31 protein-coding genes and 3 tRNA genes (2 of these 34 running past the window's edge) are annotated in these 57,671 nt (G+C 67.2%); 26 read left to right on the top strand and 8 right to left on the bottom strand.

From position 1 onward, the window contains the following. The 5 genes from BLV60_RS06510 to BLV60_RS06490 form a co-directional block, all read left to right on the top strand. Positions 1-395: the 3' end of an O-succinylhomoserine sulfhydrylase gene (locus tag BLV60_RS06510; protein ID WP_093051678.1), read on the top strand. It extends 826 nt beyond the left edge of the window; 395 of the gene's 1,221 nt are visible here — the last part of the coding sequence; its start codon lies beyond the left edge, outside the window; it ends in the stop codon at positions 393-395. Positions 396-402: 7 nt separating this feature from the next. Beyond that, entirely contained in the window at positions 403-1,791 is a 1,389-nt protein-coding gene (gene gltX, locus BLV60_RS06505) for a glutamate--tRNA ligase (protein ID WP_093051675.1), read from the top strand. 36 nt (positions 1,792-1,827) lie between these two features. Beyond that, positions 1,828-1,903: transfer RNA gene (locus tag BLV60_RS06500), tRNA-Ala, on the top strand. A 51-nt stretch (positions 1,904-1,954) separates the two neighbouring features. Then, a tRNA-Glu gene (locus BLV60_RS06495) sits at positions 1,955-2,030 on the top strand. A gap of 70 nt (positions 2,031-2,100) precedes the next feature. After that, a tRNA-Asp gene (locus BLV60_RS06490) sits at positions 2,101-2,177 on the top strand. Positions 2,178-2,245: 68 nt separating this feature from the next. Here BLV60_RS06490 and BLV60_RS06485 read toward each other — a convergent pair. Continuing rightward, the gene (locus BLV60_RS06485) at positions 2,246-3,187 is read right to left on the bottom strand and encodes a LysR family transcriptional regulator (RefSeq protein ID WP_176928719.1); all 942 of its coding nucleotides are present in this window, start codon (positions 3,185-3,187) and stop codon (positions 2,246-2,248) included. A gap of 112 nt (positions 3,188-3,299) precedes the next feature. Between BLV60_RS06485 and gstA the strand changes: the two genes are divergently transcribed. Both gstA and BLV60_RS06475 read left to right on the top strand, forming a co-directional pair. After that, positions 3,300-3,911, top strand: coding sequence for a glutathione transferase GstA (gene gstA, locus BLV60_RS06480; protein ID WP_093051669.1), 612 nt, complete (start codon positions 3,300-3,302; stop codon positions 3,909-3,911). Positions 3,912-4,043: 132 nt separating this feature from the next. Beyond that, on the top strand, positions 4,044-4,424 hold the full coding sequence (locus tag BLV60_RS06475) for an HU family DNA-binding protein (RefSeq protein WP_093051666.1): 381 nt from the start codon (positions 4,044-4,046) through the stop codon (positions 4,422-4,424). A gap of 72 nt (positions 4,425-4,496) precedes the next feature. On the opposite strand, the gene BLV60_RS06470 is transcribed toward BLV60_RS06475, so the two are convergent. After that, positions 4,497-4,706: a hypothetical protein gene (locus tag BLV60_RS06470; RefSeq protein WP_093051663.1), complete on the bottom strand. Its 210-nt coding sequence runs from the start codon at positions 4,704-4,706 to the stop codon at positions 4,497-4,499. Between the two features lie 162 nt (positions 4,707-4,868). Between BLV60_RS06470 and BLV60_RS06465 the strand changes: the two genes are divergently transcribed. After that, positions 4,869-5,342, top strand: coding sequence for a hypothetical protein (locus tag BLV60_RS06465; protein WP_093051660.1), 474 nt, complete (start codon positions 4,869-4,871; stop codon positions 5,340-5,342). Between the two features lie 96 nt (positions 5,343-5,438). After that, positions 5,439-7,265, top strand: coding sequence for a bifunctional metallophosphatase/5'-nucleotidase (locus BLV60_RS06460; RefSeq protein WP_093051658.1), 1,827 nt, complete (start codon positions 5,439-5,441; stop codon positions 7,263-7,265). Here BLV60_RS06460 and BLV60_RS06455 read toward each other — a convergent pair. Then, positions 7,249-7,944 carry a DUF418 domain-containing protein gene (locus tag BLV60_RS06455; protein WP_093051655.1) on the bottom strand — a complete coding sequence of 232 codons (696 nt, stop codon included), beginning with the start codon at positions 7,942-7,944 and terminating at the stop codon, positions 7,249-7,251. The two genes, BLV60_RS06460 and BLV60_RS06455, sit on opposite strands and share 17 nt — an antisense overlap. Before the next feature lie 235 nt (positions 7,945-8,179). On the opposite strand from BLV60_RS06455, the gene BLV60_RS06450 reads away from it, so the two are divergent. After that, the gene (locus BLV60_RS06450; RefSeq protein ID WP_093051892.1) at positions 8,180-8,764 is read left to right on the top strand and encodes a BPSL1445 family SYLF domain-containing lipoprotein; all 585 of its coding nucleotides are present in this window, start codon (positions 8,180-8,182) and stop codon (positions 8,762-8,764) included. A gap of 13 nt (positions 8,765-8,777) precedes the next feature. Here BLV60_RS06450 and BLV60_RS06445 read toward each other — a convergent pair whose 3' ends face one another. Continuing rightward, complete coding sequence (locus BLV60_RS06445; RefSeq protein WP_093051652.1) at positions 8,778-9,623, bottom strand: plasmid replication/partition related protein; 846 nt, start codon at positions 9,621-9,623, stop codon at positions 8,778-8,780. Between the two features lie 269 nt (positions 9,624-9,892). Between BLV60_RS06445 and BLV60_RS06440 the strand changes: the two genes are divergently transcribed. The 10 genes from BLV60_RS06440 to BLV60_RS06395 all read left to right on the top strand — a co-directional run bounded on the left by BLV60_RS06440 (position 9,893) and on the right by BLV60_RS06395 (position 44,568). Further along, positions 9,893-10,414 carry a sigma-70 family RNA polymerase sigma factor gene (locus tag BLV60_RS06440; RefSeq protein WP_093051649.1) on the top strand — a complete coding sequence of 174 codons (522 nt, stop codon included), beginning with the start codon at positions 9,893-9,895 and terminating at the stop codon, positions 10,412-10,414. Between the two features lie 48 nt (positions 10,415-10,462). Further along, entirely contained in the window at positions 10,463-10,732 is a 270-nt protein-coding gene (locus tag BLV60_RS06435) for a DUF4880 domain-containing protein (RefSeq protein WP_093051646.1), read from the top strand. Between the two features lie 148 nt (positions 10,733-10,880). After that, a complete protein-coding gene (locus BLV60_RS06430) occupies positions 10,881-11,111 on the top strand; it encodes an MbtH family protein (protein WP_093051643.1) in 231 nt (76 codons plus the stop codon). After that, entirely contained in the window at positions 11,111-11,869 is a 759-nt protein-coding gene (locus BLV60_RS06425; RefSeq protein WP_093051641.1) for a thioesterase II family protein, read from the top strand. Before BLV60_RS06430 ends, BLV60_RS06425 begins: the two co-directional genes overlap by 1 nt. A gap of 58 nt (positions 11,870-11,927) precedes the next feature. Then, on the top strand, positions 11,928-17,225 hold the full coding sequence (locus tag BLV60_RS06420; RefSeq protein WP_093051639.1) for a non-ribosomal peptide synthetase: 5,298 nt from the start codon (positions 11,928-11,930) through the stop codon (positions 17,223-17,225). After that, on the top strand, positions 17,225-21,853 hold the full coding sequence (locus BLV60_RS06415; protein WP_093051636.1) for a type I polyketide synthase: 4,629 nt from the start codon (positions 17,225-17,227) through the stop codon (positions 21,851-21,853). The genes BLV60_RS06420 and BLV60_RS06415 overlap by 1 nt, the downstream gene beginning before the upstream one ends. A gap of 13 nt (positions 21,854-21,866) precedes the next feature. Beyond that, on the top strand, positions 21,867-28,349 hold the full coding sequence (locus BLV60_RS06410; protein ID WP_093051633.1) for a non-ribosomal peptide synthetase: 6,483 nt from the start codon (positions 21,867-21,869) through the stop codon (positions 28,347-28,349). Further along, positions 28,349-37,324, top strand: a complete 8,976-nt coding sequence (locus BLV60_RS06405) for a non-ribosomal peptide synthetase (protein WP_093051630.1) — start codon at positions 28,349-28,351, stop codon at positions 37,322-37,324. Before BLV60_RS06410 ends, BLV60_RS06405 begins: the two co-directional genes overlap by 1 nt. A gap of 4 nt (positions 37,325-37,328) precedes the next feature. Further along, positions 37,329-40,514, top strand: coding sequence for a non-ribosomal peptide synthetase (locus BLV60_RS06400; protein WP_093051627.1), 3,186 nt, complete (start codon positions 37,329-37,331; stop codon positions 40,512-40,514). A 19-nt stretch (positions 40,515-40,533) separates the two neighbouring features. Further along, the gene (locus BLV60_RS06395) at positions 40,534-44,568 is read left to right on the top strand and encodes a non-ribosomal peptide synthetase (RefSeq protein WP_176928718.1); all 4,035 of its coding nucleotides are present in this window, start codon (positions 40,534-40,536) and stop codon (positions 44,566-44,568) included. 48 nt (positions 44,569-44,616) lie between these two features. Here the strand turns inward: BLV60_RS06395 and BLV60_RS06390 are convergent, their stop codons facing one another. The 4 genes from BLV60_RS06390 to fhuF all read right to left on the bottom strand — a co-directional run bounded on the left by BLV60_RS06390 (position 44,617) and on the right by fhuF (position 50,207). After that, positions 44,617-47,007, bottom strand: coding sequence for a TonB-dependent siderophore receptor (locus BLV60_RS06390; protein ID WP_093051621.1), 2,391 nt, complete (start codon positions 47,005-47,007; stop codon positions 44,617-44,619). Between the two features lie 167 nt (positions 47,008-47,174). Next, entirely contained in the window at positions 47,175-48,476 is a 1,302-nt protein-coding gene (locus BLV60_RS06385; RefSeq protein WP_093051618.1) for a lysine N(6)-hydroxylase/L-ornithine N(5)-oxygenase family protein, read from the bottom strand. A gap of 91 nt (positions 48,477-48,567) precedes the next feature. After that, the gene (locus BLV60_RS06380) at positions 48,568-49,404 is read right to left on the bottom strand and encodes a formyl transferase (RefSeq protein ID WP_093051615.1); all 837 of its coding nucleotides are present in this window, start codon (positions 49,402-49,404) and stop codon (positions 48,568-48,570) included. Between the two features lie 62 nt (positions 49,405-49,466). Continuing rightward, positions 49,467-50,207, bottom strand: coding sequence for a siderophore-iron reductase FhuF (fhuF, locus tag BLV60_RS06375; protein ID WP_093051612.1), 741 nt, complete (start codon positions 50,205-50,207; stop codon positions 49,467-49,469). Between the two features lie 268 nt (positions 50,208-50,475). On the opposite strand from fhuF, the gene BLV60_RS06370 reads away from it, so the two are divergent. From BLV60_RS06370 to BLV60_RS33955, 6 genes are all read left to right on the top strand, one after another. After that, complete coding sequence (locus BLV60_RS06370) at positions 50,476-52,167, top strand: cyclic peptide export ABC transporter (RefSeq protein WP_093051609.1); 1,692 nt, start codon at positions 50,476-50,478, stop codon at positions 52,165-52,167. Continuing rightward, a complete protein-coding gene (locus tag BLV60_RS06365; RefSeq protein ID WP_093051606.1) occupies positions 52,164-52,748 on the top strand; it encodes a Fur family transcriptional regulator in 585 nt (194 codons plus the stop codon). Before BLV60_RS06370 ends, BLV60_RS06365 begins: the two co-directional genes overlap by 4 nt. A gap of 120 nt (positions 52,749-52,868) precedes the next feature. Continuing rightward, positions 52,869-53,933, top strand: coding sequence for an efflux RND transporter periplasmic adaptor subunit (locus tag BLV60_RS06360; RefSeq protein ID WP_256328880.1), 1,065 nt, complete (start codon positions 52,869-52,871; stop codon positions 53,931-53,933). Next, positions 53,930-55,942 carry an ABC transporter permease gene (locus tag BLV60_RS06355; RefSeq protein WP_093051600.1) on the top strand — a complete coding sequence of 671 codons (2,013 nt, stop codon included), beginning with the start codon at positions 53,930-53,932 and terminating at the stop codon, positions 55,940-55,942. The genes BLV60_RS06360 and BLV60_RS06355 overlap by 4 nt, the downstream gene beginning before the upstream one ends. 14 nt (positions 55,943-55,956) lie before the next feature. Then, positions 55,957-57,426, top strand: coding sequence for an efflux transporter outer membrane subunit (locus BLV60_RS06350; RefSeq protein ID WP_093051889.1), 1,470 nt, complete (start codon positions 55,957-55,959; stop codon positions 57,424-57,426). A 176-nt stretch (positions 57,427-57,602) separates the two neighbouring features. Further along, positions 57,603-57,671: the 5' end (the start) of a hypothetical protein gene (locus tag BLV60_RS33955; protein WP_143042549.1), read on the top strand. It continues 111 nt past the right edge of the window; only the first 69 of its 180 coding nucleotides appear in the window; the start codon lies at positions 57,603-57,605; its stop codon lies off the right edge, out of view.

Raw genomic sequence — 57,671 nt, 5'->3', positions numbered from 1 at the left:
CCGTTGCGAAATGGCTCGAAGCGCAGCCGGGCATCGCACGCGTCTATTACCCGGGGCTCGCTTCGCATCCGCAGCATGAACTGGCGATGCGCCAGCAGGCGGGGCAGGGCGGGGCGGTCGTGTCCTTCGACGTGGTCGGCAATGACCCCGAGACGGCGCGCGCCAATGCCTTCCACGTGATCAACAGCACGCGCGTGGTCAGCATCGCGACCAACCTCGGCGACACCAAGACCATCATCACGCACCCCGGTACGACCTCGCACGGGCGCCTCACCGAAGTGCAGCGCCAGGCCGCAGGCATCAGCCAGGGGCTGATCCGCCTCGCGGTCGGCCTCGAGTACATCGACGACATCACGGCCGACCTGCAGCGCGGCCTGAGCACCCTGACAACCTGATTGATTCATGACCGGCAAAGTTCGCACCCGCATCGCACCGTCTCCCACCGGCTTTCTTCACCTGGGCACGGCCCGCACTGCGCTCTACTCGTGGGCCTATGCGCGCCACCACGGCGGCGAGTTCGTGCTGCGCATCGAAGACACCGACGTGGCCCGCTCCACGCAGGACTCGACCGACCAGATCCTCGCATCGATGCACTGGCTCGGCCTCGATTACGACGAAGGCCCGATCTACCAGATGCAGCGCCTGGAGCGGTATCGCGAAGTGATCGCGCAGATGCTCGCGGCCGGCACGGCCTACCACTGCTACTGCACGCCGGCCGAACTCGACGAGATGCGCGAGGCGCAACGCGCACGCGGCGAAAAGACGCTGTACGACCGCCGCTGGCGTCCCGAGCCGGGCAAGGTGCTGCCGCCCGTGCCCGAAGGCGTGCCGCCTGTTGTGCGCTTCTGCAATCCGCCCGAAGGCGACGTGACGTGGAACGACCTCGTCAAGGGCGAGATCACCATCAACAATCGCGAGATCGACGACCTCATCATCCTGCGGCCCGACGGTGTGCCCACCTACAACTTCGCAGTGGTGGTCGACGACTGGGACATGAACATCACGCACGTGTTCCGTGGCGACGAGCACATCAACAACACGCCGTGGCAGATCAACATCTTCCGTGCGCTCGGCGCACCGTTGCCCGAGTTCGGCCATGTGCCCGTGATCCTCGGCGACGACGGGCAGAAGCTGTCGAAGCGCCGCGGCGCTGTGAGCGTCACGGCCTATGAAGACAACGGCTACCTGCCCGAGGCGATGCTCAACTACCTCGCGCGCCTCGGCTGGAGCCACGGCGACGACGAGCTCTTCACGCGCGAACAGATGGTGAGCTGGTTCGACGGTTCGCACCTGTCGAAGAGCCCCGCGCAGTGGGATGCAGCCAAGCTCGCATGGGTCAACGCGCAGTACATCAAGGCGAAGAGCGGCGACGAACTCGCACCGCTTGTTGCAGCACAGTTGCAAAAGCGTGGCATCGCGGCCGACGAGCGTTTGCCTGCGATCTGCGCGCTGTTCAAGGACCGTTGTGACACCACGGTGGCATTGGCCGACTGGGCTGCGGCGTTCTATGCGGACATCAACGTGAGCGATGCCGATCGTGCGCAGCACATCACTGATGCAGTGAAGCCAGCGATCGCAACGCTCGCAGAAAAATTGACGACGGCTGCCTGGGATAAGGCCTCGATCGCAGTTATCATCAAAGAAGTTCTCGCGACACATGCATTGAAAATGCCGGTGTTAGCGATGCCAGTACGAGTGCTTGTGATGGGAACATCGCAGACACCGTCCCTCGATTCAGTGCTCGAAATTTTTTCCCGCGAAAAAGTTATCGAGCGATTGAAAAAGGCCTGAAAAATCGGGCTATAATTCGAGGCTCGACACCCACACGGGGGTATAGCTCAGCTGGGAGAGCGCTTGCATGGCATGCAAGAGGTCATCGGTTCGATCCCGTTTACCTCCACCATCAAAGTGTCGAGAAGGTATGAAGTGCTGATCGCAGCACGTCCAAGGTTTTGACCCTATCGTCTAGAGGCCTAGGACACCACCCTTTCACGGTGGCTACCGGGGTTCGAATCCCCGTAGGGTCGCCAGTTTCACTTCGGTGAAGCAGGCACAAGTGGCAACACTTGGCTCCGTCAAACGAGCGAACGTTGTCTACCAGGAGTGGTAGTTCAGTTGGTTAGAATACCGGCCTGTCACGCCGGGGGTCGCGGGTTCGAGTCCCGTCCACTCCGCCAGTCAGAAGCCCTTGCAGCTCAATGAGTTGCAAGGGCTTTTCACTTTCTGGCCTCCCCACGCAATTACTTCATCTTGCTGCTTCGGGGCGTGTCACGCCTGCGAGTTGCTGCTCGTTCGACAGCAGGAAGTCGATGAAGGCGCGCACGCGCCGAGGCATCGCCCGGCTCGCGGGATAGACCAGTGATGCGAGCTTTGGCGCGGGCTCGAAGTCTTGCAGCAATCTTTCGAGCCGGCCATTGGCGAGGTGCTCGCCCACAACGAACATCGGCAGGTGCGCGATGCCCAACCCGGCCACCGCCATTGCCGCGAGGTGGTGCATGTCGTCCGACCGCACTGCGGCTCGTGGCTCGATCTGCAGCGGGCCTTCCGACGTCTTGAAATTCCACGGGTCCTCGCGACCATCTGGCCGCGTGTAGGCCATGCATCGATGCTCAAGAAGCTCTTCGGGCCGTGATAGCCGCGACATCTCTTTGAAACAGGCAGGTGCCGCAACGGTGACGAACTGACCGTATCCAAGCGGCCGTGCCACAAGGCTCGAGTCGGGCAGGGCGCCCACCGCGATCGCGACATCCAGTCCCAGGTCGAAGATGTCTGACAGCCGCATGGTCGACACGATCTCGATGCGCAGCTTCGGATGCCGCGCGAGCAGTGCTGGTAGCAGCGGCGCCACGAGAAACGTTCCGAAGAGCGGCGGCAACCCCACGCGCACCGTGCCGGCCACCGCGCGCGTGCCCGCGCCAGCTTCTTCCGCCGCTTCGGCCAGCAGATCGAAGGCCCGCGCACAACGCTCGTGAAACGCCATGCCTTCCTCGGTCAGATGCAAGGCCCGCGTCGTGCGCGCCAGCAACTGCACGCCGAGATCGCTTTCGAGCCGGCCAATGGCCTTGCTCACGGCCGATGGCGTCATCGCGTGCAGTGCCGCTGCGGCGGTGAAGCTGCCCGCATCGGCCACGGTCACGAACACGCGCGCATCGGCCTCCGAGATTGGCAACTCGTGAGTCCGGCTCATCAATCTTGTGCCCTCAAACCGCTTTTTCATGAAGCCCCTCGCGGCCACCATTTGTGGCGTGCACATCGATCACGTCAACACAACCCCGTCTGACCACCAACAGGAGCCGATCATGAAACTCTTCTACAGCCCCGGTGCTTCTTCATTGTCCCCGCACATCGTGCTGCGCGAGGCCGGACTGACCGCGGAGATGATCCGCGTCGACCTCGAGACCAAGACGCTGCCCACCACCGGACAGAGCTATCTGCCGATCAACCCCATGGGCAAGGTGCCTGCGCTCGAATTCGACGGCGGCGCGGTGCTCACCGAAGGCCTTGCCGTGCTGCAGTACCTCGCCGATCTCGCGCCAGCCTCGCGGCTTGCGCCGGCTGCCGGCACCATGGCCCGCTATCGCCTGGCCGAAGCCCTGAGCTTCGTGGCGACCGAACTGCACAAAGGCTTTGCGCCGATGTTCGATCCCGACGTGCCGGCAAGCTACAAGCACAGCCTGATCGCGGACACACGCGCCTTCGATCGCATCGCATCGCTGGTGCAGCCGGGGCCGTACATCCTCGGCGAACACTTCACCGTCGCGGATGCGTACCTCTATCCGATCCTGCGCCTCGGCCGACATGCGGGACTCGATTTTTCCTCATGGCCGGCGATAGGTCACTACATGGAACTGGTTGCGAAACGCCCCTCCGTGCGCGCTGCGATGCGGGCCGAAGGCCTCATCGAAGACTGATCGATGAAGGCCTGAAGCGACCGCGTTACATCCGGGCTCTCGCAGTCGAATAAACTCCGCCCCGCTTGCAGCTTGTATTCGTGCTGCGCCGCCATAGGCAACATGGCGAAATCAAACCTAATAGGAACTCAGTTGAACCGCATCGAACTCGTCGAAAAAATCGTCACCGCCCACAACGTCAGCAAGGCAGAAGCTGCGCGCATCCTCGAGACCGTTACCGGCTCGATCGTCGCCGCAGTGAAGAAGGGTGACCCCGTCCAGATCGTCGGCTTCGGCACTTTCAAGCAAGTGGCGCGCGCCGCACGCTCGGGCTTCAACCCCAGCGCCGGCACCAAGATCAAGATCGCCGCACAGAAGGTGCCGAAGTTCGTGCCGGGCGCTGCCTTCAAGGCCGCCGTGGACCCGAAGGCTGCAAAGCGCAAGGCCGACAGCAAGGCAGTGGCTGCCAAGCCCGCAGCAGCGAAGAAGGCCGCAGCACCCGCCAAGAAGGCCGTGGCTGCCAAGAAGAAGTAAGAAGCTGCGAATGCAGAAACAAGAACGGCCCCTCGGGGCCGTTTTTATTTGGTGGCGCATTTATGCGCCGCTTCAGTCGGGTTCGATCACACCTTCGCTCAGATAGCGCTGGTATTCGGCAATGGGAATCGCCGTCGTCTGCGTGCTGCCGCCATCGCCCCAACTCAGCACGGCGCTGTCGGGCGCCAACTGGACCTCTATCGGCCCTTGGGGAATGAGGATCAGGGGGCCGTCGCCGGCCCGGTATTCGACATTTCCTGTGACTTTCGCGTTCGCTGCCATGGTTTCGTTCCTCGGGATGTTGGGGAATACGGGGGCGGGCCTCAAGCGTATCGGATATGGCGACTCGTGGGGTATCGCGCTGCGGCGATGCGTGTAGGCGAACGTCCATCGGAAGCGCCGTCACATCGGCGTAACGCGCGGCGTGGCACGCTCGCGCTTCGAATGACGAAGCGTTTCAGAATTCTTGTTGCTGTGTCGGTGGCCTGCCTGGCGATCCTGGCGGCAGCCGTCGCGTGGCGACTGACTGCCGGCAGCGATGCGCAGGCTCGCATGGCGGATGCAGCCCCATCGCTCGAAATCCGCTGGCACGGCGGCGGCATCGTGCTGCAGGGCGCGGTGCAGGACATCGCCACGCAGCACGCACTGGCGGAGGGCGCAGCCGCGCGCCTGGGCGGCGAGAGCGATCAGGTGACCGACTGGCTCGACATCACGCCCGCGGCGCTGCCGGTGGCCGATGCCGCATCGCTCGCCCGGCTCATCCTTCTAGGGCAGGAAGGCTGGCACCTGCAGCGGCGGCCGACCGAGGGCTGGCTCGCCGTGCAATCGCTGACTGACGAGCGCAGCGTGCAGGCAAAGGCGCTGCTGCAGGCCGCCTTCGGCCCTGGCGTTGCGATGCGTCTCGTGCTCCTGCCCTGAGCGGGCGATCTCCTTGCGGGTTCAAGGGGTCTTCACGGCACCGTCATGTGCCGTCCCCAGCATCCGCTGCATTCAAAACAGAGGAGAGAGGTTCCCATGCATCCATCGTTCAAGCGCCTTGCCGTTGCCGGCGTGGTGGCCGCCACCCTGACTGCCTGCGGCGGCAGCGACAACTCAAACAATTTCATTCCTTTCGTGCCACCGCCCGCGGCAACCAACCCGCCGCCGGCGTCGCCCGCCGTGCCTGGCACCATGGACGTGAAGCTCATCGCCTTCAACGACCTGCACGGCAACCTCGAGCCGCCGAAGCTGTCGATCAGTGCGCCTGCCAAGGGCGGCGGCACGGTGCCGGTGCCCGCCGGTGGCGCGGCCTACCTGGCCTCGGCCATCGCCTCATTGAAGGCCAAGAACCCGAACAACGCGGTGGTATCGGCCGGCGACATGATCGGCGCCTCGCCGCTGGTCTCGGCGCTGTTCCTCGACGAGTCGACCATCGAAGCCGTGAATGCGATGAAGATCGACTTCAACGCGGTCGGCAACCACGAGTTCGACAAGGGCCAGACCGAACTGCTGCGCATGAAGAACGGCGGCTGCGCGAAGAACACCGCGCTCGAACCCTGCCGCGTCAACAAGAGCTTCCCGGGCGCCAACTTCGGCTTTCTCGCGGCCAACACCGTGAAGGGCGACGGCAACACGCTGTTCCCCGCCACCGGCATGAAGACCTTCACGAAGGACGGCGCCACAGTGAAGGTGGCGTTCATCGGCATGACGCTGAAGGGCACGCCGAACATCGTGACGCCTGCCGGCGTCGCGGGCCTGACTTTCAAGGACGAGGCCGACACCGCCAACGCGTTGATCCCGCAGCTGAAGGCACAGGGCGCGGACGCCATCGTCGTCGTCATCCATGAAGGCGGCACCACCACCGTGGGCTACAACGACAAGAGCTGCGCCGGCCTGAGCGGCGACATCCTGCCGATCCTCAACAAGCTCGACACCTCGGTCGACATCGTGATCTCGGGTCACACGCACCGCTCGTACGTGTGCGACTACGGCAAGACCAACCCGGCCAAGCCCTTCCTGCTGACCAGCGCCGGCCAGTACGGCACGCTGCTGACCGACATCAACCTGACCATCGATACCCGCACGCGCAAGGTGACGGCCAAGGCGGCCGACAACGTGATCGTGCAGGGCGAGGCCTACACCAGCGGCACCACCACCGTCGCGCTGACCGACCAGTACCCGACCTTCGACAAGAACCAGGAAGTGGCTGCGCTCATCAACCAGTACCTCACCATCGCCGGGCCGCTGGTGCAGCGCGTGGTGGGCTCGCTCACCGCAACGGCCACGCGCACGCAGACCGCGTCGAAGGAAAGCGTGCTGGGCAACCTGATCGCCGACGCACAACTGACAGCGACCAGCCCGGCCGGCAAGGGCGCCGCGCAGATCGCCTTCATGAACCCGGGCGGCGTGCGCGCCGACCTCGCACCCGCCGGCGACGGCAGCGTGACCTACGGCCAGATCTTCGCCGTGCAGCCTTTCGGCAACAGCCTGGTGGTGAAGACCATGACCGGCGCGCAGATCAAGGCCTTGCTGGAGCAGCAGTTCAACAGCGGCTCCAACACCGTGGCCGCGCCGAAGGTGCTGCTGCCCTCCGCAGGCTTCACCTACAGCTACAGCACTTCGGCGCCCGCTGGCTCGCGCATCAGCAACTTGTCGCTCAACGGAACCGCGATGGCCGACGGCACCAGCTACCGCGTGACGATGAACAGCTTTCTGGCTACCGGCGGTGACAACTTCACCGTCTTCAACCAGGGCACGGACACGCTCGGCGGCGACCAGGACGTGGACGCCCTGGAGGCCTACATCAAGGCGAACAGCCCGCTGACACCACCGGCGACGAACCGCATTACGGTTCTGCCCTGAGCGGTTGCTGGCGAAGGGGGCGGGCCGCGTTCAGCTGGCCTGCCTGCCGGGACGACCAACGCGCCAGCCACCAGCAACTGAGCATCGCCTGCAGCACGGCGATGCCCAACAAGAAGCCGAAGCTCGGCCCGAGGGCGTAGAACAGGCCCAGCCCGAGCAGTGCCTGCGCGAGCCAGTTCGCCAGCGCCATGCACCCCATGGGCGCGAGCTTGCGCAACCAGTGCCGCCAGCGGGTCTGCTGGAACAGCAGCACGAAGGCCGCCATGCAGAACAGGTTGAGCGCGATCTGGTGAAGCAGGCGCATCACCCCGACACCCGCGCCGCCGGAGTCCCACAACATCAACGGCGCGGTCGTGGCCAAGCTGACGACGAGCGCCACCTTCAACAGGCGAACCCAGAGCCGCCGGTGGGCGACAGACTCCTGCAGCATGCGTCGAACGAGCAGGCGTATGGAGTTGGGCTTCTCCCCAGGCCGCACCGCCTGCATCGCGAAGCCCAGGCCGAAGAGCAGGGCGAGCAGCGCGATCGACGTCACGATGAATTCGAGCAGTGAAGAACTGCGCAGATTGAACAGTGGTACGCCGAACAGCGCGAAGCCGCGAAGCGAGTCCAGCAGTTCAAGGCGGCGGGTGCTACCGGCGCCTGGGTGGCGCGACGGCCTTGCGAGGTCGAATGTCATGGGAGTGCGCAAAGTGGGGTCGCTGCGATGCTATGAATCTGCATTGCACGAACATTGCGTTTGGGCCGCCTCCAGGCCGGCCCCGGGCGCACCGCCGTTCGCCGATGCCGTGACCTTGCGTAGGCCGATGTCTCCAACCCGATTTGTGCCGGTTTTGCAGACTTAGCATGAGCAAATCTGCTGTCGAAGGCAGAGATTTCTTCGCCGACTCATGTTTTTTGCAAAGGATTCCGTCATGAAAACCATGAACTTCCGCATGCTGGCGCTTTCATCCGCCGTGGCGGCGTGCAGCCTGGCCTTTGTCGGGTGCACCACCACGCGACCGCAGGATCAGTCCAGCAGCGCGTCTTCGCGCACTTCCATCGACGCCCAGGTCGATGCCTCGCTGTCCAAGCTGTACGACTCCGTGAGAGGTTCACGCGAGCTGGTCGCCAAGTCGAGCGGCGTGCTGGTGTTTCCTGCCGTGATGGGGGCCAGCTTGGGCGTGGGCGCTGAATACGGCCGGGGCGCCTTGCGCGTGAACGGTCGCACGCAGTCCTACTACAGCACCACTGCCGGGTCGGTGGGCTTCCAGGCGGGTGCTCAGTCGAAGGCCGTGATCTATCTGTTCACCACGCAGGCGGCGCTGGACAAGTTCCGCAGCAGCAAGGGCTGGACAGCGGGCGCTGACGCCACTGTGGCGCTCGCGACCATCGGGGCCAACGGCAGCATCGACACCAACACGCTGCGCCAGCCCGTGGTGGGCTTCGTGATGACGAACGTGGGGCTGGAAGCCGGCGTCTCGCTGTCGGGCGCGAAGATCAGCGAAATCCAGCCGTAGCAGGCTGCTGGGCTCAGTGGCCGAGCCGGGCCTGCAGCTCGGCCACTTGTTTGCGCAGGGCCTCGTTCTCGGCTGTGAGTTCGGCCACGCGCTGTTCCAGCGCCTGCACCGCATCCGGCCTGGCTTGTTGTTGTTCGTCGTCCGAATGCGCTTCGGCGGACTCCTCACGCGGCTTCTTCCTCGACTCGCGCACGCGCTTGGCGGCCTGCTTGAGCTCGTCCTTGCCGGCGTTCGCGGCCGAGACCTGCTCCTCGGCCGGCAGCGTGGCCACGGCAGCTGCGGTGTTGATCGAGATCACGCCTGACTTCACGGCTGCCACCAGTTCCGGCGCGGCCTGCTTCTGGATCTTTTCGATCATTCCGACCTGGCTGCTGCTCAGGCGTGCGGCCTTGGCGATGGCTTCGCGGCTGCTCAACGGCGCGGGTGGCGGCAGGGTGGGGGCTGACGCACTGTCGTCCGGCGAGCCGTCGGCGGGGGGATCGACATCGAAAGGGGCGTCGGACGCCGAGGCTGGCTCAGCAGCGACGCGGCTGCGCTGCTTGTCGACGATGTCCTTCTTCCGCAGCGCCAGCACGCCGCGCAGGAAATCCGAAATGCTGCGCCGGCCCAGGTGCTGGTCGATCATCCAGAGATGCACGTCCTCGATGGTCTTGAAGCGCGTGTTCTGCACCGTCTTGAACGGCAGGTCGTGTTTCTGGCAGATGCCATAGCGGTTGTGGCCGTCCACCAGCACGTCGCCCCATAGCACCAACGCGTCGCGGCAGCCCTCGGCCAGGATGCTGCGTTCCAGTGCTTCGTGTTCCTCCGGCGTCAGTGGGTCGATATAGGCTTTGAGTTCTTCGTTGACGACGATGTTCATGAGGGGCGGGAAGCGGAACGGGGCAAAGGGGCGGAATTTTAGATGCGCCCGGCCGACGGCTTTCGAGACGTCGTCCGGGTGTCTCTGTTTGGTGCATCCAAACGTCTATAGAGGTAAGGACACAGTCGCAAATTTGCGCTGTCATCCTTTTGTAAATATTAATGATTCTTATTTAAATATGTGGCCGGAGAGCCGCAGCCACGCTAATGCGCCCGACGCGCGCCGTTCCGAATTTCGACGCCTGGCCCCAATCTGGAGTTGTTCAAAAAATGCTGTCACTCACGTCCGAATCTTCTCTGGGAGATGTTTTCGTCGCCAACCGGGCCCAGCTTCTGCACGTGGCCCGCAGGATCGTCCGCACCACGGACCTTGCCGATGATGTCGTGCAGGACGCCTATCTCCGCATTGCCGACGGCGCCTGCGACCGCAAGGTCGACAAGCCCATGGGCTATTGCTGCCAGGTGGTGCGCAATCTCGCACTCGACCATTGCCGCCGCCAGTCCCTCGAAGCCACCTACCGCACCTTCGACGTGGACGTCGAGACGCTCGATGTCCCGGGACCAGCGTCGCCGGACCGCGTGATGCGCGACCGGCAGGCTGTCGGCCTGATCGAGAAAGCGCTGTCGGCGCTGTCCCCGAGGACGCGCGTGGCCTTCCAGCTCTACCGCCTCGAAGGCCTCACGCAGCGCGACATCGCGGCGCAGATGGGCTGCGCGCTCGGGCTCGTGAACCGCCTGATCGCCGAGGCGGACGAGGCTATCGGCGCGATGCGCCACCTGATCAAGGATTGACGCAGAGAAACTCTCGTGCCGCTTCGTGTAAGGTAAAACCGTACACGCATGGCACAAGAGCAAGACGACCTCATCTGGCGCACCGCATGGGAGTGGGTGCGGCGCGAGCACGACCGCGAGAATTTCGGCGAAGGTTCGCGTGTCGAAATGGTGACGTGGCTTCTCGCCGACCCCGCCCACCGCAAGGCCTACGACAAGGCCGCCCGCCTCTGGCTGCTCGCGGGCCTCGTGCCTCCCACCATCGACGTCGATGCGTGGAAGAAAAACCAGAACCGGGCATCCCCCGAAGACGCAGCACCCAGCGACGACGACGCCTGATCGTCGCCAGCGCGCCGCCTGGCCGCACCCCGCACCGGGGTGAACAGATTCGGTCCCGAATCGTCATGTTGATCAGAAGCCCAGCAATCGGCCACCCACCGGCCCGCTTGCCCGCCCGCTTCCTCAATCAACCGCACAAGGACCGCCCATGTCTACCAGCTGCTTCGATCGCGAAGACGAAACCTTCATCGTCCTGGTCAACCAGGAAGACCAGTACTCCATCTGGCCGCACTGGAAGGCTGTGCCCAGCGGCTGGAAGGCTGTCGACGGGGTAAAGGGCGACAAGAAGACCGCGCTCGATTTCGTCGAGAAGAACTGGACCGACATGCGCCCCAAGTCGCTGCGCGACTGGATGGCCGCGGAAGCTGCCGCAAGCTGATGGCCGGGCCGGCGAGGGTTTCGCTGCTGTGCCTGCCCTGCGCGGGCGCCAGCGCGACGATATATTTGCGCTGGCGGCATCAGCTGCCGCGCTGGATCGAGCTCGTGCCCGTCGAACTGCCGGGTAGGGGCATGCGCATGGGCGAGCGCTTCGTCGAAACCTACGATGCCCAGGTCGCGCGGATCTGCGCCGAGCAGACGAACGCGATGCACAGCAGCTTCGCGATCTTCGGGCACAGCATGGGCGCATTGCTGGCCTATGGCGTCGTGCAACGTCTGCGCGCGCTCGGCCGGCCGTTGCCGCTGGCGCTTTTCGCGTCGGGCAGTTCCGCGCCGTCGCGGCGCGACCCGAGCCGCCTCCCCGACACGCACGACGACGCTGCGTTGATCGCCGATCTGCGCAAGCAGGGCGGCACCCCCGAAGAAGTCTTCGCCAGCGCCGAGCTGATGCGCATCACCCTCGACACGCTGGGCGCGGACTACCGCGTGTGCCAGAGCTTCGAGTACACGGCCGATGCGCCTCTTCCAATGCCTCTGCATGTCTTCGCGGGCCGACAGGACGACATGGACGCGGCGCGCATCGAGGCCTGGTCGGCACATGCCGGTGGCGCGTTCACGCTCGACTGGTTCGATGGCGGCCACTTCTTCATCCGTCAGCACGAGGCGGCCTTCCTGGCTGCACTGACGCGCCGTCTGGGGCAGGCCATGGCCGGCAGGCATCAAGGCTCATTGCATGGGCATCGACTTGACGCGGCATGAGTGAACGCAGCCGGCCCGGTGCCGGCTGCGCCCCTACTAATTTTCTGGAGTGAGCGAGATGGCAGACACGGCAGCAACGACGGTGAATCTGGGGCATCACCCGGTGTCCGCAAACTTCGTGGAACACCTGCGGGCATTGGCGCAAAGCCGGCCGGACGACGTCTGGCTCACGGTGGCGGGCGACGCGGATGGCGCCTACTTCGAGAAGCCGATCACCTACGCCGTTTTCGAGTCGCGCGTGCGCGCGCTGGCATCCCGCCTGCAGCAGCAGTTTGCGAAGGGCGAGCGCGCCCTCGTCATGCTGGACAACGACGACCATTACGCGGTGAGCATGCTGGCGTGCTTCTACGCCGGCGTGATCGCGGTGCCGGTGTTCCCGCCCGAATCCATGCGGCCGCAGCATCTCGCGCGGCTGACGGGCATTGCGCAAGACTCGCAGGCGCGCTGCGTGCTGACCTCGGCGGCGATGCGTGCCGCGATGAGCGGCGCGGCCGATGCGTTCGCGCAGGCCGAGATGATTGCCGTCGACGAGGTGAGTCCCGCGCTCGCCGATGCATGGATGCCGTTCGCGCCCGCTGCGGACGATGCTGCGTTCCTGCAATACACCTCGGGCTCGACCTCCGCCCCCAAGGGCGTGATCGTGACCCACGGCAACCTCATCGCCAACGAGCGCGCCATCCGCGACGGCATGGGCATCGGGCCGGACGACAAGTTCGTGTCGTGGGCGCCGCTCTATCACGACATGGGCCTCATCGGCGGCCTCATGCAGCCGCTCTACAGCGGCATTCCGCTGGTGCTGACCTCGCCGCGCTACTTTCTCGAAAGCCCGGTGCGCTGGCTCGAACTCATCTCGCGCCATCGTGCCACCCTGAGTGGCGGCCCCGACTTTGCCTATCGCCTCTGCCTCGATCGCGTGAAGGGCGCGCGGCTCGCGGGGCTCGACCTCTCGACATGGCGCGTCGCCTACACCGGCGCCGAGCCCGTGCGCGCAGACACCGAAACCGAATTCATCGAGCGATTCGCGCCCGCAGGCTTCGGCCCCGACGCCGTGTATGCCTGCTACGGCCTCGCGGAAGCGACCCTGTTCGTCACAGGCGGTCAACGCGGCGCCGGGCTGGTCGCGCGCACTTTCTCCGCCGATGCACTGGCCAGGGGCGAGGGCGTGGAAAGCGCGCAGGGCGCGATGCTGGTCGGCTGCGGCGCCGCGCCGGAAGGCCACGACGTACGCATCACCGACCCCGATTCGCTGGCCGCGCTAGACGCTGGCCGGGTCGGTGAAATCTGGGCCAGCGGCCCGAGCATCTGTGCCGGCTACTGGGGCAAGGAACGCGAAACCAGCGAGACCTTCGCCATGCATGAAGGGCAGCGCTGGCTGCGCACCGGCGATCTCGGCTTCATGCACGGCGGGCAGCTCTATGTGACGGGCCGCATCAAGGACCTGATCATCGTTCGCGGGCACAACATCTACCCGCAGGACATCGAGCGCACAGTCGAGGCCGAGATCGAGGCCGTGCGCAAAGGGCGTGTAGCCGCCTTCGCGGTGTCGGGGCCGGATGGCGAAGGCATCGGCGTGGCAGCGGAAGTTTCGCGCAGCATGCAGAAGCTCGTGCCGCCGCACCTGCTGGTCGATGCACTGGGTGCGGCGGTCAGCGAGGTGTTCGGCGAGGCGCCGTCCGCCGTGGTGCTGCTCAACCCGGGCGCGCTGCCCAAGACTTCGAGCGGCAAGCTCCAGCGGCAGGCGTGCCGCGCGGGGCTTGCGGCGCGCAGCCTCGATGCGTACGCAATCCACGAGCACGGCGTCTTCACGCACGGCGGCAGCGGGTCTTCGATTCCGGCGGAAGCACCGGTGTTCGACGAAATCGGAGAAGCGGTCTCGGCCATCTGGAAGGAAGTGCTCAGGTGGCCCGAAGACCGCGCGTTGGCGCACGACGCGCATTTCTTCACCTCAGGCGGCAATTCACTGGCCGCGGTTCAAGCATGCGCGCGTATCGCCCGGCACTGGAACATCGAATTCGATCTGCGCGACCTCTTCGGGCAGCCCCGGCTGAACGCTTGCACGGCCATCGTGCGCGGCCGCAAGGACCGTCCGGGCCGCGTGCCCGGCACGGCGGCCATCGAGCCGCTGTCCGCCGAGCGCCGGCTGCAGCCCTTGCCGTTGTCGCACGCACAGGAGCGTCAATGGTTCCTGTGGAAGCTTGCGCCGCAGAGCACGGCGTACCACATGAGCGGCGCGCTGCGCCTGTCGGGCACGCTGGACGCCGCCGCGATGCATGCCGCGTTCGAAGACATCGCCGCGCGCCACGAGTCGTTGCGCACGGTATTCCTGGCAGGCGCTGACGGCACGGCAGAGCAGCTGATCAGCCCGTCGTGGGCACCGCTTCTGAATCTGATCGATCTGCGTCACCTCGCGGCCAGCGAGCGCGAAGCACGTGCCGCAGAAGAAGCGCAGCGCCTGCATGCCGCGCCCTTCGACCTGACGCAGGGGCCGTTGCTGCGCGTGGCGTTGATCCGCCTGTCGGACACCTCGCACCTGCTGGTGGTGGTGATGCATCACATCATTTCCGACAGCGCGTCGATGCAGGTGCTGCTCGATGAACTGGCGGCCGGCTATGCCGCGCGGCTGAAGGGCGATGCCCCGTCGCGCCGCACCGCACCACGAATCCAGTACGTCGATCATGCGGCGTGGCAGCGCAACTGGCTCGCCGCGGGCGAGGCCGGGCGGCAACTGGCCTGGTGGCGCGCGCAGCTCGGCGAAGAGCATCCTGTGCTGGCGCTGCCGATCGACCGTCCGCGCACGGCGCAGATCGGCTATCGCGCGGCACGCCACAGCGTCGAAGTGCCCGGGGCACTGCTGGTCGGCTTGCGCCAGGCCGCGGCTACCGAGGGCGCCACGCTGTTCATGGTGCTGCTGGCCGGCTTCCAGGCGCTGCTGCACCGCTACACCGGGCAGGAAGACATCCGCGTCGGCGCGCCGGTGGCAAACCGCAGCCGTGTCGAGGCGGAAAACATCATCGGCTTCTTCGTCAATACGCTGGTGTTGCGCAACCGGATCGGTGGGCGCATGCGGCTGTCGGATGTCGTGGCGCAGGCGAAAGAAGCGGTGCTGGGTGCGCAGACGCATCAGGACCTGCCCTTCGAGCAATTGGTCGAAGCACTGCAGCCGCAGCGCAGCCTGAGCCAGAGCCCGCTGTTCCAGGTGATGTTCAACCATCTTGTCGAGGACTACCGGACGCTGGCGCAGTTGCCTGGGCTGGAGGTTGCGCACCATGCGCTGCCAGACGGAACGGCGCAATTCGAACTCGTGCTGGAAGCCCGCGAGACACCCGATGGCCGGTTGACGCTGGGGCTGGTCTACGCGGCGGAGCTGTTCGATCGGGAGACGATCGAGCGGATGGCTGGGCACTACGTGGCGGTGCTGGAGGCATTGACTGCCCAGCCTGAGCTGGCAGTGGGCGATGTGGCGCTGGTGGGTGTGGCGGAGCGCGCGCAGCTTGTGGCGTGGAGTGAGAACCCGCACCGCCACGAGGGCGCACAACCCGTGCACCGCCAGATCGAGGCGCATGCGAAGCACCGCCCGGATGCGCCCGCTTTGGTGTTCGGCGACGAAGCCCTGAACTATTCGGAACTCAATGCCCGTGCGAATCGCCTTGCCCACCGCCTGATCGGCATGGGCGTAGGCCCCGATGTGCTGGTGGGCATCTGCGTGGAGCGCTCCACAGAAATGATGGTGGGCATCCTCGCCGTGCTCAAGGCGGGTGGTGCTTATGTACCCCTTGACCCCGAGTACCCTGCAGACCGCCTTTCCTACATGGTCGAAGACAGCGGCATCGCATTGCTGCTGACCCAGAGCCATCTGCGTTCGCTGATCCCGGGTGCCGACGCATTGCAGGTCCTGGAACTCGACACCCTCGATACAGCGTCCGAGTCCGAGGCCGACCCGCAAGTCAGGCTGCACGGCGAACACCTGGCCTACGTCATCTACACCTCCGGCTCCACAGGCCGCCCCAAGGGCGCAGCCATCCGCCATTGCTCGCTGTTCAGCTGCATGGCCTGGATGCAGGAGTTCTACACCCTCGCAGGTGCAGACACGGTCCTGCACAAGGCCCCGTTCGGCTTCGACGTGTCGGTCTGGGAGATGTTCTGGCCATTGACCTCTGGTGCCAGACTGGTCATTGCCAATCCGGGCGATCACCGCGACCCGGTGCGCCTGGTCAAACTCATCCAGAAGCACCAGATCACGACGCTGAACTTCGTGCCCTCGATGCTGCAGGCCTTCCTGGCCTACGAGGGCATCGAAGCAACGACGAAGCTCAAGCACATCATCTGCGGCGGCGAGGCCATGCCCGCAGCCACGCAGAGGGAAGCACTTCAGCGCCTGAGCGGCGCCACGCTGCAGAACCTGTACGGCCCGACGGAGACGACGATCCATGTCACCCAGTGGACGTGCCGGGACGACGGCAGCAGCCAGGTGCCGATCGGGAGGCCGATCAGCGAGACGCAGGCGTATGTGCTGGACGCAAGCCTGAACGAGGTGCCCGTAGGCGTGGCCGGAGAGCTGTACCTGGGGGGCATCAACCTCGCACGGGGCTACCTGAAGCGGCCAGCACTGACGGCAGAGCGCTTCATCGCAGCGGCCAACGGAAGCCGGCTGTACCGCACGGGCGATCTGGTGCGCTGGAACAACGAGGGGCAGCTGGAGTACCTGGGGCGCATCGACCATCAGGTGAAGGTGCGGGGGTTCCGTATCGAACTGGGGGAGATCGAGGCGCAGTTGCAAGCCCAGCCCGAAGTCAGGGAGGCGGTGGTCGTCGCGAACGAAGGCCCCGCAGGAGCGCGGCTCGTGGGCTACGTCTCGGGGCAAGGCATAGACACCGCAACGCTGCGAGAGCGCCTCGCAGAAGCACTGCCCGACTACATGGTGCCCAGCGTCATCGTCGTGCTCGATGCCCTGCCGCTGAACGCCAACGGCAAGGTAGACCGCAAGGCACTCCCCACCGCCGCCATCACCAGCGACAAACCCTACGAAGTCCCGCAAGGCCCCATCGCCGAAACCATTGCCGCCGTCTGGGCCGAAGTGCTGCAGATGGACAAGGTCGGCACTCACGACAACTTCTTCGATCTCGGCGGGCATTCGCTGCTGCTGGTTCGCGTGCACCGCCTGCTCGAAGACAGGCTGCGCACCACCGTCGCGCTGGTCCAGCTTTTCAAGTACCCCACGGTTGGTTCGCTGGCGCAGTGGATGTCGCGCGGCGCCGATACACCCGCGGCGTTGTCGCCCACGGCCGGCGACGACCGTGCGCTGCGCCAGCGCGCCGCCTTGCTTCAACGTCGCAAATCCGCGGAAAGAGTCAACTGATGAACACCCTCAACGAACAGGCGGCGCAGGCCGATGCAGCCACCGGCATCGAGATCGCCATCGTCGGCATGGCGGGGCGCTTTCCGGGCGCTGACGACGTCGATGCGTTCTGGCACAACATCCGCGACGGTGTGGAGTCCATAGCCGGCTTCACCGACGAGCAGCTGCGCGCGCAAGGCATTTCGCAGGAGCTGCTCGACGATCCGGCCTACGTAAAGGCAGGCGTCCAGTTCAAGGGCTTCGACCAGTTCGACGCCGGCTTCTTCGGCTACTCGCCGCGCGAAGCCGAGTATCTCGACCCGCAGCAGCGCATCTTCCTGGAGTGCGCATGGGCCGCGCTCGAGCATGCCGGCTGCGACGCGCATACCTGGCCAGGCAAGATCGGCGTGTACGCGGGCGAGGGCCCCAACCTGTACCTCATGCGGCACCTGCTGCCCGCATTCGGCCTGGGCGACGGACGCGGCATTGCCGACCTGCTGGGCCTCATGAGCGGCAACTCCGGCGGTTCGCTGTGCACCCGCGTGGCCTACAAGCTCAACCTGCGCGGCCCGGCAGTGACGGTGCAGACCGCCTGCTCGACCTCGCTGGCCGCGGTGCACACAGCCTGCCAGGCGCTGCTGGGCTACGACTGCGACATGGCACTGGCCGGCGGCGTGTGGCTCAACCTGCTGCAGGATGGCGGCTACCTCTACCAGGCCGGCGCCATCCTCTCGCCCGACGGCCACTGCCGCGCCTTCGACGAGAAGGCAGCGGGCACGGTGATCGGCAGCGGCGCAGGCCTCGTGGCACTCAAGCGCCTGGACGACGCGCTGCGCGACGGCGACACCATCCACGCCGTCATCAAGGGCACGGCCGCCAACAACGACGGCGCCGACAAGGTCGGCTTCACCGCGCCCAGCGTGAACGGCCAGGCCGAAGTCATCCGCGCGGCGCAACTGATCGCTGGCGTGACGGCCGAATCCGTCGGCTACATCGAGGCGCACGGCACAGGCACGGTGCTCGGCGACCCGATCGAGCTGGCCGCGTTGACGCAGGCCTTCCGGGCCGATTCAGATCGCACCGGCTACTGCGCCATTGGCTCCGTCAAGACCAACGTCGGCCACCTCGATGCGGCGGCCGGCGTCACCGGCCTCATCAAGACGGTGATGGCGCTCAAGCACAAGATGCTGCCGGCCAGCCTGCACTACGAGCGGCCCAATCCGCAGATCGATTTCGCGGCGAGCCCGTTCTATGTCAATGCCGCCACCAAGGCATGGCCCGCGGGTGCCGCGCCGCGCCGCGCGGGCGTCAGCTCGTTCGGCATCGGCGGCACCAATGTGCATGTGGTGCTCGAAGAGGCGCCGGCCGCGAAGCCGGCCGAAAACCCGTCCAGCTGGCAGGTGCTGCCGCTGTCGGCACAGAACGCCGCCGCGCTGCAGGAGGCGGGCCGGCAGCTCGGCCGCCATCTCGAAGCGTCTGCCGACCAATCGCTTGCCGACATCGCGCACACCTTGCAGAGCGGCCGCCGCCCGCTGCCGCTGCGCGCGGCCATCGTCGCCAACGGCCATGCCATGGCTGCGCAGACGCTGCTGTTGCCCGAGGGCGGCTTCGAGCAGGTGATGCGCGCGCCGGCCACCGCGCCCGAGGTCGCCTTCCTGTTCCCCGGCGGCGGCACGCAGCACGCCAACATGGGCGCGGCGCTGTACCGCGACGACCCGGTGTTCCGCGGCGAGGTCGACCGCTGCTGCGCCTTGCTGAACGACGCGATGGGCATGGACCTGCGCCAGCTGCTTTACCCGGCAGCCGGTGCCGAAGCCGCAGCCGACCAGAAGTTGTCGTGCATCGAATACACGCAGCCGGTGCTGTTCATCGTCGAGTACGCGATGGCACGCACCTGGATGGCGCGCGGCGTGCAACCCGCCGTGATGCTGGGCCACAGCCTTGGTGAATACGTGGCTGCCTGCCTGGCCGGCGTGTTCAGCCTGGAAGACGCGCTGCGCATCGTCACCACGCGCGGTCGCTTGATGCAATCGATGCCCGCCGGTGCCATGACGGCCATCGCGCTGACCGAGGCCGAACTCGCACCGTTCCTCCAGGCCGGCTGCGACATCGCCGCGATCAACGGCCAGCAGCTGTGCGTGCTCGCGGGGCCGTTGCAGGCCATCGAAGCGGCAGAAAAGCAACTGCTCGCCGGTGGCCTGATGCCGCGCCGCCTGCACGTCGCCATCGCTTCCCACTCGGCCATGACCGAGTCCATCGTGGCCGAACTGCAGCAGGTGGTTGCCTCGGTGCCGCGCCATGCGCCGCGCATTCCTTTCATCTCCAACGTCACCGGCCAGCCGATCACGGCCGAGCAGGCGGTGGACCCGGCCTACTGGGGTCGCCATCTGCGCAGCACCGTGCGCTTTGCCGACGGACTCGCCGCGCTGCTGGGCGTGGCCGGGCGCGTCGTGCTCGAAGTGGGCCCCGGCGAAACGCTGGCGGGCCTCGCGCGCCAGCATCCGATGGCCGGGTCGGCCGCAGGCATCTGGGCGAGCCAGGCGCATCCGCAGCAGCAGGCCCGCAACGAGCGGCAACTGGCAAGCGTGACCGGCGCGCTCTGGTGCGCCGGTGTCGAGATCGACTGGGCCGCCTGCCGCGCGGGCCAGCCGCGCCGCCAGGTGCCGTTGCCTACCTATCCGTTCCAGCGCCAGTCGTACTGGATCGAGGCGGGCACATTCGAGGGCAGCGCCAAGGCAGGGCCGGCAGCCGACGCCTTCTACGTGCCCACCTGGAAGCGCACCGAGCCGCTGCTGGCGGTGCACACCCCCGCGCCGACCGGCACCTGCACGCTGGTGTTCGGCGAAACGCGCAGCCTCACCGACAGCCTGATCCGCCACTTGCACCGTGAGGCCGACGCGCATCCCGTGGTCTGGGTGGAGCAGGGGCCGGGCTTCGTCGAGATCAGCCCGCGCCACTACGCGGTGCGCCCCGGCGAGCGCGCCGACCACGAGCAGGTGCTGCGCAAGGTGCAGGCCGAGCTGGGGCCGGTCTCGAAGATCTATCACCTGTGGAGCGTGGATGACGAGCTTGCAGCGCCTTCGCAGTCGAGCGAGATGCTGGAGCGCGGCTTCTTCAGCCTGCTGGCCCTGGCGCAGGCCCTCGACAGCGCGTCGGCCGGCAGCGAGCGCAAGCTGGCGATCCAGGTCGTCACCAACCAGATGGAAGACGTGAGCGGGCTGGAGCCCCTGTGCCCCGAGAAGGCCACGCTGTTCAGCCTGGCCAAGGTGATCGGGCAGGAGTATCCGCACATCGACAGCCGCGTCATCGATGTGGTGCTGCCCACAGCCGGCAGTGATGCCGAGGCATGGCTGGTGAAGCAGCTCGCGACTGACATGCCGGCGCGCCACGACGAGCCGCTGGTGGCGTACCGCGGCCCGCATCGCTGGGTCAAGGCCTACGAGCCGCTGGCGCTGCCTGCGCCGGGCGCGGGGCCGCAGCAGCGGCTGCGCACCAATGGCGTCTACCTGATCACCGGTGGCCTCGGCGGCGTGGGCCTTTCCGTGGCGCGGCACCTCGCCAAGTCGTGGCAGGCGAAGCTGGTGCTGTTCGGACGCACGCCGTTGCCCGAGCGCAGCACCTGGGAGGCGCTGGCCGCATCGCCGGAGCAGCCGGCGGCATTGCGTCAGAAGCTGCTGCAGCTGCTCGAACTCGAAACCCTTGGCGGCGAAGTGCTCGCGCTGTCAGCGGACGTGTCTGATGCCGCGCAGATGAAGGCCGCCACTGCGCAGGCCCGGTCGCGCTTCGGCGCCATCCACGGCGTGATCCATGCGGCGGGCCATGCCAGCAGCGGGATGATCGGCCAGCGCACCCGCGCCATGGTCGACGCCGTGTTCGCGCCCAAGCTGCGCGGCACGCAGGCGCTGCTCGAAGCGGTGCGCGAAGACGTACTCGATTTCGTGCTCTTCTGCTCATCCATTTCCAGCATGGCCGGCGGCCTGGGCATGAGCGACTACGCCGCGGCCAACGCGTACCTCGACGCACTGGCCGCGCAGGTGCAGCGCAGTGCGCGCCACGCGGTGTTCTCGGTCAATTGGGACGCCTGGCGCGACCTGGGCATGGCCGCTGGCATGGTGCTGCCCGAAGGCGTCGGCATGGACGGCCCCGAAGGCGCGCTGGCGCTGGAACGCATCGTCAACGGTCCGGCGTTCTCGCAGGTCGTGATCTCCACGACCGACCTGACGCAGCGCCTTGGCGAGCTCGACAGCGGCATGCTCGAGCTGATCGAGTCCGGGCCGCTGGCCCACGCCGCGCGCGCGGGCCGTCGCAACCATCCGCGCCCCGCGCTCGACACGCCTTACGTCGCACCCGACGGCGACCTCGAGACCGGCCTTGCCGCCGTCTGGCAGGACATGCTGGGCATTACCGCCATCGGCATCCACGACAACCTGTTCGAGCTGGGCGGCGACTCGCTGCTCGCCATCCAGATCCTGGCGCGCGTGCGCAAGGCTTACGAGGTCGAGCTGCACCCGGCTGCCTTCTTCAAGGCGCCAACCATCGCCGACCTGGCCCTGCTGGTCGAGACCCGGCTGATCGAAGAAATAGAGAACAGCGAGAACGGCGACCCGGCCGATGCCGCCACACCGGACCGACTGTCCGCCACCGTCTGAAACAAGCACCGTCATGCCCGAAATCCAGGATATCTCCGCACGCCGCGCCAGCCTGAGCGCAGAACAACGCGCCAGGCTGAAGGAAAGACTGCGCGGTGCGAGCGTGGCCGGCACGCGCGAGGCCGGGAGCGCCATTCCCCCGCGCCCGCAGAAGGACCGGGCGCCGCTGTCTTTTGCCCAGCGCCGGCAGTGGTTCCTGTGGAAGCTGGACCCAGCCCGCACCGCCTATCACCTGAGCGGCGGCCTGGTGCTCACGGGGCAGCTGGACACAGAGGCCCTGCACGCGAGCATGCAGGCGCTGGTCGACCGCCACGAGTCGCTGCGCACCGTGTTCCGCGAGGAAGGCGACGGCGAGGCGGAGCAGGTCATTCTTGAGGCCTTGACGGTTGAACTGCCGTGCATCGACCTGAGCACGCTCGACGCCGAGGCACGCGAGGCTGCCATCCAGCACGAGGTGCGCAGCATTCGCACCGAGCCCTTCGACCTCACGCGCGGCCCGCTGATGCGCACCGTGCTGCTGAAGACCGGCGCGCAAACGCATCGGCTGCTGGTCGTGATGCATCACATCGTGTCGGACGGCTGGTCCGTGCAGCTCACGCTGGACGAGCTGGCCGCGCAGTACGCCGCGCGCGTGCAGGGGCAGCCAGCAGCGCAGCCCGCACTGACGGTGCAGTACGCCGACTACGCTGTCTGGCAGAACCAGTGGCTCGACGGCGGCGAGGGCGAGCGCCAGCTCGCATGGTGGCGCGATCACCTGGGCACCGAGCAGCCGGTGATCTCGCTGCACACCGATCGCCCGCGCAACGCCGATGGCCGCTACGGCTCGGCACGCGTCACCGTCGCGCTGCCGGCCGACACCGTCGCGCGGCTGCGTCAGCAGGCGCAGGGGCAGGGCGCGACGCTGTTCATGGCGCTGCTCGCAGGCTTCAATGCGCTGCTGTTCAGGCACACGGGGCAGACCGATGCGCGCGTCGGCGTGCCCATTGCCAACCGCAACCGCGCGGAGACGGCGGGCGTCGTCGGCTTCTTCGTCAACACGCAGGTGCTGCGCTCGCAAATCGGCGCGCGCACGACGCTGGCCGAGTTGCTGGTGCAGACGCGTGACACCGCCATCGGCGCGCAGACCCATCAGGACCTGCCGTTCGAGCAGTTGGTTGGTGCGCTGCGGCCTGAACGCAGCCTGAGCGCGAACCCGCTGTTCCAGGTGATGTTCAACCACGTGCGGCGCGACCATCGCTCGCTGGCCGAATGGCCGGGCGTGTCGGTTCAGCGGCTGGATTTCGAGGAAGAGGATGCGCAGTTCGAGCTGACGCTGCAGACGCTGGAGCTCGAAGACGGTCGGGTCGATGCGACCTTTCTCTACGCGGCGGAGCTGTTCGATCGGGAGACGATCGAGCGGATGGCGGGGCACTATCTGTCGGTGCTGGAGGCATTGACTGCCCAGCCTGCGCTGGCAGTGGGCGATGTGGCGCTGGTGGGTGCGGCGGAGCGCGCGCAGCTTGTGGCGTGGAGCGAGAACCCGCGCCGCCACGAGGGCGCACAACCCGTGCACCGCCAGATCGAGGCGCATGCGAAGCACCGCCCGGATGCGCCCGCTTTGGTGTTCGGCGACGAAGCCCTGAACTATTCGGAACTCAATGCCCGTGCGAATCGCCTTGCCCACCGCCTGATCGGCATGGGCGTAGGCCCCGATGTGCTGGTGGGCATCTGCGTGGAGCGCTCCACAGAAATGATGGTGGGCATCCTCGCCGTGCTCAAGGCGGGTGGTGCTTATGTACCCCTTGACCCCGAGTACCCTGCAGACCGCCTTTCCTACATGGTCGAAGACAGCGGCATCGCATTGCTGCTGACCCAGAGCCATCTGCGTTCGCTGATCCCGGGTGCCGACGCATTGCAGGTCCTGGAACTCGACACCCTCGATACAGCGTCCGAGTCCGAGGCCGACCCGCAAGTCAGGCTGCACGGCGAACACCTGGCCTACGTCATCTACACCTCCGGCTCCACAGGCCGCCCCAAGGGCGCAGCCATCCGCCATTGCTCGCTGTTCAGCTGCATGGCCTGGATGCAGGAGTTCTACACCCTCGCAGGTGCAGACACGGTCCTGCACAAGGCCCCGTTCGGCTTCGACGTGTCGGTCTGGGAGATGTTCTGGCCATTGACCTCTGGTGCCAGACTGGTCATTGCCAATCCGGGCGATCACCGCGACCCGGTGCGCCTGGTCAAACTCATCCAGAAGCACCAGATCACGACGCTGAACTTCGTGCCCTCGATGCTGCAGGCCTTCCTGGCCTACGAGGGCATCGAAGCAACGACGAAGCTCAAGCACATCATCTGCGGCGGCGAGGCCATGCCCGCAGCCACGCAGAGGGAAGCACTTCAGCGCCTGAGCGGCGCCACGCTGCAGAACCTGTACGGCCCGACGGAGACGACGATCCATGTCACCCAGTGGACGTGCCGGGACGACGGCAGCAGCCAGGTGCCGATCGGGAGGCCGATCAGCGAGACGCAGGCGTATGTGCTGGACGCAAGCCTGAACGAGGTGCCCGTAGGCGTGGCCGGAGAGCTGTACCTGGGGGGCATCAACCTCGCACGGGGCTACCTGAAGCGGCCAGCACTGACGGCAGAGCGCTTCATCGCAGCGGCCAACGGAAGCCGGCTGTACCGCACGGGCGATCTGGTGCGCTGGAACAACGAGGGGCAGCTGGAGTACCTGGGGCGCATCGACCATCAGGTGAAGGTGCGGGGGTTCCGTATCGAACTGGGGGAGATCGAGGCGCAGTTGCAAGCCCAGCCCGAAGTCAGGGAGGCGGTGGTCGTCGCGAACGAAGGCCCCGCAGGAGCGCGGCTCGTGGGCTACGTCTCGGGGCAAGGCATAGACACCGCAACGCTGCGAGAGCGCCTCGCAGAAGCACTGCCCGACTACATGGTGCCCAGCGTCATCGTCGTGCTCGATGCCCTGCCGCTGAACGCCAACGGCAAGGTAGACCGCAAGGCGCTGCCAGCACCGGAGTTCACGAGCGACAGGGCGTACGAGGCGCCCGAGGACGAGATCGAGCAGGCGCTCGCAACGATCTGGGCCGAAGTGCTCGGCGTCGCCCGCGTGGGCCGCAACGACAACTTCTTCGAACTCGGCGGCGACTCCATCCTAAGCCTCAAGGTAGCGGCGCGCGCCGCCAGGGCCGGCGTGCAACTGAGTCCCCGACAGGTTTTTGAACACCAGAGCCTGTCGCGCATCGCCCATGCCATCAGGATCGATCACGCTTCACAGGCACCGGCAATTCCCGTACTGACGACAACGCAGCGCGCCGGCACCCTCGCGCTGTCTCACGCGCAAATGCGCCAGTGGTTCCTGTGGCAGCTCGACTCCGCAAGCACCGCGTATCACATCAGCGGCGCACTGAAGCTGGAAGGCAAGCTCGATGTAGAGGCCGTGCGCGCGAGCTTCAACGCGCTGGTGCAGCGCCACGAGTCCCTGCGCACAGTGTTCCGCGCCGACGCGCAAGGCCTGGCCCGGCAACTCATCCGAGAAGCCGGAGCGCTGGACATCGCCATGGTCGATCTCGCGGCGCTGCACACCAGGCAGGAACGCGAAGCGCGCAGCAGGGAAGAAGCCCTGCGCCTGAGCCACACGCCCTTCGACCTGGGCGAAGGCCCGCTGCTGCGCGTAGGCCTGATCCGCCTGGCGCCCGAGGAGCACATGCTTGTCGTGGTGATGCACCACATCGTGTCCGACGGCTGGTCGATGCAGGTCATCGTCGACGAATTCGTGGCGCAGTACAGCGCACGCGTGCAAGGCTCGGTTGCAGAGTTGCCTCCATTGCCGATCCAGTACGCCGACTACGCCGCATGGCAGCGCGACTGGCTGGAAGCCGGCGAGCGCGACCGCCAGCTGGCGTACTGGACGCAGCACATCGGCACCGAGCAGCCCGTGCTGCAACTGCCTACCGACCACGCAAGAAAGGCCGATGGCCGATACAGCGCCGTGCGGCATGGATTCGAACTGCCGGGCGATCTCGTGCAGCGGCTGCACCGGCGCCTGCAGGGCCAGGGCGCGACGCTGTTCATGGGCTTGCTCGCGGGCTTCCAGGTACTGCTCAGCCGCTACACCGGCGAGCCCGACATTCGCGTGGGCGTGCCGATTGCCAACCGCCACCGCGCCGAAACCGAAAGCGTGATCGGCTTCTTCGTCAACACGCAGGTGCTGCGCAACATGCTGGACGGCCGCGAGAGCCTGACGCAGGTGCTGATGCGCGCCAGGGACGCCGCGCTCGGCGCACAGGCCCACCAGGACCTGCCGTTCGAGCAACTGGTGGAGGCGCTGCAGCCCGAGCGCAGCCTGAGCACCAGCCCGCTGTTCCAGGTCATGTTCAATCACCAGCGCGGCGACCTGAAGGCGCTGCAGAACCTGCCCGGTCTCACGCTGAGCGAGTGCGACCTGGGTGCGCAGGCCGCGCAGTTCGAACTGACGCTGGAAACCACTGAGAGCGCCGATGGCAGTGTGCGAGCGAGCCTGCGGTACGCCGCGGAACTGTTCGAGCCTCGAAGCATCGAGCGCATGGCGGGCCACTACCTCGCGGTGCTGTCCGCATTGGCCGATCACCCCGAACAGCCTGTAGGCGACGTGGCGTTGCTGGGCGAAGCCGAGCATGCGCAACTGGCGGCATGGGGTGCGCGCAAGCAGGCAGCCGAAGCGGGCGAGCCGATTCATCGGCTGATCGAGAAGCAGGTACGCGCGCATCCCGAAGCGCCTGCGCTGTCCTTCGGCGAGCAGACGCTCAGCTACGCCGAGCTCAATGCACAAGCCAACCGCCTCGCACACCGGCTGATCGCCTTGGGCGTGCGGCCCGAGACCAAGGTGGGCATTGCAGTGGATCGCTCCATCGAGATGGTGGTGGGCATCCTGGCGATCCTGAAGGCCGGCGGTGCCTACGTGCCATTGGACCCGGAATACCCGGTCGACCGGCTGGCCTACATGGTCGGCGACAGTGGCATCGCCCTGCTGCTCACGCAGAGCCATCTGCAGGTGCCAGGCACCGAAGCGCTGCAGGTGCTGGCGCTGGACACGCTCGGCCTGGCCGAAGAGCCGTCGCACGATCCGCAGGTCGAACTGCACGGTGAGAACCTCGCCTACGTCATCTACACGTCGGGCTCCACCGGTCGCCCCAAGGGTGCGCAGCTGTGCCATCGCAACGTGAGCCGCCTGTTGAGCGCCACAGATGCGTGGTTCGGCTTCGGCGCTGACGACGTCTGGACGATGTTCCACTCCTACGCCTTCGACTTCTCCGTGTGGGAGATCTTTGGCGCCCTGTGCACCGGCGGCAAGCTGGTGGTCGTGCCGTTCTGGGTGAGCCGCTCGCCTGAAGACTTCCTGCAGCTGCTGCGCAAGGAGCGCGTCACGGTGCTCAACCAGACGCCCTCGGCCTTCGGCCAGCTGGCCGGCCTGCCCCAGGCCCATGAAGGCGGCCTGGCGCTGCGCACGGTGATCTTCGGCGGCGAGGCGCTGGACCCGCAACGCCTGCGCGGGTGGATAGAGCACCACGGCGACGCCAGCCCGCAGCTGATCAACATGTACGGCATCACCGAGACCACGGTGCATGTGACCTGGCGGCGCATCACCGCTGCGGACGTCGGCGAGGCGCACAGTCCGGTGGGCATCGCGATCCCGGACCTGGGGCTTCGGGTGCTCGACGGGCAACTCAACCCGGTGCCGCTGGGCGTGGCGGGCGAGCTGTACGTCTCGGGTGCCGGGCTGGCGCGCGGTTACCTGAACCGCGAGGGCCTGACGGCAGAAAGATTCATCGCAGCAGAAGACGGGGAGCGGCTGTACCGCACGGGCGACCTGGTGCGCTGGAACAACGAGGGCCAACTGGAGTACCTGGGCCGCATCGACCACCAGGTGAAGGTGCGGGGCTTTCGCATCGAGCTGGGCGAGATCGAGGCAGGGTTGCTGGCGCAGCCGGAGGTGCGCGAAGCCGTGGTTGTTGCGAACGACGGCCCTGCGGGGACCCGGCTGGTGGGCTATGTGTCGGGGCAAGACATCGACACCGCCGTGCTGCGCGAGCGTCTCGGCGAGGCGCTGCCCGACTACATGGTGCCCGCGGTGCTGGTGGTGCTCGACGCACTGCCGCTGAACGCGAACGGCAAGGTGGACCGCAAGGCGCTGCCGGCGCCGGAGTTCACTGCGTGCAGCGCGTACGAGGCGCCACGGGACGAGACCGAGGAGAAGCTCGCCGCCATCTGGGCGGAGGTGCTGGGTGTCGAGCGCGTGGGGCGCAACGACAACTTCTTCGAGCTTGGCGGGCACTCGCTGCTTTCCGCGCGGCTGGTGGCGCGCCTGCATGCCGCCATGCAAAGCGAACTCACGATCCGCGACGTCTTCCAGTACCCGACCCTGGCCGCCATGGCCGCCCGGATCGCCGAGGCCCTTCGGGACAGCCCCGTGGTCCAGGCCCTTTCAGAAATCGATTCGCTGATCGACAGCATGGAGACCGTTTGATGGAAACCACAGCAACCCGTCGCATCGCCGAGCGCTTCTCCCGGTTGTCGACCGAGCAGCGCCGCGTGGTGTACGAGGGGATCCGTTCCAAGGGTCTGACGCTCGACCAGTTTCCCATCCTCCCGCGCGAAGACGCGGCGCAGGACCGCTGCCATGTCTCCTACGCGCAGCAGCGCCAGTGGTTCCTTTGGCAGCTCGATCCGCAGAGCACGGCCTATCACATCAGCGACGCGCTCAAGCTCACGGGCGCACTGGATGTGGACGCGGTACGCACGAGCTTCAAGGCATTGGTGGCGCGCCACGAATCGTTGCGCACGGTGTTTCGCGCCGATGCCGACGGGCTCGCCGAGCAGGTGATTCGCGAAGACGGCGAACTCGACTTCTCGCTGCTGGACCTGAGCCTGATAGACGCCGACGCCCGCGAGGCGATGGCCCGCGAAGCAGCACACCGCATCGGCAACACGCCCTTCGACCTGACGCAAGGACCGCTGATGAGGGTGGCGCTGATCCGCCTGGCGCCTGAAGCGCACGTGCTGGTGCTGGTGATGCACCACATCGTCTCGGACGGTGGGTCGCTGCAGATCATCGTGGACGAGTTTGTGGCGCAGTACCGCGCCTGTGTGCAGCACGAAGCGGTGGCGTTGCAGGCAATGCCGATCCAGTACGCCGACTACGCCGTGTGGCAGCGCCACTGGCTGGAGGCCGGCGAGCAGGAGCGCCAGCTCGCCTACTGGAAGGCGCAGCTCGGCGCGACGCAGCCGGTGCTGCAACTGCCGCTCGACCGCGCCCGAAGGCCCGATGCCCGGTATGGCGCGGCCGCCCATCGGGTCGAGTTGCCCGTGTCGCTGGTTCAGGGCCTGCAGAAGCGGGCCCGGAGCCAGGGGGGCACGGTGTTCATGGTGCTGCTGGCCGGCTTCCAGGTGCTGCTCGGTCGCTACAGCGGCCAGCAAGACATTCGCGTGGGCGTGCCGATTGCGAATCGCCACCGTGTGGAGACTGAAGGCGTCGTCGGCTTTTTCGTCAACACGCAGGTGCTGCGCGCCGTGGTCGACAACCGCACCAGCCTGTTGCAGGTGCTGGCGCAGACGCACGAGGCGGCATTGGGCGCGCAGATGCATCAGGACCTGCCGTTCGAGCAATTGGTCGAGGCACTGCAGCCCGAGCGCATTCCGGGAATCCAGCCGCTGTTCCAGGTGCTGTTCAATCATCAGCGCGCGGATTTCTCGGGACTGGAGGGGCTGACGGGGCTTGCACTGGAGCCCTACGACCTGGGTGCCCAGGCCGCGCAGTTCGAGCTGATGCTGGTCACCGACGAGAGCCCCGACGGCCGGCTGCATGCGAAGTTCAGCTATGCGGCAGAGCTGTTCGATGCCTCGACCATCGAGCGCATGGCCGGCCACTACCTGGCGGTGCTGCAGGCGCTGGCGGACAACCCCGAACGGGCCGTGGGCGAGGTGACGTTGTTGAGCGAAGCCGAACGGGCGCAGCTCGCGGCCTGGGGTGCCGATTCGCAAAGCTTTCCGGATGCGACGCCGGTGCACCGGCTGATCGAAAGGCAGGCTGCGCAGCAGCCCGAAGCGGCAGCGCTGGTGTTCGGCGACGAGATGCTGAGCTACGGCGAACTCAACGCCAGGGCCAACCGCCTCGCGCACCACCTGATCGCGCTGGGCGTCAAGGCGGAAACGAAGGTGGGGATCGCGGTGGAGCGCTCCATGGAGATGGTGGTGGGCCTGCTGGGCATCCTCAAGACCGGCGGCGCTTATGTTCCGATGGACCCGGAGTACCCCGCGGAGCGGCTGGCCTACATGGCGCAGGACAGCGGCGTTGCGCTGCTGCTGACGCAAAGCCATCTGGAGTCGCAGGTGCCGCGCGCCGAGGGATTGCGCGTGCTGGCGCTCGACACGCTGGACCTGGACGCACAGCCCGCAAGCGACCCGCAGGTCGCGCTGCACGGCGAGAACCTCGCCTACGTGATCTACACCTCGGGCTCCACCGGCAGGCCCAAGGGCGCGCAGATGAGCCATCGCAACGTGACGCGGCTGCTCGGCGCCACCGATGCCTGGTTCCGGTTCGGCCGGCAAGACACCTGGACCCTTTTCCATTCCTATGCCTTCGATTTCTCGGTGTGGGAAATCTTCGGCGCGCTGTGCTCCGGCGGCAAGCTGGTCATCGTGCCGTTCTGGGTCAGCCGGTCGCCCGAAGACTTCCTGCAACTGCTGCGGACGCAGAAGGTGACGGTGCTCAACCAGACGCCTTCGGCGTTCGGCCAGTTGATCAGCCTGCCGCAGGCCTACGAGGCTGGCCAGGAGCGCCTGGCGTTGCGCGCGGTGATCTTCGGCGGTGAAGCCCTGGACCCGCAGCGGCTGCGCCAGTGGATCGAGCACCACGGAGACGAAAGCCCGCAGCTGGTCAACATGTACGGGATCACCGAGACGACGGTGCATGTGACCTACCGGCGGATCACGGCGGCAGACCTGGGCCGGCAGCGCAGTCCGGTCGGCCTTGCCATTCCGGACCTCGGGCTGCGGGTACTCGATGCGCATCTGAACCCGGTGCCGGTCGGCGTGGCCGGCGAGTTGCATGTCTTCGGCGCCGGCCTTGCGCGCGGCTACCTGCACAGGGCCGGCCTGACGTCGGAACGCTTCGTCGCGGGAGCGGACGGAGAGCGGCTGTACCGCACGGGCGACCTGGTGCGCTGGAACAACGAGGGTCAGCTGGAGTACCTGGGCCGCATCGACCACCAGGTGAAGGTGCGGGGCTTCCGCATCGAGCTGGGAGAGATCGAGGCGCAGTTGCTGGTGCTGCCCGAAGTGCGCGAGGCGGTGGTGGTGGCCGACGAAGGCCCCGCCGGCACGAGGCTGGTGGGCTACGTATCGCCGCATGCCGGCCAGGCGATCGACGTTGCGCAGCTGAAGGAGCAACTGGGCCAGGCGCTGCCCGACTACATGGTCCCCGCGGCAATCGTCGTGCTGCAGGGATTGCCGCTCAACACGAACGGGAAGGTAGATCGCAAGGCGCTGCCGGCCGCGGAGTTCACGAGCGAGCAGGCGTACGAAGCGCCCGAGGGCGAGGTGGAAGAGAAGCTCGCGGCGATCTGGGCCGAGGTGCTGGGCGTGGCGCGCGTGGGGCGGCAGGACAGCTTCTTCGAACTCGGCGGCCATTCGCTGCTGGCGCTGCGGCTTTTGGAGCGCATGCGCGCCCAGGGCTGGGCGGCACAGGTGCGCACGCTGTTCCAGCAGCCCCGGCTCGGTGCCTTCGCGCAGGCGCTGGCGCAGGAGCCGGTGCGACGGGAAGTGATTGTTCCGCCCAACGGCATTCCGGCGGATTGCAGGGCGATCCAGCCGGAGATGCTGACGCTTGTGGCGCTGGATGCGCGGCAGATTGCGCGCATCGAGGCGGCGGTGCCGGGCGGGGCGGTCAACGTACAAGACATCTACCCGCTGGTGCCGATGCAGGAGGGGATGCTCTTCCACCACATGCTGCAGACGGAGGGCGACGCGTACATCACACTGAACCGCCTGAGTTTCGAGAGCCGCGAAAGGCTCGAGCACTTCGTCGCCAGCTTCAACGAAGTGATTGCGCGCCATGACATCTTGCGAACGGCCGTGATGTGGGAAGACCTGCCCGAACCGGTGCAGGTGGTGCATCGCAAGGCGTTGCTCGAGCTCCAGTGGCTGGCAGATGCCGAGCCGAGTGGTGCGAGCGCGGCCGAGCGGCTCGATGCACACGTCGACCCGGCCCGCTACCGCATCGACGTGCGCAAGGCACCGATGCTCAGGGCCATCGCCGCTCACGACACGGACAACGGCCGCTGGCTCCTTCAGCTGGCGAACCATCACCTGGTGGTGGACCACACCACGCTGGAGCTGGTCGTCGAGGAAATCGCGCTGATCCAGCAAGGGCGAAAGGCCGAGCTGTCGACGCCCGTGCCGTTCCGGCGCTTCGTCGGGCAGGCCAGGCTGGACTTGAGCCAGGCCGAGCACAAGGCCTTCTTCAGCCGGATGCTCGCCGATGTGGAGGAGCCGACAGCGCCGTTCGGCCTGCTCGACGTGCAGGGCGATGGCACCCGCGTGCGCGAAACCTCGCTCGCGCTGGACGCCCGACTCGCGTTGCAGGTCAGGCGGCAGGCACAGAGACATGGCGTGAGCGCCGCGGCGCTGTTCCACCTGGCCTGGGCGCTGGTGGTGAGCAAGACCACGGGCAGGGACGACGTGGTGTTCGGCACCGTGCTGTTCGGCCGCATGCAGGGCGGCGCGAATGCCGACCGGGCGCTGGGCATGTTCATCAACACGCTGCCCGTGCGCGTTCGGCTGGGAACGCAAGGCGTGCAGGCATGCGTGCGCCAGACGCATGCGGCACTGATCGAGCTGATGCATCACGAATACGCCAGCCTCTCGCTGGCCCAGCGCTGCAGCGGACTGCCGGAGCGGATGCCGCTGTTCACGGCGCTGCTGAACTACCGCTACGGCGCGCAGCAGGGCAAGGCGGCGCAGAAGGGCCCGCTCTGGGAGGGCATGGAGATCCTCGGCAGCAGGGAGCGCACCAACTACCCGATCGAGATGTCGGTGGACGATCTGGGCGAGGGCTTCGGTCTGATCGCGCAGATTCACGAGGCCGTGGATGCCGGGCGCGTGTGCGACCTGATGGTTGCAGCTGTCGAGGCCGTCGTGCAGGGTCTGTCGCTGCAGCCCGACTGGCCGGTCTGCGAACTCGGGGTGATGTCCGATGGCGAGCAGCGCCAGCTTGCCGCGTGGGGTGAAAACACCGGGCGGTATGCAGGAGATGTGCCGGTGCACCGGCTGATCGAGCGTCAGGTCGCGGCTCATCGCGACGCGGTGGCGCTGGTCTTCGGCGACGAGATGCTGAGCTACGGCGAACTCAACGCAAGAGCCAACCGCCTCGCGCACCATCTGATCGCTCTGGGCGTGAAGCCGGAGACGAAGGTGGGGATTGCGGTGGAGCGCTCCATCGACATGGTGGTTGGCGTCCTCGCGATCCTGAAGGCCGGCGGTGCGTATGTGCCGCTGGACCCGGAGTACCCGGTGGACCGGCTGGCCTACATGGTGGCTGACAGCGGCATCGCGCTGCTGCTCACGCAGAGTCACCTGAGAGCCCTGGTGCCGGGCGCCGAGGCGCTGCAGGTACTGGCACTGGACACGCTGGACACCGGCGGCTGCTCCGATGCGGACCCGCAGATCGCGCTGGGCGGCGAGAACCTGGCCTACGTCATTTACACCTCCGGCTCCACGGGAAAACCGAAGGGCGTGATGGTGCGGCACCTGTCGCTCAGCCACTTCATGCTGAGCATGAAAGACGCACCGGGCATGACGCAGGACGACGTGCTTGTCGCGGTCACCTCCCTGTCGTTCGACATCGCCGCCCTGGAGCTGTATCTGCCGCTGCTCAGCGGCGCGCGCCTCGTGCTGGCATCGAGGGATGTAGTGCGAAGCGGCAGTGCACTTGGGAAACTGATGGATGACTGCGGCGCCACGGTGCTTCAGTCCACGCCCGCGGGCTGGCGGCTTCTGCGGGCTACCGGATGGAATGGTGGCCAGCTTGCGAACTTCAAGGGCCTGTGCGGTGGAGAAGCGCTGCAGGAAGACCTTGCGGAAGACCTGCGGGCGATCGGTGTCGAGCTCTGGAACATGTACGGCCCCACCGAAACGACCATCTGGTCGACGGCGGCGGAGGTTCGCGGCAGGCCTCGCATCGGCGGACCGATTGCGGCCACAACGCTCCACGTGCTGGACGGATTCCTGAACCCGGCGCCGGTAGGTGTGCCGGGCGAACTGTTCCTGGGCGGCATCGGCCTGGCGCGCGGCTACTTCCAGCGCGCGGGCCTGACGTCCGAGCGCTTCATTGCGGCGAAAGACGGTCAGCGCCTGTACCGCACGGGCGACCTGGTGCGCTGGAACGCAGAAGGCCAGCTGGAGTATCTGGGTCGCATCGACCACCAGGTGAAGGTGCGGGGCTTCCGCATCGAACTGGGGGAGATCGAGGCGCAGCTGCTGGCGCAGTCCGAAGTGCGCGAGGCCGTGGTGGTGGCGCGCGAAGGCGCGAGTGGCGCATCGCTGGTCGCCTACATCGCATTGCAGGTGGGGCAGGCGATGGAGGTGGCGATGCTGCGCGACCGGCTCGCGGTGGTGCTGCCCGACTACATGGTGCCGGCCGCCATCGTCGTGCTCGACCGCCTGCCTTTGAACGGAAACGGCAAGGTCGACCGCAAGGCACTGCCGGAGGCGGAGTTCACGAGCGACCGTGCATACGAGGCGCCCGAAGGCGAGGTGGAACAAAAGCTGGCTGCGATCTGGGCCGAGGTGCTGGGCGTTGCACGCGTGGGGCGGCATGACAGCTTCTTCGAGCTCGGCGGGCACTCCCTGCTGGCCGCACAACTCGCGTCGAGGGCACGCGTCGACGGCGGCTTCGAGTTGCCGCTGCGCAAGATATTCGAGCACCCGGTGCTTCGAGACCTTGCGAATGTCGCCAGGCAGGCGAGGCATGGCACCCCGTTGTCCAGCCAGGCACCGGTGCTGCAACCGGTCGAGCGCATGGCCGACATGAAGCTCTCGCCCGCGCAACAGCGCTTGTGGCTGGTGAATCGGTTGTCGGACGGATCGACCGGCAAGCACTCGGCCTACAACATCTCGGCGGCGCTGCGGTTGTCGGGAGCGCTCGATTTCGATCTGGTGCGGGCCACGCTCGATGCCATCGTGCAGCGACACGAAGTGCTGCGGACCTGCTTCCCCGAGAACGACGACGGCGACCCCGTGGCGCGCATCGCGCCAGAGAGCGAGCTCGTCGTTCCGTTGACGGATATTTCGCACCTGTCGGGCGAGTTCCGGGCGACAGCGATGAACGACGCGCTCGCCGCACATGCGGGCACCGCGTTCGACCTGACCACTCGTCCGGCCTTTGCGGCGGCCGTTCTGCGCTTGCAGCCCGAGGAGCACGTGTTGCTTCTGTGCGTACATCACATCGTGTTCGACGGCTGGTCGGAAGCTGTCTTCATCCAGGACTTCATGGCCCTGTATGCGGCGCTGCGGGAAGGGCATGGCTCACCCCTTGCACCGCTCGCGATCCAGTACGCGGACTACGCCGACTGGCACCACCGCAAGCTCGCGCAGAACCTTGCGCAAGACACCGCGTTCTGGCGCGACTACCTCGATGCCGCTCCCGCCGTTTCCACACTCAAACCCGATCGCACCCGGCCCCCCCTGGCTTCGGTGGCGGGCGACACGGTCGGCATCGACATCGGGCGCGAACTCGCGCAGGCGCTGCAGGGCCTGGCGCGCGAGCAGAAGACCTCGCTCTATGTGTTGCTGCTGTCGGCCTTCCTGCTCGTGCTGCACCGGCAGGCCGCGTCGGACGACCTGGTGGTCGGCACCGACGTTGCAGGGCGCGACCATCCGGCGCTCGAAGACCTGATCGGCTTCTTTGTCAGCGTCGTGCCGTTGCGTTCCCGGCTCTTGCCAGCGCTGCCATTCGCGCAGTGGCTCTCGACGGTCAAGGAGAGCACGCTGTCGGCCTTCGAGCACCAGGACGTGCCTTTCGACCAGATCGTCGAGCTGGTCGGCGCGCCCCGCAGCCGCCAGCACAACCCGCTGGTGCAGGTGCTGTTCGTCATGCAGAACATGCCCGAAGAACGCTTCGAGATCCCGGGTGTCGTCATCGAGCCGATCGCGAAACCCGGAACGACATCGAAGTTCGACCTCGCGGTCTTCGTGAGCGAGAACGAAAGCGGCCTGCGGGCCGAGTGGACCTTTGCCTCCAGCCTGTATTTGCGCGAAACCATCGAACGTGCATCCGCCGCGTGGCGCGATCTCCTGCAACAGGTTGTCGCGGCACCCAACGGCGTGCTGGAGAGTTTCGTCATTCAATCCAACCCGGAAAGAAAAACCATGTCATCTACTTCGCCTGCGCTGGGCAAACTGCAGAAGCTCAAGAAATTCGCGGACAAGGACCGCGACGTCCAGTCGGCACCGCGCTCGCCTGTGCGCACGTCCTTCCTGTCGGACCAACGGACCTTTCCGCTGGTCATCGAGGCCACGAGCAGCGACATCGACACGGTGGCATGGGCCCGGGAGCAGCGTGACTACATCGAGGCCAGCCTGCGCAAGCACGGCGGCATCCTGCTGCGCAATTTCGGCCTGCGTACGCCGCAGGAATTCGAGGCTTTTGCAGAAGTGATCGAGCCTGAGCTCTACGGCGGCTACGGCGACCTGCCGAAGAAGGAAGGCGGGCGCAACACCTATCGCTCGACGCCGTATCCCGAGCGCCAGATGATCCTGTATCACAACGAGAGTTCGCATCTCGACCGCTGGCCGCGCAAACAGTGGTTCTTCTGCGAGCTGCCTTCGCCCGTGGGCGGCGCCACGCCCATCGTCGATTGCCGCGAGATGCTGCGCCATCTGCCGGCCGACATGGTGGCGGAGTTCGAGCGCAAGGAGCTGCTGTACGTGCGCACCTTCGTGCCCCGGTTCGACGTGAGCTGGCAGGACTTCTTCAAGACCGACAGCAAGGCGGAGGTCGAGGCGCGTCTCGCACTGGCGGGCACCGCCTGGCGCTGGCTGGACGAGGAAACCCTGCAGACCCGCACCCGTTGCCCGGCGGTGATCACGCACCCCGTCACGGGCGAGCGCGTTTTCTTCAACCAGATCCAGCTGCACCATGTGAGTTGCCTGGAGGCGGACGTGCGCGAAGACTTGCTGGTCATGGCCGGAGGCCTGGATCGCCTGCCGCGGCACGTGACCTATGGCGACGGTACGCCGATCGATGATGAGACCATGGCGATCGTCGGCCGTGCCTACGAGGCCTGCGCCGTGCGCTTCGACTGGCGCCAGGGCGATGTGGTGATGCTCGACAACATGCTCGCGGCACACGCGCGGGACCCGTACGAGGGGCCGCGCAAGATCGTGGTCGCCATGGGCGCGATGTTCGACCGCGCTGCCCAGCAACCCGTTGTGTCCGAGGGTTGAAGCCATGGCTGCCATCCTTGAAACCACGAGTTCCGCTTTGCCGCTCAGCCCGGAGCAGCGTGCCATCTGGGCTCAGCACGGAGAACAGGCCGCGACCGGCGCGCCCAAGCTCGTGCTGCTGGCCGATCTTGGCGGTGAGCTCGATGCGGCGCGCCTGCAGGCTGCGGTGCAGTCGGTGGTGCAGGCCCATGTGGCGCTGCGTTCGGCTGTGTTGCAGGTTCCCGGCTTCCGGGGCCTGCGGCAACAGGCACTCGATGCGGTGGTCGCGCCGGGCTTGAAAAAAATCGACCTTCGCGGCAACGACGACAGTGCGGCCGCGCTGGCCGACTGGATCGCCGTGTGTACGGAAGAGCCGCTGGATGTCGCGAGCGGCGCGCTGCTGCGCATCGGAGTCGCCCGGCTCGGAGAAACACGACACAAGCTCCTGCTGGTTGCCAGCGTGTTCGCCGCGGACAAGGGCAGCCTGCAGGGCTTGCTGGATCAGATTGCCATGGCCTACCTGACGGGGCAGGTCGTCGATGCGGACGAGGTCTTTCAGTACGCGCAGTTCGTCGAATGGCGCCAGGAGCTCGACAGCGACGACGAAGCGGCCGACGGGCGTGGCTACTGGCATGCCTACATCGACCGCGCCGACATGCTGCAGGCGCCGCGCCTGAACACCCGGGCGGACGGGGAGCGCGAAGGCACACCGACTCGCATCAGCCTCGCCCTTCCTCTTGACGCGGCGCTCGCCGCCCGCATGCAGGAAGTGGCCGGGCAGCTCGGGTGCGGCACCGACTTGCTGCTGCAGGCCGTTTGGTGGCTGCTCGTGGCCCGGCTGACGGGCCACCGGCCATTCATTGCCGGCTGGCAGAACGATTGCCGGCGCAACTACGAAGTGATGCAGGGAGCAGTGGGCGTCTTCGAGAAGATCCTGCCCGTGGTCGTGGATGTCGCGCCTGAAGAGCGCTTGTCCGACTGGATTGGGCGCCTGGGCAAAACAGTCGAGGCGCATACCGAGGCGCAGGAGTACTGGGCAATCGATGCGCCGCCGATCTCCGCGCACCTCGACGTGGGCTTCGGTTTCGACGAGGCGCCTGTGCGGTCGCACGGCGCCGTGTCATGGCGTGTGGACACCGCGCCCGGGCCGCAGCCTTGTTTTGAGCTGGCCCTGCAGGTCGGCCAGGCCGGGCAGGCGTTCACGCTGTCCGTGCATGCGGACGCATCGCGCTATTCACCGCAGGCCGTGGAGCGGTTGCTGTGGCAGTACGGCACGTTGCTCGAAGATGCCGTGGCGCAGCCTCGCGCGACGGTTGGCAGCCTCGCGCTGGTCGGTTCGCGCGAGCGCGAATTGCTGTTGCTCGCAGCCCGTGGCGAGGAGGTGGACTTCGGAACCCTCACGCTGGCCGAACAGGTCGCCGGCTGGGCTCGGACGACGCCGGACGCGCCCGCGCTGGAGGCAGGCGATGTGCTTCTGAGCTACCGCGAATTCGATGCGCGAATCAACCGGATGGCGCACTGGCTGCAGGCCAAGGGCGCTACGGCCGGCGCGCTGGTGGCGCTCAACCTTCCGCGGTCGGCCGACTTGCTTGTGGCGATGCTTGCGAGCTGGCGCATCGGGGCGGGCTACCTGCCGCTGGACCCCGAATGGCCCGTTGCACGCCGCCAGGCCGTGCTGGAAGACGCCGTGCCGTCGCTCGTGCTCCATGCCACCGGGTCGGCTTCGCCCGGCGATGCACCGTGGCGGCAGGCATCGCTCGGTGACATGGACCGGGGCGGCTTTGCCGACAGCGCACCGGCACACCAGCCTGCGATGCGTGACCTGGCCTATGTGCTCTACACCTCGGGTTCGACGGGAACGCCCAAGGGCGTGGTGATCGAGCAAGGGCAATTGCTCAACTACGTGGCGGCGGTGTCGTCGGCCATGGACCTGGGCCGCTGCCGTCGCTGGGCGCTCACCAGTTCGGTCGTCGCGGACCTGGGCAACACGGCGCTCTTCGGTGCGTTCCACAACGGCGCCTGCCTCGTCGTGGCGGACCCCGGCGACGTGAAGGATGCGCGCGCTTTCGCGGGCTTCATGCGCGAACGCCGGATCGACGCGCTCAAGATGGTGCCCTCCCACCTCGAGGCCTTGCTCGAGGACGATGCACCGAAGCTGCCCGACACGCTGGTGCTGGGCGGCGAGGCCGCACCGCGCTCGCTCATCGAGCGCATCGCGCGGCTCGCACCGCAGACCGTGGTCTACAACCACTACGGCCCCACGGAAACGACGGTGGGTGTGATGGTGCATCGTGTGCCGGCAGAAGGCGCCTCGTCTTCGGTGCTGCCGCTGTCGCGCGTGCTGGCGAACAACCGCATCCATGTACTGGATGAGTCCCTGCGCGTGGTGCCGAGCGGTGCGCAGGGGGCGGTGTATGTCGGCGGTGCGCAGCTGTGCCGCGGCTATCTGAACCGGGAAGTGGAAGGCGCTTTCGTGGCCGATCCATTCCAGCCCGGGCAAAAGCTCTACCGCACGGGCGACCTGGCCTGCGTGCTGCCCGAGGGCGGCATCCGCCTGGCAGGGCGGGCTGACGACCAGGTCAAGATCCGGGGTTTTCGTGTCGAGCCGGCCGAGGTGGAGGCGGTGTTGCTGTCGCAACCCGGCGTACGGCAGGCCGTGGTGCTGGCGGTGCCGGCCGGCGGAGGCGACACCGAACTCCGGGCCTTCGTCGTGGCAGACGAGTTGCTCGCATCGGAGGCCGACCGTTCGGCGCTGACCGGGCGGCTGGGCACGCTGCTGCCCGCGCACATGGTGCCCGCACGCTGCACCTTCGTTGCGGAGTTCGCGCGACTGCCGAACGGAAAAATCGATCGCCAGTCGTTGCTGTCCGCAGCAAAGGTCGATGACCGGAAGCCGGTGGCAACGGCCCCGCGCGACGCACTCGAATCGGTGCTGGCGCAGTGCATGGCCGGCCTCGTTCAGCGCGACATCATCGGCGTGGAAGACGACTTCTTCGAACTCGGCGGGCACTCGCTGCTCGTGATCAAGCTGGTGGCGCGCATCCGCAAGCTGCTGCGACTCGATATCGCGCCGGGGCTGGTGTTCGACCATCCCACCGTCGCCACGCTGGCGGCGGCGCTTCGCGCGCTGGAGGAGCAGGACGTCGAGCGAATGGAACTGCTGGCGCACACGCACGAGCAAGCTCGCCTCAAGGACTCAGGATCAGTTTGATATGCAGGATGGAACAGTGATGAACATCACCGATGCGGCGCAGCGGATTTCGGCAGCAGACGAGTGGGCGGAGGAAGACGACGAAATCCGCCGTCGAGTGTCGAACGGCGACGAGGTGCCGTTGTCCCATGCGCAGGAGCAGCTCTGGTTCCTGCAGCGCCTGGAGCCGGGGCTGACGGCCTACAACCTGCCGAGGATGCTCCGCCTGCAGGGCCCGCTGGATGCGGATGCGCTCGAGCGGGCGTTCCAGGCCGTGATCGATCGCCACGGCATCCTGCGCACTCGCTTCTTCGAGAAAGACGGCGTGCCCATGCAGCAGATGGTGCGGGACGTGACGTTCGTGCTGGAGCGGTTCGACCTGTCCCTGGAGTCCGGGGCCGTGCGGCAGGCGCGTGTCGATGCGCTGACGAGCGAGATGGCCCTGCACGTGTTCGACCTGGGCGCCGCGCCCGCACTGGTGGCGAGGTTGATCCGGCTGTCGGACGAAGAGCATGTGCTGACGGTCTGTCTGCATCACATCGTGTCGGATGCCTGGTCCAACCCCATCCTCGCGGCGGACCTCGCTTCGGCCTACCGCCTGGCATTGGCCGCGGGCGCGGCCGTGCGGCTGCCGGCCTTGCCGGTCCAGTACGCCGACTACGCACTGTGGCAGCGGGAACGCTTGCAGGGTGAGGCCCTGGCGACGCAGCTGAACTACTGGAACACCCATCTGGGTGCCGACGTGCCGCCGCTGGAACTGCCGCTGGACGGGGTTCGTTCTTCGCGGCAGACCTTCGACGGTGCCGTGCATCGCTTCGAGCTGGAGCCTGCACTGGCCGTGGCGTTGCAGAAGTTCTGCCGCACGGAAAAGTGCACGCCCTTCGTGGTCCTGCTCGCGACGTGGCAGATGCTGCTGGGCTGGTACAGCGGCCAGAACGACTTCGCCGTCGGCGTGGCCAATGCCGGTCGCCATCGCGACGAGGTACGCGATCTGGTGGGTTTTTTCATCACGACCCAGGTGTTCCGGGCGCGGCTCGAGCCGCGCGCCACGTTGCTCGAAATCTGCCGACGTGTGCGGCGCGATTCGTTGTCCGCGCTGGAGCATGCGGATCTTCCCCTCAAGGCGCTGCTGGCCAGCCGCAACGTGAAGCGCGACGCGTCGCGCAATCCGTTGTTCCAGGTGATGTTCGGCGTGCAGATGGGCGACAGCGCTGCCGGCCTCGCGTTCGGCGACGCGCGCACGGAGGAGATCGGTACCCGCAATGCGAGCGCCAAGTTCGACCTGTCACTGGATTTCTTCATCGAACCGACGCGGGCGCACGCGCAGATCGAATACAACACGGGCCTTTTCGGCGAGGCGACCGTGGCGCGGCTGGCAGGCTGGTACGTGCGCCTGCTCGAGGCATTGACGGTCGATCCGGGGCAGGCATTTTCGGGCGTCGATCTTTGCAGCGCGGCGGAGCGCGCGCAACTCGCGGCGTGGGGCGTGAACACGCAGCGCCATGAAAACGCGACACCAGTGCATCGGCTGATCGAAGGGCAAGCGCAACGAACCCCGGATGCGCCGGCCTTGAGCTTCGGCGAAGAGACGCTGAGCTACGCGCAGCTCAATGCGAGGGCGAACCGCCTCGCCCACCATCTGATCGGCCTTGGCGTAAGGCCAGAGGCGAAGGTGGGCATCGCGGTGGAGCGCTCCATCGAGATGGTGGTGGGGATCCTGGCGATCCTGAAGGCAGGCGGTGCGTACGTGCCGCTGGACCCGGACTACCCGGCGGACCGGCTGGCCTACATGGTGGTCGACAGCGGCATCGGGCTGGTGTTGACGCAGAGCCATCTCACCGTGCCGGGCACCGAGGCCGTGCAGGTGTTGTCGTTCGACATGCTGGACGTTCGCGCCGAATCCGGGACAAATCCGCAGATTGCGTTGAGCGGCGAGAACCTCGCCTACGTCATCTACACCTCCGGCTCCACCGGAAAGCCGAAGGGCGCCGCCAACCGTCATGGCGCCTTGTACAACCGCCTTGCCTGGATGCAGCAAGCCTATGCACTCGGCGCCAACGACACCGTGCTGCAGAAGACTCCCTTCAGCTTCGACGTGTCGGTGTGGGAGTTTCTCTGGCCCTTGATGTTCGGCGCCCGCCTGGCGGTTGCTCTTCCGGGCGATCACCGCGACCCGGCACGCTTGCGAACTTTGATCGGGCAGCACCGGGTCACGATCCTGCACTTCGTGCCCTCGATGCTGCAGGCCTTCCTGGCCCACGAGGGCATCGAGGCCTGCACCAGTCTGCGGCGCATCGTGTGCAGTGGCGAGGCCCTGTCGGCCGAAGCACAGAACGAAGTGTTCAGGCGGCTGCCGCAGGCAGTGCTCTGCAATCTCTATGGCCCGACCGAGGCCGCGATCGACGTGACGCACTGGACCTGCCGGGATGACGGGCGGAGCCAGGTGCCGATCGGACGACCCATCAGCGACACCCAGGCGCATGTGCTGGATGCGGAGCTCAACCAGGTAGCTGCAGGAGCGGCTGGAGAGTTGTACCTGGGCGGGGTCAACCTTGCACGCGGCTATCTCAACAGGGCGGGCCTTACCGCAGAGCGCTTTGTTGCGACGGAAGATGGAGCCCGGCTGTACCGCACGGGCGACCTCGTTCGCTGGAATGCGGAGGGCCAACTGGAGTACCTGGGCCGCATCGATCACCAGGTGAAGGTGCGGGGCTTCCGCATCGAGCTGGGCGAGATCGAGGCGCAACTCCTGGCGCAGCCCGAAGTGCGCGAAGCGGTGGTGGTGGCACGAGATGCCGCAAGCGGAGCCCGACTGGTGGGCTATATCTCCGCCCACGCCGGGCAGGCCATCGAGACAACCGTGTTGCGTGAACGTCTTGCCGCGGCGCTGCCGGACTACATGGTGCCGGCGGCGCTGGTGGTGCTGGATACATTGCCGCTGAACGCCAATGGCAAGGTCGACCGCAAGGCATTGCCGGCGCCGAAGTTCGGAGAGGCCCGGGCAGGCGAGGAGCCACAGGGGTTGGTGGAGGGCGCGCTGGCCGCGATCTGGGGGCAGGTGCTGGGTGTGCCGCACGTGGGGCGCCACGACAACTTCTTCGAGCTCGGTGGCGATTCCCTTGTCGCGCTCAGGCTGCTGGCCAGGATCAACAAGTCGCGTGCGCTGGGCGTGAAGATTTCCCTGCAGGACCTGCTTCAGAAACAGACGATCGCCAGGCTGGTTGCACAGCTGGATATCGGGGCGACTCCGCAGCCTGTCCAGTTGCTGAACGCGTATGCCGGGCCGGCAGAAGCGATGCCGCTCTTCTGCGTGCCGCCCGGGCTGCGCCATCCGGTCGACTATCGGCCGATGGCGCGCCACCTGGAAGACTCGCGTGCCGTCTACGGCCTGAGCTACACGGACGACGTCACCGGGCTGGAGTCGATCGGGCAGATGGCCCGGTACTACGTCGATCTCATCCGCAAGACGCGGCCGCAGGGTGCCGTTGGCATCGTCGGCTGGTCACTGGGGGCGGTTGTTGCAGTGCATGTCGCCAGCCTGCTGGAGCAGGAGGGCGTGGACGTCGCCTTCCTCGGCATGGTCGACAGTTTCCTGCTGGACGAGAGCTTCGATCCGGACGGCTGGTATCAGGACTTCCGCGATTTCGTTCTGGACACCGCGAACGGCAGCATGGGCCGCGAGGCCGTCGACGCGATGCTCGACAGGTTCGAACCGATCCGCTCAGCATCGGACGAGACCGTGCGCGACGCTGTCGAAGAAATCGTGGCCGCGGCCGGCATGAGCATGAAGACGGCCGACATCGTCCAGGGGATCGTCGCAACCCGGCGCATGAACGCGATCACGGAAAAGATCGCCGCGTTCCCGCGCCTGAACGTGGCGCCGCATTTCTGGTGGAAGAAGGGAAGAGCGGCTGCGGAAAAGGCCGCGCTCCTGTCGCAGTTCGACGGCGAAGCGCGTGCTTCAGTCGAAGTGGATGCCGACCATCAGGGCATCGTGCGCCACGCTGCGATGTTGAGTCATCTGCATGCGGCCATGTGCGATGCGCAGGACAGGGAGACAGCAGGCGCGCGCTGATGGATGGCCCTCGCCCCCCGCATTCACGCGGGGGGCGAGGCTGATCGATCAGAACTTGTACCGGGCGGTCAGGGTCGCCGCGCGAAGGGTGCCCTGGTAGCACTCGCCGTGGTAGCAGATCGAGTTGTACTTCTTGTTCGCCAGGTTGGAGACGTTGAGCGCGAAGCGCCACGGGCCGGTTTCGTAGTGCACGGCCGCATCGACGAGCGTCACGCCGCGTTCGAACGTGGTGTTGTACTCGTCGTTCTGGCGTTTGCCGATGTAGCGCACGCCGCCGCCGAAGCCCAGGCCGTTGCCCAGGGCGTAGTCGAGCCACACCGAGGCGGACTGCTTGGGCACGAGTGGCGGGATCTTGCCGACTTCGTCCGGATCGGCGCTGGCGAGCACCTTCATGTCCAGCCAGGTGTAGGCAGCAGCGATGTTCAGGCCCGGTGCGAGCTCGCCCTTGGCCTCCAGCTCGATGCCGCGCGAGCGCTGCTTGCCGATCTGGCGCCCCTCGGAGGTTGCCGGGTCGTAGGTGACCACGTTGGTCTTGCGCAGGTCGAAAGCCGCGGCGGTGAACAGGGTGCGCGTGCCTTCGGGCTGGAACTTGACGCCGACCTCGACCTGCTTGCCGCGGCTGGGATCGAAGGGCTGGTTGTTCGCGTCGACGCCGCTGTTGGGCAGGAAGGACGTGGTGTAGCTCATGTAGGGAGCCCAGCCATTGCCGAGCAGGTAGCTAAGGCCTGCCCGGCCGCTGAACGCACTGTCCGACTTCCGGGTGAAGGTCTCGCTCAGGTAGTTGCTGGTGCTCTGGCGTACCTGATCCTGGCGGCCGCCGACGGTGAAGACCCATTTGTCGCCGAACTTGATCTGGTCCTGGGCGTAGATGCCGATCTGGCGCGTCGACTGCGACAGGTCGGTCACCGGGATGGTGGGCGTTGCCACGGCCTGGCCGTAGACGGGTGCGAGCACGTCGAGGTCCGGTGCCGCGCCGCGGAAACGCCGCTGCTTGCCGTTCTGGTCGGTGTAGTCGAAGCCGAGCAGCACCGTGTGCTGGACGGAGCCGTACTGCAGCTTGCCCTGCACGTTGGTGTCGAGCGTTGCCAGGTTCACGGGGTCGTTCCAGCTTCTGGCAACGCGGGAGAGCGTGCGCTGGTCATCGCCGAGCGAGCCGGCCCAGACGGCTCGCCTGTTCAAGTCGATCCTGCTGTAGCGGAAGTTCTGGCGGAGGGTCCAGGTGTCGTTCAGGGCCGTTTCGAAGCGGTAGCCGATGGCGGCCTGTTTCTGCTTGAGCTGGCCGAAGCTGTAGTCGCCCACCTTCACGGGGTAGAGAACGTAGTCCTGGGTGAGGTAGTACGGGTCTTCAGACGTGTTGTTCTTGAGGTACTCCGCAAAGACGGTCAACGAGGTCGTTGCATTGGGCTGCCAGCGCACGGAAGGCGCGATGTAGGTGCGCGTGTGGTTTAGCTTGTGGCCGTCGGGGTATCTGTCCTGGTCGTTGCTGTCCAGGCCTACGCCAACCAGGCGATAGCTCAGATCGGTGTTGTTGCCGATCTTGTCGCCGAGGTCGAACGCCAGTTGCTTGCGTTGGTAGCTGCCGTACTGGAGTTCGATTTCGCGGCTCTTCTCCCCGGTCGGCTCCTTGCTCACGCGGTTGACGATGCCGCCTGCGTCGCCCTGGCCGAACACCATCGACGACGGGCCGCGCAACACCTCCACGCGCTCCAGCCCATACGGTTCGCTCAGGTAGTAGGTGGGGCCGAACGCCGGCTGGGCGAGCCCGTCCCGATAGACGCCGTTGGCGGAAGTGCTGAAGCCCCGCAGCAGGATGTATTCCCAGCCACGGTTGTCGGGGCCGTACGTGTTCGTCGTGACGCCAGGCGTGTAGCGAATGGCCTCCATGACGTCCTGTGCGCCGCGTGCCTCCATTTCATTGCGGCCGATGATGGAGATCGACTGCGGCACCTCGAGCACCGGCGTGTCGGTCTTGGTGGCCGTGCTGCTGCGGCGGGCCACGTAGCCGGTGACCGGGCCGGTGGGCGATTCGTCGGCGTTGGCCACCACCTGCACCGCGGGCAGAGTGCCCTGGGAGCTGGCAAGGTCGGCGGTGCGGCGGATCGTGAAGCTGCCGTTGGCGGCGCGCGTCGCCTCGAGCGAGGTGCCGGCGAGCATCTGGCCCAGGGCCTGATCGACCGTGAGCTTGCCTTGCACGGCGCGCGAGTTCTTGCCCGCGACCACCTCGCCGGCAGCAAACACCTGCACGCTGGTCTGGCGCGAGAGCTCGTTGAGCGCTGCACCGAGTGCCTGCGACGGCACTTTCACGTCGAACACCTGCGCCACGGCCTGGCCGGAAGCCTGCGCTTGCGCTGAAGCCAGTGGGGCCCAGACGGTGAGAACGGAACCGAACGCCGCGGCAAGCGCGGCATTCAGCAGATGTTGACGAGGCAGGGGACGCATAAAAGAACAACTCCAGTTTTTTGAATTACGACGCATTCACATTCAGGTGCGGATGCCGGCCCAACTTCCGGTCTCTGGCGCATCTATGAGTAAGACGTTCGAACTCATCAAACAGAGACACTCCCCCTGCACAAATCTTTAGTACGCCGGGGTGCGGCGCCGGAATTTCAGTTCTGGACGGCCTCGGGTTCCGGCCGGAGATGCGCTGCCGCGCCGGCCGGCGTGGCCAGCAGGGCGCTGCCGATTTCGCCGGTTCTGACCGAGGTGACGGACAGCAGGGTGTCGCTCAGGCCATGCGAATCCTCGCAGGCGCCTTGCAGGTAGATGGCCGGATGGAAGTCGGGCGTGGCCAGGACGCGGTAGTGCCGGTCGACCTCGTAGCTGCCGAGATAGCCCGCCAGCGGCGCGAGCAGAGCCTTGTGGTGCTCCCGCACATAGCCGGTGGCGAGCACCACGGCGTCGTAGCGCACGGTGTGCTCGCGCAGGGCGTTCTGGTCCCACAGCGCGAGGTGCACGCCCTGGTCGTCGGCCGTGACGTTGCGGATGTCGTGCCGGCGCAGGAAGCGCAGGCGGTTGCCGCCGGTCACCCGCTGTTGGTAGAAGGCCTTGTAGATCTGCTGGATCAGTTCCAGGTCGGCCACCGCATAGTTGGTGTGCCAGAACTCGTCGAGCAGCGCGGCGCGTTCCTCATCGGAGCGGCTGAAGGTGTAGTCGGTGAACTCGGCGTTGAAGATCTCGTTCACGAAGGGGCTGTCGTCGGCCGGGCGGATCGAGCGCGAGCGGGTGACGAGGTCGACCTGCGGCGTGCCGGGCCGGCCCTGCAGGTCCATGAAGATCTCGGCCGCGCTTTGCCCCGCGCCCACCACGGCGATGCGGCGGGCGTCCGGCAGCTGTGCGATGTCCTGCAGGTAGCTGCTCGAATGAAAGACGCGCGGGTCGTTGCGGAGCGTGCGAAAGCCGTCGGGGATGTTCGCCATGCCGCCGATGCTGACCACGAGGTTGCGCGCGAGCCGCTCGACCAGCTTGCCCGCATGGTTGCGCGAGCGCACGCGCAGCAGGGCCACCTCGCCGCCCTTTTCTTCGGGCAGCACCTCGAACACCTCTTCGCCGTAGGCGCAGGCGTCTTCGAACTGCTCGGCGGCCCACGAGAGGTAGTCGTTGAACTCGTGGCGGCTGGGGAAGAAGCTCTTCAGGTTGGCGAAGTCGGTCAACCGGCCTTTTTCGTGCAGGTAGTTGATGAAGGTGAAGCGGCTGGTCGGGTTGCGCAGCGTCGCCAGGTCCTTCAGGAAGGAGATCTGCATGTGCGCGTGGTCCAGCAGCATGTGCGGGTGCCAGGCGAAGCTCAGTTGCTTCTCGATGAACAGCGCATCGAGCGGCCGGCCGGCATGGCGTTTTTCGTCGAGGGCGATGGCCAGGGCGATGTTGGACGGGCCGAACCCGATCCCGACCAGATCATGGACGTGTGGCATTGAAATCAACTCCTGTGGTGGAGGGCGGCGCGCCGCATGCGGCAGCCCACCCTGGGCCGTGTGTAAGAAGACGCTCGGCGGCGCGGGATGTTCACGCTTCCACTGTCTCGGCCATCAGGGCCAGGCCCTGGTGGAGCGCGGGAAAGAGGCTGCGGTTGAAGTTGTTCCAGCGCAGCTCGAGGATGGTGTCCGCGGGGTCGATGTCGGTGCCCAGCACGTCGCAGATGACTTCGCCCGAATCGATGCCGATGTCCACGTAGTGGAAGGAGGCGCCGGTCTTCAGCACCGGCTCGATCGCGACCGTCTCGCGCGTGCGCCAGTCGACCACCCGCTGGCCCTTGGCGCCGTACAGCGCGTCGAGAGTGGCCCAGGCGCCGCGGCGCTCGAACGGCGACTCCAGGCGCGTGATGCCCGGATGGATGTTCACGATCCGGCGGAAGAAGGGACTTTCGGGGCGCGCCAGCTGGTCGAGGATCACCAGCAGGCCGTCGAGCACGACAAGGTCGGCCTCCAGCGCGGTGAGCCGCTCGAGCAGGCGCTGCTCGAACTCCTTCTTTCCGGCCGCGCGCTCGGCGGCCGCGTCCAGCGGCAGCCGCCGGTAGGTCGACGGCACGTTGTGGAAGATGTCGTTGGCCCGGCGGCCCTGCACCTGCAGGTCGCCCGGGTAGATCCATTGGCGGGCCGGATCGAAGCCGAAGCCGTAGTCCTGCAGCGCCTGGCGGTCGCGCGGCGAGCCCTCGTCGTCGTCGAAGAGCACGGCCTCCAGCGAGTAGGCATCGCCCAGCGGCGTGCGCTCGAGTGCCTCGGCCAGGTACTCCAGCGGGGACTTCATGTAGCGCTGCCCGCCCTTGTAGTCGATGTACTGGCCGGCCTTGTCGGCCGCCGCATTCCTCAGGGACATGATGTAGACGAGTTTTGCCTTGGACATGGATATGCGCTCGATGGATGGGTGGATGGAAGAAGTGATGACTTGATGACGTGATGGCGTTGTCAGCGGTGCGCCGGCGACAGCGGGCAGGCGCCGCAGTAGCCTTCGCGCGGCAACAGATGGAAGAGGCAGCACTGGCGGTGCAGCTTCACGGTTCGCTCGCGACCCTCGAGGCGCACGCGGATTTCGCGTTGCCGGCCGGGCAGGGGGTTGCTCCACGCCGGCCAGGCGGGGTTGTGCAGCAACTGCTGCCTGTCGCCAGCGATCGGCGGCGACCCGCCGGTCAACGCAAGCGCCTGGTCGAGCACCGGTTCGAGGTTGCGCGCCGCGTTGCCCCAGAGGATCTTGGCGGCGATGCCCGTCTGGCGGCACAGCGCCGAGAACAGCGGCTCCAGGTGCTGCCGCAGCAGCGCCGAGTAGCGTTCCTCGGTGGTCGCGCCGCGTTGCGGCTGGCCCAGTTCGCGGATGTGGAAACTCACTGGGTGGGCGTGCGGGCCGAGGCGCACCCAGACCTGCTCGGCGGCAACGGGAAATCCATGCTGTAGCACGCTGGCCGCGGCCGCGACCGGCGGCAGCAGCATGCCGAGGTAGTCCAGGCTCCAGGCCGAAGCCACTGCGCGCAGGTCCTTGCCCTCGACCCCCAGGTGCGACGCATGCAGACGCAGCACACGGCCCAGCAGTTCGGGCGAGTGCACAAGGTCGGCAACGCGCAGCGCGCCCGCGGGCGGCTGCGGCGCGCACTGCAGTGCCTCGCCGTGCGGCGCCAGGTTGCCCTGGAACAGGGGTTCCAGCATGGCGATCATGGCGTCGTCGCGAAAGAGGGGGCGCCGGCGGTGCGGCGGTTTGCAGGGGGCATGAAGCTAGGACGGATGGGCCGCGCAGGTGTTCATGCGGCGCGGCGTGAACATTTGCGCGGGCCACCCGTCAAGTGGGGTACAGGCGGTCCGTTGCCGCCCGCAGCCCTGTGGCCCAGCCGGCGCGGCAGGGGTGCATCCATCCGTTTCGCGTCAGGCGGCAGGGCTTGCCCATGCCGCCGGACCCCAGTCGCCCAAGGGCGGAAAGAGTTCTTGCATGACAACTGCCCCCGCTCCCGACGGCGAGTTCGCACGCCTGCTCAAGCCGTTCCTGCCGTGGATCCTGCTGTCGGCGGTCACGGGCATCGGCGCGGGCGCGGCCACGGTCGCGCTGCTGAGCACCATCAACCAGGTGCTCAACCGGCAGGGTGGCCTGTCCGGCGGCCTGCTGCTGACGTTCATCGGGCTGTGCGCGGTGGCGCTGTTCGGGCGCATGGTGTCCGATGTCTCGACCAACTTCGTCGGCCAGCGGGTGGTTGCGCAGGTCCGCAAGAGCCTGGCGCAGAAGATCCTTTCGGCGCCCATCGATGCGCTGGAGCGCTACCGCACCCACAGGCTGATGCCGGTGCTGTCGCAGGACGTGGACATGGTCAGCGACGTGGCATTCGCGCTGTCCGCGACGCTGATCGCCTGCGTCACGGCGCTCGGCTGCCTGGCCTACCTGGCCTACCTGTCGCTGCCGCTGTTCGGTGTGCTGCTGGTGGCGCTGGCGATCGGCGCGACGGTGCAGGCCATGGCGCAGTTCCGCGGGGTGAGCGGTTTCTGGAAGGCGCGCGAACATGAAGACCAGCTGCACAAGGCCTACCGCGCGATCAGCGAGGGCGCCAAGGAGCTGCGCATGCATCGCGTGCGCCGCCAGCGCATGTTCGGCGGCCAGATCGAGCGCATCGTCGACAACATCCGCACGGTCAACGGGCGCGCGATCAACACCTTCGTCATTGCCGCCGCATTCGGTTCGGGCCTGTTCTTCCTGCTGATCGCGCTGATCCTGGGCTGGGCCTCGTTCCGACCGACCGAGCCCGCGGTGCTCAGCGGCTTCGTGCTGGTGCTGCTGTTCCTCAAGGGGCCGATGGACCAGATCGCCGGTGCCTTGCCTGCCGTGGGGCGCGCGCGGGTCGCATTCCGGCGCATTGCCGACCTGTCGGCGCGCTTCGCCACGCCGGAGCCGCATCTGCACGTCGGCCATGCGGGCAGCGAGCTGAAGTTCGAGCACGAGATCGCGCTGCGCGGCGTGCGTTATGCCTTCGATGCGCCCGAGGGCGGCGAGGCCTTCGCGCTCGGGCCGATCGACCTGCGGCTTCGCCGCGGCGAGATGGTGTTCGTGGTGGGCGACAACGGCTCCGGCAAGACCACGTTGATCAAGCTGCTGCTCGGCCTGTACGCGCCGCACGAAGGCGAGGTGGCAATCGACGGCACCCCGGTGGGCCCCGAGCGCCGCGACGACTACCGCCAGCTCTTCACCACGGTGTTTTCCGACTTCTACCTGTTCGAGGACCTCGCAGCCGGCCCGGACGAAGAGCAGGGCGAGGCCAGCATGCAGGTACTGCCGCAGCGCGCCTTGCCTTACCTGGAGCGCCTCGAAATCGCACACAAGGTGAGCCTGAAGAACGGTGCGTTCACCACCACGGACCTGTCGACCGGCCAGCGCAAGCGACTGGCGCTGGTGCACGCCTATCTCGAGGGGCGCCCGGTGCTGGTGTTCGACGAATGGGCCGCCGACCAGGACCCGACCTTCCGCCACCTGTTCTATACCGAGCTGTTGCCCGAGCTGCGTGCCAAGGGGCACCTGCTGGTGGTGATCTCGCACGACGACCGCTACTTCCACCTGGCCGACCGCATCATCACCATGAGCGCCGGCCGCATCGCGGACGACCGGTCTCGCGCCCACCTGGAGAGTCTTGCTGCATGACCGACGGCCCGCAAACCAACGATACGCAGCGGCCGGTGTTCATGTCGCAACTGCGGGCGGCGCGAATCCGGCCGTCCGTGGTCCGGCTGTGCGTGCTCCAGACGCTGGCGGACGCGGGCGGCGAATGGCAGCGCGGTGAAGAAGTCTTTCGCCGCATGCTGCTGCGCGGCACCTCGGCCAGCCTGACCACGGTCTACCGCATCCTCAAGGAGTTCGAACATTCGGGGCTTGTCGAGCGCGAATGGGCTCGCAGCCGCGGCGGTGCGCTGGCGGTGTTCCGCTACGCCGCACCGGGTGCGAATGCCGATGCCTTGAGCGTGCGCATGCGCTGCAACGGATGCGGCACGTTCACCGAGGTGCAGGACCGCGAGCTTCACGAGGCGCTGGTGCGCGTGGCCCAGAGCAAGGGCCTGCCGCTCGCGGGCACCTTCGACGTGCAGATCCATGGCTCCTGTTCGTCCTGCGAGCACCGGTCCGCGGGGGAATCGTCGAGCGAGCACCAGTCGTCGCGCGAGCACGGCAGGATGCTGCCGCTCGTGGGCTTCAGGGCTCGCCCGCGCGCGCAGCGCCTTGCCGCTTGACGAGGAGCCGGTGTGAGTGATGTGCGTCAAGGCGCCTGGCGGCGCCGTGCGGTCGCCGCGGTGCTCGTGTCCCTTTGCGCGGCAGCCGGCGCGGGGTTGCTCTGGGGAAGGGGCGAGCCGATGGACGTCGACTCCGTGCCGGTGGCGCGCGGCACCATCGAGTCCAGCGTCTCGGCACTCGGGGTGCTGCAGCCGCGGCACTACGTGGACGTGGGCGCGCAGGTCTCCGGGCAGATCCTTCGGCTGCACGTGCAGCCGGGCGACGTCGTCAAGCGGGGGCAGTTGCTGGTGGAGATCGATCCCAGCGTGCAGCGGGCCACGGTCGATGCGGGCCGAGCCTCGCTGGCGGGGCTGCGCGCGCAGCGCGACGACCAGCAGGCCCAGCACGTGCTGGCGCAGCAGCAGCATGCGAGACAACGCCAGATGGCTGCCGACGGCGCCACGCGGGACGAGGACGTGCAGGCCGCGCAAGCCGCGCTGGCGTCGGCCGGCGCGCGCGTGAGACAGCTCGAGGCGCAGATCGCACAGACCCAGGCGACGCTGAAGGCCGACGAGGCCCGCCTCGGCTACACCAGCATCTACGCGCCGATGTCCGGCACCGTCGTGTCGGTGGAGGCGCGCGAGGGCCAGACGCTGAACGCGACCTACCAGACGCCCAATGTGCTGCGCATCGCAGACCTGTCTTCGATGACGGTGTGGTCGGAGGTTTCCGAGGCCGACGTGCGGCGCATCAAGACCGGCATGCCGGTCTACTTCACCACGCTCGGCGAGAGCCAGCGCCGTTGGCAGGGGCACGTGCGGCAGCTGCTGCCCGCGCCGCCGGTGCCCGAGAACAAGACGGGCAGCGACAGCAGCGCCAAGCCTTCCGCCGCGGCGAGCAAGGTGGTGGTCTACACGGCGCTGTTCGATGTCGACAACGCCGACGGCGAGCTCATGCCGCAGATGACGGCCAAGGTCGCCTTCGTCGAGTACGCCGAAAAAGACGCGCTTTCGGTGCCGCTCGCCGCGCTGGTGCCGGTGGCCAGCAGCAGCGACCGCTTCACGGCGCGCGTGCTTCGCCCCGATGGCAAGGTCGAGGTCCGGCAGCTGCGCGTCGGCGTGCGCAACCGGCTCGCTGCGCAGGTGCTGGAAGGCGCGCAGGCCGGGGACCGCATCGTCATCGCCGCCAGGGCTCCGAAGCCATGACGACCGCGGCGCATGCGCCGGGCGATGCACCGCGGCCGCTGATCGAGCTGCAGGGCATTCGCAAGTCGTACGGCGGGCGCGGTGGCCGGGGCGGCAAGGAAGAAGGGGCGGGCAGCCCGGCAACGACCGTGCTGCATGGTATCTCGTTGCGCCTGTACGCGGGTGAGTTCGTGGCCGTCGTCGGTGCTTCGGGCTCTGGCAAGTCCACGCTGATGCACATCCTGGGTTGCCTCGATCGGCCGAGCGCCGGGCGCTACCTGTTCGACGGCCAGGACGTGGCCAGCTTCGATGCCGACGCGCTCGCCTGGCTGCGCCGCGAGGCCTTCGGTTTCGTGTTCCAGGGCTACCACCTGGTGCCCAGCGAGTCGGCGCGCGAGAACACGGAAATTCCCGCGCTCTATGCCGGCATGCCGGAGGCCGAGCGGTGTGCGCGCGCCACCGCACTGCTCGAACGGCTGGACATGGGCGCGCGGCTCGACCATCGCCCGCACCAGCTGTCGGGCGGGCAGCAGCAGCGCGTGGCGATCGCGCGTGCGCTGATGAACGGCGGGCGCATCATCCTGGCCGACGAGCCCACCGGTGCGCTCGACAGCAAGAGCGGCGCCGAAGTGATGGCGCTGCTGCACGAACTGGCGGATGCGGGCCACACCATCATCCTCATCACGCACGACCGCTCGGTGGCCGCGCAGGCGCGGCGGATCATCGAGATTCGGGACGGGCGCATCGTGGCGGACTCGGGTGAGCACACCGGCGAAGGCGCGGCGGCAATCGCTGCCGCGCCTTCGCCGGTCTTCAGTCGCCCATCGGTCACTGGCGGCGCCTCGCTGCCTGCCGACATTCGCGAGGCGACACGGGCCGCGTGGCGCGTGATGTGGAGCAACCGGTTTCGCACCGGGCTCACGCTGCTGGGCATCGTGATCGGCGTGGCCTCGGTCATCGTGATGCTGGCGGTCGGCGGCGGCTCGCAGCGCAAGGTGATGGCGCAGTTCGAGACCTTCGGCACCCGCACCATGTTCGTTTCCGTGCAGCTCGCCAGCCTGCGCAATCCGAGCGCGCCGCTCACGCTGGACGACGCGCTGGCCGTTCGCGCGCTGCCCAATGTCGAAGGCGTCGCGCCCTACATCGAAGACAGGGTGGTCGTGCGCCGCGGCAATATCGACCACCTCACCGAGGGCGGCGGCGCCACGGTCGATTTCTCGCGAGTGCTCGGCTGGGGCGTGAGTCGGGGAGTGATGTTCGACGCCGAGGACGAACGGCGCATCGCCAAGGTCGCGGTGATCGGCGAAACGGTGCGCCAGCGCCTGTTCGCCGACGGGCAGGACCCCGTCGGACAGGACATCCTGGTGGACAAGGTGCCGTTCCAGGTCGTCGGCGTGCTGGCGTCGAAGGGCGCCACCAACGGCGAGGACCAGGACGACCGGGTGGTGGTGCCGCTGTCTTCCGCGGCCACGCGCGTCTACGGCCATCCCCACCCGACGTGGCTTGCAGTGCAGGTGCGCGACATCGACAAGGCGCAGGAAACGGCCGCCGCCATCGAGGCGCAGCTCGAACGGCAGCAGGCCGGGCGCCACGTGCTGATATGGAACCGCGTCGAGGCGCTGCGCGTGCAGACCGAAACCGCGCGCGCCATGACGCTGATGCTGGGGTTGATCGCCATCGTGTCGCTGATCGTGGGCGGCATCGGCGTGATGAACGTGATGCTCATGACGGTGCGCGAGCGCACGCGCGAAATCGGCATTCGCGTGGCGACGGGCGCGCGCCAGCGGGACATCCTGCGGCAGTTCATGACCGAGGCGGTACTGGTGACGTCGGTGGGCGGCACCGTGGGCGTCGTCGCCGGGCTGGGCATCGTCGTGGGGCTGATGCTGGCCGGCGTGCCGGTGCTGTTCTCGCTGGCAGCGAGCGTGGGTGCCTTCGGCTGCGCGGTGCTGACGGGCGTGATCTTCGGGTTCATGCCGGCGCGCAACGCTGCGCGGCTGGACCCCGTGGTGGCGCTGGCGGGGGAATGACGGTGTTGCTGCGAATGCGTTCCGGATGCGGCTGGTGGGCGGCTTTGTTGTGTGCGGCGCTGTCGTCGGGCTGCGCGCTGCATGGCGATCGCGCCGAGCGCGCGGTGGAGCTTCCCTCCGCATGGCGACATGCGCAGGTACTCGGCGACACGGGGCCGGTCGAAGCGCAGTGGTGGCGCAGTTTCGGCAGCACGGAACTCGACACGCTGATTGCGCGCGCGCAATCGCAAAGCAACGATCTCGCGGCTGCTGTCGCCCGGGTGCGGCAGGCCGACGCGCGGGCGCGCATCGCTGGCGCGGCGCTGCGGCCGCAGGTGACGGGCACTCTCGGCGTCAGTCGCGAGGGCCGCCTGGGCGGCAATGCAACGGTTGCCGGCAGCACTTATGCGGCGGGTTTTGCCGCCAGCTATGAACTCGACCTGTGGGGCCGCGATGCCGCGCTGCGCGACGAAGCGCTGCAAGGCTTGCGCGCAAGCGCCTTCGACCGCGACACGGTACGGCTCACCGTGACAGCCGATGTCGCCGCCACCTGGCTGCTGGCGCTGGCCCTGCGCGAACGCGCCGAAATTGCGGCACGCAACCTCGACAACGCGCGCCGCGTGCTGGCGCTGGTGGAGTCCCGCAGCCGCGCCGGCGCGGCGTCGCCGCTGGATCTTGCACAGCAGCGCGGTCTGGTGGCCGCGCAGCAACGTGCGCTCGCAGCGCTGCATCAGCAGGCGGGCGACGCCGAGACCGTGCTGGCGTTGCTGCTGGGCACTGCGGCGCCGGCGTTCGAACTGCGGGGGCCGCGGCTCGATGCGCTTCAGGTTCCCGTCGTCGGCGCGAGCGCGCCTTCTGCATTGCTGGTGCGGCGCCCGGACATCGCACGCGCGGAGGCGCATCTGGCTGCGGCCGATGCCAACGTGCTGGCGGCGCGCGCCGCACTGCTGCCGACCGTCTCCCTGAGCGCCACGGTAGGCACCGGAGATAGCCGCTTCGGCAGGCTCTTCGACAACCCGCTCTATAGCCTGGCTGCCGGGCTGGCAGCGCCGGTTTTCGACGGTGGGCGCTTGGCGGGCGGCCAGCACCTGGCCGAGGCGAGGCGCGAAGAATTGCTGGCCGTCTACCGGGGCGCGATCGTCGGTGCGTTCGCGGATGCGGAGACTGCGCTGAACGGCGTGTCGGCCATCGATGCGCAGGCAACGGCGCAAGGCGCCGAACTGGCCGAGGCGCGCCGCGCGGCAGATCTGTCGGAGGCCCGCTACCGTGCGGGCGCCGAGACACTGCTGACCTTGCTCGACGCGCAGCGCACCCTCTACACCGCGCAGGACCTGGCGGTCCAGTTGCGCATGGCGCGCTTGCAGGCACGGGTCTCGCTCTACCGTGCAATGGGCGGCGGATGGCGGCAGGCCCGGTGCGCGGATGCCGCACCCGCCGCAGTCGAAGGACATACCGAATGCGTTTTGGACGCTCGTGGCCCTACATCGCCGGGCCGGCCTCCTTGAACATTCGGGGCCGCGGATCGTCTTTTTCTCTAGACGCCTGCGCGCCGGCATTTTCCGGTGCGCATCGGCCTCGACGGTCATCCCCCTGAATCAACAACACAGCGCCTGGAGTAGCAGTGGCCCCGCAAAACCATCCGGAGGCGCCGTCCGCCGAGGAGACCGCATGGCGGCTCTACATGGACCTCCGAGAGAATCCATGCCGCACGGGCGCGTTGAAGCTGACGCACTGGCTGCGGGAAGACCAG

Source organism: Variovorax sp. YR634 (assembly GCF_900106655.1).
In the GTDB taxonomy this organism is placed as follows: Bacteria; Pseudomonadota; Gammaproteobacteria; order Burkholderiales; family Burkholderiaceae_C; genus Variovorax.
Note: the sequence above shows the minus strand (reverse complement) of the source record. Positions and strands in the feature narration are given on the sequence as shown.

What these genes read in the sequence shown, in the direction of transcription:
- BLV60_RS06410 (WP_093051633.1), top strand. Translation starts at nt 21,867, where the DNA reads ATGCCCGAAATCCAGGATATCTCCGCACGCCGCGCCAGCCTGAGCGCA.
- BLV60_RS06440 (WP_093051649.1), top strand. Translation starts at nt 9,893, where the DNA reads ATGCTGTCACTCACGTCCGAATCTTCTCTGGGAGATGTTTTCGTCGCC.
- gstA (WP_093051669.1), top strand. Translation starts at nt 3,300, where the DNA reads ATGAAACTCTTCTACAGCCCCGGTGCTTCTTCATTGTCCCCGCACATC.
- BLV60_RS06395 (WP_176928718.1), top strand. Translation starts at nt 40,534, where the DNA reads ATGAACATCACCGATGCGGCGCAGCGGATTTCGGCAGCAGACGAGTGG.
- BLV60_RS06460 (WP_093051658.1), top strand. Translation starts at nt 5,439, where the DNA reads ATGCATCCATCGTTCAAGCGCCTTGCCGTTGCCGGCGTGGTGGCCGCC.
- BLV60_RS06420 (WP_093051639.1), top strand. Translation starts at nt 11,928, where the DNA reads ATGGCAGACACGGCAGCAACGACGGTGAATCTGGGGCATCACCCGGTG.
- BLV60_RS06450 (WP_093051892.1), top strand. Translation starts at nt 8,180, where the DNA reads ATGAAAACCATGAACTTCCGCATGCTGGCGCTTTCATCCGCCGTGGCG.
- BLV60_RS06355 (WP_093051600.1), top strand. Translation starts at nt 53,930, where the DNA reads ATGACGACCGCGGCGCATGCGCCGGGCGATGCACCGCGGCCGCTGATC.
- fhuF (WP_093051612.1), bottom strand. Translation starts at nt 50,207, where the DNA reads ATGATCGCCATGCTGGAACCCCTGTTCCAGGGCAACCTGGCGCCGCAC.
- BLV60_RS06360 (WP_256328880.1), top strand. Translation starts at nt 52,869, where the DNA reads ATGGACGTCGACTCCGTGCCGGTGGCGCGCGGCACCATCGAGTCCAGC.
- BLV60_RS06350 (WP_093051889.1), top strand. Translation starts at nt 55,957, where the DNA reads ATGCGTTCCGGATGCGGCTGGTGGGCGGCTTTGTTGTGTGCGGCGCTG.
- BLV60_RS06380 (WP_093051615.1), bottom strand. Translation starts at nt 49,404, where the DNA reads ATGTCCAAGGCAAAACTCGTCTACATCATGTCCCTGAGGAATGCGGCG.
- BLV60_RS06400 (WP_093051627.1), top strand. Translation starts at nt 37,329, where the DNA reads ATGGCTGCCATCCTTGAAACCACGAGTTCCGCTTTGCCGCTCAGCCCG.
- gltX (WP_093051675.1), top strand. Translation starts at nt 403, where the DNA reads ATGACCGGCAAAGTTCGCACCCGCATCGCACCGTCTCCCACCGGCTTT.
- BLV60_RS06425 (WP_093051641.1), top strand. Translation starts at nt 11,111, where the DNA reads ATGGCCGGGCCGGCGAGGGTTTCGCTGCTGTGCCTGCCCTGCGCGGGC.
- BLV60_RS06365 (WP_093051606.1), top strand. Translation starts at nt 52,164, where the DNA reads ATGACCGACGGCCCGCAAACCAACGATACGCAGCGGCCGGTGTTCATG.
- BLV60_RS06465 (WP_093051660.1), top strand. Translation starts at nt 4,869, where the DNA reads ATGACGAAGCGTTTCAGAATTCTTGTTGCTGTGTCGGTGGCCTGCCTG.
- BLV60_RS06390 (WP_093051621.1), bottom strand. Translation starts at nt 47,007, where the DNA reads ATGCGTCCCCTGCCTCGTCAACATCTGCTGAATGCCGCGCTTGCCGCG.
- BLV60_RS06415 (WP_093051636.1), top strand. Translation starts at nt 17,225, where the DNA reads ATGAACACCCTCAACGAACAGGCGGCGCAGGCCGATGCAGCCACCGGC.
- BLV60_RS06485 (WP_176928719.1), bottom strand. Translation starts at nt 3,187, where the DNA reads ATGAGCCGGACTCACGAGTTGCCAATCTCGGAGGCCGATGCGCGCGTG.
- BLV60_RS06445 (WP_093051652.1), bottom strand. Translation starts at nt 9,623, where the DNA reads ATGAACATCGTCGTCAACGAAGAACTCAAAGCCTATATCGACCCACTG.
- BLV60_RS06470 (WP_093051663.1), bottom strand. Translation starts at nt 4,706, where the DNA reads ATGGCAGCGAACGCGAAAGTCACAGGAAATGTCGAATACCGGGCCGGC.
- BLV60_RS06370 (WP_093051609.1), top strand. Translation starts at nt 50,476, where the DNA reads ATGACAACTGCCCCCGCTCCCGACGGCGAGTTCGCACGCCTGCTCAAG.
- BLV60_RS06385 (WP_093051618.1), bottom strand. Translation starts at nt 48,476, where the DNA reads ATGCCACACGTCCATGATCTGGTCGGGATCGGGTTCGGCCCGTCCAAC.
- BLV60_RS06405 (WP_093051630.1), top strand. Translation starts at nt 28,349, where the DNA reads ATGGAAACCACAGCAACCCGTCGCATCGCCGAGCGCTTCTCCCGGTTG.
- BLV60_RS06430 (WP_093051643.1), top strand. Translation starts at nt 10,881, where the DNA reads ATGTCTACCAGCTGCTTCGATCGCGAAGACGAAACCTTCATCGTCCTG.
- BLV60_RS06455 (WP_093051655.1), bottom strand. Translation starts at nt 7,944, where the DNA reads ATGACATTCGACCTCGCAAGGCCGTCGCGCCACCCAGGCGCCGGTAGC.
- BLV60_RS06435 (WP_093051646.1), top strand. Translation starts at nt 10,463, where the DNA reads ATGGCACAAGAGCAAGACGACCTCATCTGGCGCACCGCATGGGAGTGG.